The organism is Chryseobacterium sp. DZ-32 (assembly GCF_059587025.1).
Genome location: NZ_JCAIOM010000011.1, coordinates 57,672 through 115,342 on the forward strand (window position 1 = coordinate 57,672; position 57,671 = coordinate 115,342).

Annotated in this window: 55 protein-coding genes and 1 tRNA gene (2 of these 56 cut by a window edge); 19 read left to right on the forward strand and 37 right to left on the reverse strand. The window is 37.5% G+C overall.

The genetic code is table 11. The annotated features are described in order from the left end of the window. The 4 genes from AC59HC_RS13720 to AC59HC_RS13735 form a co-directional block, all read left to right on the forward strand. Window positions 1-503: the 3' portion of an ABC transporter ATP-binding protein gene (locus AC59HC_RS13720; protein WP_496558823.1), read on the forward strand. It extends 370 nt beyond the left edge of the window; the window shows 503 of its 873 coding nt (coding positions 371-873); its start codon lies off the left edge, out of view; it ends in the stop codon at window positions 501-503. A 2-nt stretch (window positions 504-505) separates the two neighbouring features. Further along, window positions 506-3,748 (forward strand): ABC transporter permease/M1 family aminopeptidase, encoded by a 3,243-nt coding sequence (locus AC59HC_RS13725; protein ID WP_496558824.1) that lies wholly within the window; start codon window positions 506-508, stop codon window positions 3,746-3,748. A 102-nt stretch (window positions 3,749-3,850) separates the two neighbouring features. After that, window positions 3,851-4,291 (forward strand): MarR family winged helix-turn-helix transcriptional regulator, encoded by a 441-nt coding sequence (locus tag AC59HC_RS13730; RefSeq protein WP_343643131.1) that lies wholly within the window; start codon window positions 3,851-3,853, stop codon window positions 4,289-4,291. 6 nt (window positions 4,292-4,297) lie between these two features. After that, a complete protein-coding gene (locus AC59HC_RS13735; RefSeq protein WP_496558825.1) occupies window positions 4,298-6,715 on the forward strand; it encodes a TonB-dependent receptor domain-containing protein in 2,418 nt (805 codons plus the stop codon). A gap of 316 nt (window positions 6,716-7,031) precedes the next feature. Here the strand turns inward: AC59HC_RS13735 and AC59HC_RS13740 are convergent, their stop codons facing one another. Beyond that, window positions 7,032-9,305 (reverse strand): polyribonucleotide nucleotidyltransferase, encoded by a 2,274-nt coding sequence (locus AC59HC_RS13740; protein WP_496558826.1) that lies wholly within the window; start codon window positions 9,303-9,305, stop codon window positions 7,032-7,034. 438 nt (window positions 9,306-9,743) lie between these two features. Here AC59HC_RS13740 and AC59HC_RS13745 point away from each other — a divergent pair, with 438 nt between their 5' ends. Further along, on the forward strand, window positions 9,744-11,165 hold the full coding sequence (locus AC59HC_RS13745) for a sugar MFS transporter (RefSeq protein WP_343643134.1): 1,422 nt from the start codon (window positions 9,744-9,746) through the stop codon (window positions 11,163-11,165). A 126-nt stretch (window positions 11,166-11,291) separates the two neighbouring features. Further along, entirely contained in the window at window positions 11,292-11,651 is a 360-nt protein-coding gene (locus AC59HC_RS13750; protein WP_343643135.1) for a DUF4260 domain-containing protein, read from the forward strand. Between the two features lie 388 nt (window positions 11,652-12,039). On the opposite strand, the gene rpsO is transcribed toward AC59HC_RS13750, so the two are convergent. Beyond that, window positions 12,040-12,309 (reverse strand): 30S ribosomal protein S15, encoded by a 270-nt coding sequence (rpsO, locus tag AC59HC_RS13755; RefSeq protein WP_034692246.1) that lies wholly within the window; start codon window positions 12,307-12,309, stop codon window positions 12,040-12,042. 173 nt (window positions 12,310-12,482) lie between these two features. Between rpsO and AC59HC_RS13760 the strand changes: the two genes are divergently transcribed. From AC59HC_RS13760 to AC59HC_RS13790, 7 genes are all read left to right on the forward strand, one after another. Beyond that, window positions 12,483-13,031: a pyruvate decarboxylase gene (locus tag AC59HC_RS13760; protein ID WP_110009193.1), complete on the forward strand. Its 549-nt coding sequence runs from the start codon at window positions 12,483-12,485 to the stop codon at window positions 13,029-13,031. Window positions 13,032-13,381: 350 nt separating this feature from the next. Continuing rightward, window positions 13,382-13,522, forward strand: a complete 141-nt coding sequence (locus tag AC59HC_RS13765) for a bacteriocin-like protein (RefSeq protein WP_202839631.1) — start codon at window positions 13,382-13,384, stop codon at window positions 13,520-13,522. Between the two features lie 34 nt (window positions 13,523-13,556). Continuing rightward, window positions 13,557-13,703 (forward strand): bacteriocin-like protein, encoded by a 147-nt coding sequence (locus AC59HC_RS13770; RefSeq protein WP_171006356.1) that lies wholly within the window; start codon window positions 13,557-13,559, stop codon window positions 13,701-13,703. A 150-nt stretch (window positions 13,704-13,853) separates the two neighbouring features. After that, window positions 13,854-14,003 carry a bacteriocin-like protein gene (locus AC59HC_RS13775; RefSeq protein WP_158521347.1) on the forward strand — a complete coding sequence of 50 codons (150 nt, stop codon included), beginning with the start codon at window positions 13,854-13,856 and terminating at the stop codon, window positions 14,001-14,003. Between the two features lie 347 nt (window positions 14,004-14,350). Next, window positions 14,351-15,673: a magnesium transporter gene (mgtE, locus tag AC59HC_RS13780; RefSeq protein WP_202839636.1), complete on the forward strand. Its 1,323-nt coding sequence runs from the start codon at window positions 14,351-14,353 to the stop codon at window positions 15,671-15,673. Window positions 15,674-15,699: 26 nt separating this feature from the next. Beyond that, window positions 15,700-16,440 carry an ABC transporter substrate-binding protein gene (locus AC59HC_RS13785; RefSeq protein WP_343643136.1) on the forward strand — a complete coding sequence of 247 codons (741 nt, stop codon included), beginning with the start codon at window positions 15,700-15,702 and terminating at the stop codon, window positions 16,438-16,440. A 41-nt stretch (window positions 16,441-16,481) separates the two neighbouring features. Continuing rightward, window positions 16,482-16,949, forward strand: coding sequence for a cupin domain-containing protein (locus AC59HC_RS13790; RefSeq protein ID WP_496558827.1), 468 nt, complete (start codon window positions 16,482-16,484; stop codon window positions 16,947-16,949). Window positions 16,950-16,997: 48 nt separating this feature from the next. On the opposite strand, the gene AC59HC_RS13795 is transcribed toward AC59HC_RS13790, so the two are convergent. Further along, complete coding sequence (locus AC59HC_RS13795; protein WP_411414658.1) at window positions 16,998-17,447, reverse strand: GAF domain-containing protein; 450 nt, start codon at window positions 17,445-17,447, stop codon at window positions 16,998-17,000. A gap of 12 nt (window positions 17,448-17,459) precedes the next feature. Continuing rightward, the gene (locus AC59HC_RS13800) at window positions 17,460-18,887 is read right to left on the reverse strand and encodes a nicotinate-nucleotide adenylyltransferase (protein WP_079240911.1); all 1,428 of its coding nucleotides are present in this window, start codon (window positions 18,885-18,887) and stop codon (window positions 17,460-17,462) included. Between the two features lie 54 nt (window positions 18,888-18,941). Between AC59HC_RS13800 and AC59HC_RS13805 the strand changes: the two genes are divergently transcribed. Both AC59HC_RS13805 and AC59HC_RS13810 read left to right on the forward strand, forming a co-directional pair. Then, the gene (locus AC59HC_RS13805; RefSeq protein WP_496558828.1) at window positions 18,942-19,709 is read left to right on the forward strand and encodes an MBL fold metallo-hydrolase; all 768 of its coding nucleotides are present in this window, start codon (window positions 18,942-18,944) and stop codon (window positions 19,707-19,709) included. Window positions 19,710-19,802: 93 nt separating this feature from the next. Continuing rightward, window positions 19,803-19,882 (forward strand) — tRNA-Leu (locus AC59HC_RS13810). A gap of 71 nt (window positions 19,883-19,953) precedes the next feature. Here the strand turns inward: AC59HC_RS13810 and AC59HC_RS13815 are convergent. The 14 genes from AC59HC_RS13815 to AC59HC_RS13880 form a co-directional block, all read right to left on the reverse strand. After that, on the reverse strand, window positions 19,954-20,637 hold the full coding sequence (locus tag AC59HC_RS13815) for a hypothetical protein (protein WP_202839651.1): 684 nt from the start codon (window positions 20,635-20,637) through the stop codon (window positions 19,954-19,956). A 453-nt stretch (window positions 20,638-21,090) separates the two neighbouring features. Beyond that, window positions 21,091-22,668: a Na+/H+ antiporter gene (locus AC59HC_RS13820; RefSeq protein WP_496558829.1), complete on the reverse strand. Its 1,578-nt coding sequence runs from the start codon at window positions 22,666-22,668 to the stop codon at window positions 21,091-21,093. 83 nt (window positions 22,669-22,751) lie between these two features. Next, a complete protein-coding gene (locus AC59HC_RS13825; protein WP_496558830.1) occupies window positions 22,752-23,285 on the reverse strand; it encodes a dihydrofolate reductase family protein in 534 nt (177 codons plus the stop codon). Window positions 23,286-23,356: 71 nt separating this feature from the next. After that, window positions 23,357-24,091: a DUF6597 domain-containing transcriptional factor gene (locus AC59HC_RS13830; RefSeq protein ID WP_496558831.1), complete on the reverse strand. Its 735-nt coding sequence runs from the start codon at window positions 24,089-24,091 to the stop codon at window positions 23,357-23,359. A gap of 96 nt (window positions 24,092-24,187) precedes the next feature. Next, window positions 24,188-24,970, reverse strand: a complete 783-nt coding sequence (locus AC59HC_RS13835) for a hypothetical protein (RefSeq protein WP_496558832.1) — start codon at window positions 24,968-24,970, stop codon at window positions 24,188-24,190. 268 nt (window positions 24,971-25,238) lie between these two features. Beyond that, complete coding sequence (locus AC59HC_RS13840) at window positions 25,239-26,558, reverse strand: aspartate kinase (protein WP_496558833.1); 1,320 nt, start codon at window positions 26,556-26,558, stop codon at window positions 25,239-25,241. A gap of 222 nt (window positions 26,559-26,780) precedes the next feature. Beyond that, window positions 26,781-27,476: a VIT1/CCC1 transporter family protein gene (locus AC59HC_RS13845; protein WP_227944149.1), complete on the reverse strand. Its 696-nt coding sequence runs from the start codon at window positions 27,474-27,476 to the stop codon at window positions 26,781-26,783. Between the two features lie 98 nt (window positions 27,477-27,574). Further along, a complete protein-coding gene (locus AC59HC_RS13850) occupies window positions 27,575-27,946 on the reverse strand; it encodes a hypothetical protein (RefSeq protein ID WP_496558834.1) in 372 nt (123 codons plus the stop codon). A 55-nt stretch (window positions 27,947-28,001) separates the two neighbouring features. Beyond that, entirely contained in the window at window positions 28,002-28,325 is a 324-nt protein-coding gene (locus AC59HC_RS13855) for a low affinity iron permease family protein (protein WP_496558835.1), read from the reverse strand. 195 nt (window positions 28,326-28,520) lie between these two features. Then, window positions 28,521-28,928 (reverse strand): cytochrome C, encoded by a 408-nt coding sequence (locus tag AC59HC_RS13860; protein ID WP_496558836.1) that lies wholly within the window; start codon window positions 28,926-28,928, stop codon window positions 28,521-28,523. Continuing rightward, window positions 28,925-29,206 carry a hypothetical protein gene (locus tag AC59HC_RS13865; RefSeq protein WP_227944153.1) on the reverse strand — a complete coding sequence of 94 codons (282 nt, stop codon included), beginning with the start codon at window positions 29,204-29,206 and terminating at the stop codon, window positions 28,925-28,927. The genes AC59HC_RS13860 and AC59HC_RS13865 overlap by 4 nt, the downstream gene beginning before the upstream one ends. Window positions 29,207-29,208: 2 nt before the next feature. After that, window positions 29,209-30,198 (reverse strand): cbb3-type cytochrome c oxidase subunit II, encoded by a 990-nt coding sequence (locus AC59HC_RS13870; RefSeq protein WP_227944154.1) that lies wholly within the window; start codon window positions 30,196-30,198, stop codon window positions 29,209-29,211. Window positions 30,199-30,209: 11 nt separating this feature from the next. Then, window positions 30,210-31,961 (reverse strand): cbb3-type cytochrome c oxidase subunit I, encoded by a 1,752-nt coding sequence (locus tag AC59HC_RS13875; protein ID WP_496558837.1) that lies wholly within the window; start codon window positions 31,959-31,961, stop codon window positions 30,210-30,212. Window positions 31,962-32,086: 125 nt separating this feature from the next. After that, a complete protein-coding gene (locus AC59HC_RS13880; RefSeq protein WP_496558838.1) occupies window positions 32,087-32,302 on the reverse strand; it encodes a hypothetical protein in 216 nt (71 codons plus the stop codon). A gap of 131 nt (window positions 32,303-32,433) precedes the next feature. Between AC59HC_RS13880 and lgt the strand changes: the two genes are divergently transcribed. Next, window positions 32,434-33,270: a prolipoprotein diacylglyceryl transferase gene (lgt, locus tag AC59HC_RS13885; protein ID WP_496558857.1), complete on the forward strand. Its 837-nt coding sequence runs from the start codon at window positions 32,434-32,436 to the stop codon at window positions 33,268-33,270. A 79-nt stretch (window positions 33,271-33,349) separates the two neighbouring features. Here lgt and AC59HC_RS13890 read toward each other — a convergent pair whose 3' ends face one another. Then, complete coding sequence (locus AC59HC_RS13890; protein WP_496558839.1) at window positions 33,350-34,105, reverse strand: SDR family oxidoreductase; 756 nt, start codon at window positions 34,103-34,105, stop codon at window positions 33,350-33,352. Window positions 34,106-34,789: 684 nt separating this feature from the next. Here AC59HC_RS13890 and AC59HC_RS13895 point away from each other — a divergent pair. Continuing rightward, window positions 34,790-35,218 carry a cold shock domain-containing protein gene (locus tag AC59HC_RS13895; RefSeq protein ID WP_002981005.1) on the forward strand — a complete coding sequence of 143 codons (429 nt, stop codon included), beginning with the start codon at window positions 34,790-34,792 and terminating at the stop codon, window positions 35,216-35,218. A 249-nt stretch (window positions 35,219-35,467) separates the two neighbouring features. On the opposite strand, the gene AC59HC_RS13900 is transcribed toward AC59HC_RS13895, so the two are convergent. The 8 genes from AC59HC_RS13900 to queG form a co-directional block, all read right to left on the reverse strand. Then, the gene (locus AC59HC_RS13900; protein WP_496558840.1) at window positions 35,468-36,919 is read right to left on the reverse strand and encodes a TolC family protein; all 1,452 of its coding nucleotides are present in this window, start codon (window positions 36,917-36,919) and stop codon (window positions 35,468-35,470) included. After that, window positions 36,900-40,022: an efflux RND transporter permease subunit gene (locus AC59HC_RS13905; RefSeq protein ID WP_496558841.1), complete on the reverse strand. Its 3,123-nt coding sequence runs from the start codon at window positions 40,020-40,022 to the stop codon at window positions 36,900-36,902. Before AC59HC_RS13905 ends, AC59HC_RS13900 begins: the two co-directional genes overlap by 20 nt. 28 nt (window positions 40,023-40,050) lie before the next feature. Continuing rightward, complete coding sequence (locus AC59HC_RS13910; RefSeq protein WP_496558842.1) at window positions 40,051-41,139, reverse strand: efflux RND transporter periplasmic adaptor subunit; 1,089 nt, start codon at window positions 41,137-41,139, stop codon at window positions 40,051-40,053. Between the two features lie 60 nt (window positions 41,140-41,199). Beyond that, complete coding sequence (locus AC59HC_RS13915) at window positions 41,200-41,532, reverse strand: hypothetical protein (protein ID WP_110009171.1); 333 nt, start codon at window positions 41,530-41,532, stop codon at window positions 41,200-41,202. Between the two features lie 294 nt (window positions 41,533-41,826). After that, a complete protein-coding gene (locus AC59HC_RS13920) occupies window positions 41,827-42,279 on the reverse strand; it encodes an SRPBCC family protein (protein ID WP_110009170.1) in 453 nt (150 codons plus the stop codon). A gap of 46 nt (window positions 42,280-42,325) precedes the next feature. Next, entirely contained in the window at window positions 42,326-42,970 is a 645-nt protein-coding gene (locus AC59HC_RS13925; RefSeq protein ID WP_482399964.1) for a murein L,D-transpeptidase catalytic domain-containing protein, read from the reverse strand. A gap of 3 nt (window positions 42,971-42,973) precedes the next feature. Beyond that, window positions 42,974-43,657, reverse strand: a complete 684-nt coding sequence (locus AC59HC_RS13930) for a TIGR02117 family protein (protein WP_482399965.1) — start codon at window positions 43,655-43,657, stop codon at window positions 42,974-42,976. Between the two features lie 360 nt (window positions 43,658-44,017). Next, window positions 44,018-44,956, reverse strand: a complete 939-nt coding sequence (gene queG / locus AC59HC_RS13935) for a tRNA epoxyqueuosine(34) reductase QueG (protein WP_110009167.1) — start codon at window positions 44,954-44,956, stop codon at window positions 44,018-44,020. A gap of 163 nt (window positions 44,957-45,119) precedes the next feature. Between queG and AC59HC_RS13940 the strand changes: the two genes are divergently transcribed. Together AC59HC_RS13940 and AC59HC_RS13945 are read left to right on the forward strand one after the other, a co-directional pair. Further along, entirely contained in the window at window positions 45,120-45,419 is a 300-nt protein-coding gene (locus tag AC59HC_RS13940) for a rhodanese-like domain-containing protein (RefSeq protein ID WP_202839677.1), read from the forward strand. 26 nt (window positions 45,420-45,445) lie between these two features. Next, window positions 45,446-46,066 (forward strand): HD domain-containing protein, encoded by a 621-nt coding sequence (locus AC59HC_RS13945; RefSeq protein ID WP_496558843.1) that lies wholly within the window; start codon window positions 45,446-45,448, stop codon window positions 46,064-46,066. A gap of 70 nt (window positions 46,067-46,136) precedes the next feature. On the opposite strand, the gene AC59HC_RS13950 is transcribed toward AC59HC_RS13945, so the two are convergent. The 10 genes from AC59HC_RS13950 to AC59HC_RS13995 all read right to left on the reverse strand — a co-directional run. Beyond that, window positions 46,137-46,907 carry an alpha/beta fold hydrolase gene (locus tag AC59HC_RS13950; protein ID WP_496558844.1) on the reverse strand — a complete coding sequence of 257 codons (771 nt, stop codon included), beginning with the start codon at window positions 46,905-46,907 and terminating at the stop codon, window positions 46,137-46,139. Window positions 46,908-46,921: 14 nt separating this feature from the next. After that, a complete protein-coding gene (locus tag AC59HC_RS13955; RefSeq protein WP_227944058.1) occupies window positions 46,922-47,866 on the reverse strand; it encodes an NAD(P)H-dependent flavin oxidoreductase in 945 nt (314 codons plus the stop codon). Window positions 47,867-48,035: 169 nt separating this feature from the next. Then, a complete protein-coding gene (locus AC59HC_RS13960) occupies window positions 48,036-49,403 on the reverse strand; it encodes a peptidylprolyl isomerase (protein WP_202839682.1) in 1,368 nt (455 codons plus the stop codon). 86 nt (window positions 49,404-49,489) lie between these two features. Continuing rightward, the gene (locus AC59HC_RS13965; RefSeq protein ID WP_079240824.1) at window positions 49,490-50,413 is read right to left on the reverse strand and encodes a PfkB family carbohydrate kinase; all 924 of its coding nucleotides are present in this window, start codon (window positions 50,411-50,413) and stop codon (window positions 49,490-49,492) included. 27 nt (window positions 50,414-50,440) lie between these two features. Continuing rightward, on the reverse strand, window positions 50,441-50,998 hold the full coding sequence (gene gldD / locus AC59HC_RS13970; RefSeq protein ID WP_110009162.1) for a gliding motility lipoprotein GldD: 558 nt from the start codon (window positions 50,996-50,998) through the stop codon (window positions 50,441-50,443). A 44-nt stretch (window positions 50,999-51,042) separates the two neighbouring features. Continuing rightward, on the reverse strand, window positions 51,043-52,077 hold the full coding sequence (gene mutY / locus AC59HC_RS13975; RefSeq protein ID WP_343643918.1) for an A/G-specific adenine glycosylase: 1,035 nt from the start codon (window positions 52,075-52,077) through the stop codon (window positions 51,043-51,045). 250 nt (window positions 52,078-52,327) lie between these two features. Then, the gene (locus AC59HC_RS13980; RefSeq protein WP_216445118.1) at window positions 52,328-53,479 is read right to left on the reverse strand and encodes a hypothetical protein; all 1,152 of its coding nucleotides are present in this window, start codon (window positions 53,477-53,479) and stop codon (window positions 52,328-52,330) included. A 16-nt stretch (window positions 53,480-53,495) separates the two neighbouring features. After that, a complete protein-coding gene (locus AC59HC_RS13985) occupies window positions 53,496-56,207 on the reverse strand; it encodes a glycoside hydrolase family 19 protein (RefSeq protein ID WP_496558845.1) in 2,712 nt (903 codons plus the stop codon). A gap of 195 nt (window positions 56,208-56,402) precedes the next feature. Next, window positions 56,403-56,861 (reverse strand): hypothetical protein, encoded by a 459-nt coding sequence (locus tag AC59HC_RS13990; protein WP_238349606.1) that lies wholly within the window; start codon window positions 56,859-56,861, stop codon window positions 56,403-56,405. A gap of 78 nt (window positions 56,862-56,939) precedes the next feature. Continuing rightward, a protein-coding gene (locus AC59HC_RS13995) for a DUF5458 family protein (protein ID WP_062676366.1) crosses the window boundary here: on the reverse strand, window positions 56,940-57,671 show its 3' portion. 630 nt of this gene lie beyond the right edge of the window; 732 of the gene's 1,362 nt are visible here — the last part of the coding sequence; its start codon lies beyond the right edge, outside the window — the gene reads right to left on this strand; the stop codon is at window positions 56,940-56,942.

The following is a 57,671-nucleotide window of genomic DNA, read 5'->3' on the forward strand; positions in this document are numbered from 1 at the left end:
ACCTTTCTGATTTTGCGAAAAAAGAAGTTCATACCTTTTCTGGCGGAATGAAACAGCGTTTTGGTGTTGCCCAGGCATTACTGGGAGATCCGAAAATCATTATTGTAGATGAACCAACGGCAGGGCTGGATCCTGAGGAACGCAACCGCTTCAATACACTGCTCAATGATATCAGCCAGGATGTTATCGTTATTCTGTCTACGCATCTCGTTGAAGATGTCAGAAACCTTTGCTCAGAAATGGCAGTGATGAATCATGGGCAAATCCTTCGAAAAGGAAATCCGGGCACATTGATTGCTGAGCTGGACAACAGAATCTGGTCAAAACCCATTGACAAAAATGAACTGGAAACCTATTATTCCAGTTATGAAATTATCAGCAGGCAGCTTCTGGAAAGAGAACTCCACATCACTGTATTTTCTGAAGAATCTCCGAAAGATTTCAGCCCTGTAACCCCTTTGCTGGAGCACGTTTACTTCCATACACTCACCCAAAAACCTTAATCATGAACGCGATATTCTTATTTGAAGCCGGACGCTCTTCCAAGCACTGGCTCACCTATCTTGTGGCCTTACTTTTAATAGGAATGGGCATCTTTTCTGGCAATCAGTTCAATCTTTCAGTAGGAGAAGGGATTTATTTAAACTCTCCCTACACCATTGGTTTTATGACCGGAATGCTAAGCCTTGCCGTGATTTTTTTCGCTACGGTTTATGCATTGCAGCTGCTTTTTAAAGATCAGGATTCAAAATTTGACAGTATTCTGTTTTCATTCCCATTGTCAAAACTCACTTACCTGAAAGGGAAATTCTATGCTTATTTTTTACAGACGTTTTTAAGTTTTTCTTTCCTAATGACAGGATTTATCATAGGTCAGATGATGCGGACGGGAAGTGAAATGCAGGAAGGTTTTAACATTGTCCATTATCTATATCCCTTATTCATATTCGGTTTTATCAACAGTTTGTTTGTCTGCAGTTTTCTTTTTCTCATTGCATTTATTGTCAGGAAAAAACTGCTGGTTGTAGTAGGCGGACTGCTTCTGTATGTTTCTTACATGATTATCCTGTTGTTTTCCAATTCACCCTTTATGGCGGGAAGTCTTCCCCAGTCACTGGAAACGCAACAGTTTTCGGCTTTAATAGATCCTTTTGGATTATCCGCTTATTTTATGGAAGCCCGTGATCTCACAGCTCCTCAGAAAAATATTCAACTGGTACCTTTCTCTGGTTATCTTTTGTTTAACAGAATTTTATTCTTTTTTATACCTGTTGGAATTCTTCTGCTTTCGCACAGATTATTTTCTTTCTCCAATACCTCAGGAAAGAAAGTAAAAACATTAGGAAATACTCTTACATTTTCTGAAACCAATAAAGCAGATTATTCCACAGTGAAGCCAGACTTTGGTTGGAAGAACTCATTTCGATCTGTCTTATCTTTTGCAAAAACAGACCTTACTTATCTGTTTAAAAGTGCTGCTGTTCCTGCCGTTTCCATACTGTTGTTATTTTGTATGGGAATGGAAATGTATGCCGAAATTGAAAAAGGCATCCGCCTTCCGCAGAAATATGCAGGTTCCGGACTTATGGCAGCAACCATTTCGGAAAATTTTCATCTGCTGGGTCTTCTGATTTCTGTTTATTTTCTGAATGATATTTATTGGAGAAGCCAGTCTTCGGGGTTTTATCTGATTGAAAACAGTACTTATTTATCAAAAAACCGGTTAACCGGACATTTTATCTCCATCAGTTTTCTGCTGTTTTTCTTCACCGGAATTGTAATTATTCAGGGCATTATTTTTCAGGCGCCTTATCAGTATTTTCATATTGATTGGAATGCTTATCTCGGTGTTTTTCTTTTCAATACTTTCCCATTGATGCTGTTTTCCGGATTGATTCTTTTGATAAATGACAGAATTCCCAATAAATTCATAGCCCTTGGAGTTTCCATTCTTGCCGTTTTTATAGTATCGGGTCCGCTTTCGGGGAAATTGATACCCTACCCTCTTTTCAGAATATTCTCAGATTTTAAAGGGACTTACAGTGAGTTTAACGGCTATGGAATTTATGAAAAAGCTTTTCTACAAAGACTATTATTCGGAACGGGAATTATCAGTATTTTATGGATGCTCAACAGTATTATAAAAATTAAAAAAGTTTCTGTACTCGCATCGGGCTTCAGTATCATTCTGCTCATCTCAGGAATTTTTGCCGGAACATTGTTTATGAAAGGTTATATCCCAAAAAATGAAGATCAGGCTATTCTAAGCTCGGCAGCATATGAAAAAAACTATCGAAAGTATAAAAAACTTCCACAGCCGGATATCACTAATATTGCTACAGAAATTGCGCTGTATCCTTCGAAAAATGCTTATCAGATCATTGGAAAATATACCCTTAAAAATCAAACCAATCAACCTATCAATAAGGTTCTGATCAATTTTAATAAAGATTTAAAACTGGAATCTGCTGTGATAAAGTGTGGTCCTGAAATCTCAAAAATTAATAAGCATGTTACAGAAGTTTCATTACAAAAGCCTCTCCGGCCTGGTAAAACAGCTTCTCTTGATTTTAAAATCTCCTATCAATGGTTTGCTGTCAACGGACACCAGTCTTTCAATGCCATTATTGAAGACGGATCTTTTATGAGGATCAGCAGGTATTACCCAACAATTGGATATCAGAAGGATAATGAAATTCAGGATGAAAAACAACGCAGCCAATTCAAGCTTGGAAAACTTGGTGAACTGAAAAAACCTGAAGCTCCTGAAGTTTCAAAAAGGGATTTTATCAATCTTACGATGATGATTTCCACCGAAAAGAAACAAACAGCCATAGGAACAGGAGATCTTGTCAGAAAATGGTCACAGGCCGGGCGCAACTATTTCAAGTTTAAAGCAGATCAGATTCCTTTCCGGTTTGCCGTTTCATCTGCTGAATATAAGATCAAAAGCGTGAGCTATAAAGGAATTTCCATCAATATCTTTTATCATCAGAAACACTTTGAGAATGTGAATCACCTTCTTGAAAATACAAAGCTTACTTTAGATTACTGTCTGCAGAATTTCGGGCAGTACCCTTTTAAAAGCATCAATTTTGCGGAGATTTCTTCTTTTACCAGAGGTTTTGCCGCTACAGCCTATCCTTCTGCTGTTTTTATGCCTGAGGATATGGTTTTCCACGCCAATATTCTGGCGGATAAGAAACAGGATGTCATCAATGAGCTGGCAGGCCATGAACTTTCCCATCTCTGGTGGGGCAACAGCCAGATCGACCCTGATGACAGAGAAGGTTCTGTGATGCTTACTGAAACCCTCGCCATGTATACCGAGATGATGCTCTACAAAAAAATGCATGGCCGAGAAAAAATGATGGAAAGAATCAACGTACATCAGCAGATCTATGACAATGAAAAAGGACTGTCTGAAAATGTTCCTATTTATAAAGCAACCGGAGACGTACCTCATATTTCGTATTCCAAAGGAGCTGCCGCAATGGTACAGCTGAGTAACTTAATCGGTGAAGATAAAGTGAATCTGGCTTTGAAAAATTTTCTCAACAACAATCAATATCCCAAAAAACCTGGTTCATTGAATCTGATCAATGAGTTTTACAACATTGCTCCGGATATTTCCACCAGGAAGCAAATCGACAGATTATTCAAAACCACAGAAAATATAACTTTTACTTCAGAGTCTAAAACTGCTTCTGTAAAGGCAAAGTCCAAAGAAACCGGTAACAGCTTTTAATTTTTTTTGAAAATATTTTTCAGGAATTGTAACAAAGTAAAATGATGATTTACTAATTAATTGACATATCAATAATTGATATATCATTTTAAATCTGAAAATATGGAAAAGTTAAATTCAATCATCTTCTACAACATAGACAAAGCGATCAGATCTTACAGAAACTATGCTCAACGCCAGCTAAAAGCGCATGGTTATACGATCACTATTGATCAATGGCTTATCATCAAAGCAATTCTGGAAAACCCGGGAATTACCCAGAATGAAATTGGTGATCTGGTTTTTAAGGACAATGCTTCTGTCACGAGAATGATTGATTTAATGGTAAAATCAGAATACATTATCAGAAAAGTTCATCCTGAAGACCGAAGAAAAACCCTGCTGGAAGTGACAGATTCAGGGGTAAAAGTGATTAAAGAGGTTCAGAATATCGTAGAAAAGAACCGAAAAACAGCTTTAAAGGGCATCAGCAATGAAGAACTGGAAGTGATGTATTCAGCTTTACTGAAAATTTCAGAAAACTGTCTCAACCCTAAAAAGTAAAACGCTATGACCAGAATATTCTCACTTATTATTGTCTGTATGCTGATGCTGTTCAGCAGCAGGATCTCTGCCCAGCAGGCAATGCAGAGTTTGACTTTGTCAGGAAACATAAAATCCGACAAAGCAGAGCAGATAGAGATCAATCTCTTTGACGCCGATCAGAAATTGATCAAAACAGAAATTGCTGATAACAGCGGTAAGTTCAACTTTAATGATTTAAAAGAAGGAACTTATCAGGTAAAAATTAATAAAAACGGTACTGAGGTTTATCACTCGGAAAACATTTCACTAACCGAAAATAAGACCCTCAATCCTATTGACCTGAATGTAAAATCGATTGAAGGAGTAACAATCACCAAAACCAAGCCTCTCATTGAAAGACAGGATGGAAAAATGATCATGAACGTCGAAAACAGTATTGCAAGTACCGGAAATTCAGCTTTTGAAGTCCTCGAAAAGGCTCCGGGAGTGAATATTGACAATAACGACAATATCAGTCTTCGCGGAAAAGGAAACCTTCTGATCCAGATCGATGGTAAAAATACTCCCATGACCGGAACTGACCTTGCCAATTACCTGAAGGGAATTCCCTCTTCCACCATTGAAAAGATAGAGTTCATCACCAATCCTTCTTCAAAATATGACGCTGCCGGATCCGCCATTATCAATATTAAACTTAAAAAGGAACAGAGAAAAGGAACTAACGGAACTATTTCAAGCTCTCTGGGATCGGGTAAATATGTGAAAAACAACAACAGTTTCAGCATCAACCACAGAAATAAAAACATCAATATTTTCGGAAATTACAGCTTTGCGTACAGGGAAGCTTACAACGGATTGGTTCTCGACAGAAATTTCTATGAAGCCAATACCTTTAAGAAAGCGTATGTGCAGGATAATTATCTGAAATTCAAATTCAACAGCCATGTGGCCAAAGCGGGAATGGATTATTATCTGAACGACAAGAATGTGCTTGGATTTTCTGTGGGACTTGTTTCCAACAAATTCAACATCAACGGAGACAATTCCAACGTCACACTGGGCAGCAGCTACCTTCCTGAAAGTACTTTTACAACAGTCAACAGATCGAACGACCGCTGGACCAATGTTTCATTCAACCTTAATCATAAATATACGATTGATTCGCTGGGTTCTGATATTTCTACCGATTTTGACTATATCAATTACGCCAACTCATCTTTGCAGAGCTTTGATACAAGAACGCATGATATTTCCAGCGGTACAGACAACCTCGACATTATCAAAGGTGATATGGACGGAAAACTGAATATCTACTCTTTAAAATCTGATCTTACAAAAAACTTCAGCAACGACTGGAAGCTGGAAAGCGGAGTAAAAACCAGTTTTGTAAAGACAGATAATGACCTGAAATTCTTCAACGCCAGTTCAGGGGTTCCTGTTCCGGATCTTGGAAAAACCAATCATTTTATTTATGAGGAAAACATCAATGCAGTGTATGGAAATTTGTCCAAAAAATGGGAAAAATTTAAAGCTACAGCAGGTTTAAGAGTTGAAAACACCAATGTAAAAGGAACTCAGATTACCACCCATCAAATCAATAAAAGAAATTATACCCAACTGTTTCCAAGCGCTGTTCTGAGTTATGATCTGACGGATAAAAGCAACATTGAAATCAATCTCAGCAGAAGAATTACAAGACCAAGCTACAACCAGCTGAATCCTTTTAAATTCTATCTTGACCCTACCACGCTGAAAGCCGGGAATCCTGATCTGAACCCTCAAATCACAATGAATTATGAATTAACCTACAGTCTGAGTAATAAATACTTTGCCACTTTAAGCTACAGCAGGAATTCTGATAATATCACAGACATCCTAAAACCTGTCATAGAAAACGGGCAGATTGTAACCGTACAGACCATTGAAAACCTGAATTCTGCTTCTTATTTCGGATTAAACCTGATCGCTCCGGTAAAGGTGACCCAATGGTGGGATATGAATAACAGTGCCAATTTCTATTATGGCTCCTACACAGGAAATGTCTCCGGAACCCAGATCAATAATAAAGGGAATTTTACATTCAGCATCAACAGTATTAATTCCTTTAAGCTGGGAAATGGTTTCACTGCTGAACTTACAGGAAATTACAAAGCCAGAGAAATTTATGCTTATCTGAATGTGAGCCCGAACTGGTACCTCAACGTTGGAGCGCAGAAGAAGTTTAAAAACAACAGTGTTCTGAAGCTTTCCTTCACTGATGTCTTCTTTACCAGCAATATCAAAGGGCAAACGGTGTATAATGATTATTTAGAAAACTTCGCTGTAAAAAGAGATACCCGTGTGGCAACCCTCTCCTATACTTACAATTTTGGTTCTTCCAAAAACGGACAGCCCAGAAAAACAGGCGGTGCTGAGGATCTGAAGCAGAGAGTGGGAAATTAATTGTAAGAAGTTGGAAAACGCAAAGACGCGAAGAAGGAGAAATAAAATACTGTATTTAAGACGCAAAGATTTTATCTTCGATAAAATTGAGCACCAAATAACTGTACCTGTATTTTAGTCTCTCACGATTGGGCAGGCAAAGCAAATGCAAAAAATAAAACAATATGCTTGCTGAAAATCTTCGATTTTCTTGCGCCCTAATCAATATTAAATTAAAATTACTTTGCGCCTTTGCGTTTTCCAACTTATAACTTATGGTATAAAAAGCAAAAATCCCTCAAATTGAGGGATTTTTTATGTTTAAGAATGAATCTTATTAAGCTTCGTTAGATGGAGTTTGGTTTTCCACGGGTTTTTCGCTTTGTGGCTTTTCACCTTGTGGTTTCTGTCCTTCCGGTCTTCTTTGTCCTTCCGGTCTTCCTTGTCCTTCTGGTCTTCTCTGCCCTTCAGGTCTACCTTGTCCTTCCGGTCTTGGAGGTCTTGGTAAAAGAACTTTACGGGAAAGTTTCATTTTCTTACGGTCATCATAACCCATGAACTTCACTTCTACCTCATCACCTTCTGCATAAGGAACTTTGTCCAGACGAGCCCACTCAATTTCAGAAATGTGAAGAAGTCCTTCTGTTCCTTTAGCAATCGCTACGAATGCACCAAAGTCCATTACTTTCACTACTTTACCTTTGTAAACTTCACCAACAACCGGTACGAAAGTAATTTCATTGATCTTAGCAATAGCAGCATTGATTTTTTCTCTGTCTGTTCCTGCAATTTCGATACGTCCGATTTCTCCCATCTCTTCGATAGCAATAACCGTATCTGTATCTTTCTGTAACTGTTGAATAATTTTTCCACCAGGCCCGATTACAGCTCCAATGAAATCTTTTGGAATCTCCATAACCACCATTTTCGGAGCGTGAGGCTTCACATCTGCTCTTGGCTGGGAAATCGTTTCCGTGATTTTATTAAGGATGTGTAATCTTCCGTCTTTAGCCTGCATCAAAGCTTTCTCCATGATATCCATAGAAAGTCCCTGAATTTTGATATCCATCTGACAAGCTGTGATACCGTCTGCAGTACCTGTTACTTTGAAGTCCATATCTCCAAGGTGATCTTCATCTCCCAAGATATCAGAAAGTACGGTAAATTTACCTGATTTTGTATCGGTGATAAGACCCATTGCAATTCCTGAAACAGGTTTTGTAATCTGAACCCCTGCGTCCATCAATGCCAGTGTACCAGCACAAACTGTTGCCATTGAAGAAGAACCGTTAGATTCTAAGATATCGGAAACAATTCTGATTGTATATGGATTTTCTGCCGGAATTACTGCTGTTAAAGCTCTTTGAGCTAAGTTTCCGTGCCCTACTTCTCTTCTTGAAGTACCTCTTAAAGGTCTTGCTTCACCTGTAGAGAATGGAGGGAAGTTATAGTGTAAGAAGAATCTTTCGTCGTGCTGCGTGATTACGCTGTCGATCATGTTGGCATCTTTTACAGAACCCAGAGTTACCGCAGTCAGAGACTGAGTTTCTCCTCTTGTAAAGATTGCAGAACCGTGAGCTCCCGGAAGATAATCAATTTCTGACCAGATCGGACGGATTGTCTGAGGATCACGACCATCAAGACGGATATTGTCTTCAAGGATCATCTGACGCATTGCTTCTTTCTCTACATCATGGTAATATACTTTAACGAAAGGAGTTACTCTTGCCAGTTCTTCTTCATTTTCAGCATATTGTGCTAAAAACTCTTCAAGAACCGCTTTGAATTTTTCTCCTCTTTCTTCTTTATTAGATGGAGTCTTCGCTACTTCATATACTTTGTTGTAGCACTCTTTCCATACTTTTTCACGAATTTCCTCGTCGTGATCTTCGTGGCTGTATTCTCTTTTAGGGAAAGATTTTCCTACTTTTTCAGCTAATCTCTCCTGAGCTTCAATCTGTTTTCTGATCTCAGCGTGAGCGAAGTTGATGGCTTCAAGCATTTCCTGCTCAGAAATCTCCTTCATTTCTCCTTCTACCATTACGATGGAGTCTTTAGTAGCTCCCACCATAATGTCGATATCTGATTTTAATAAATTTTCATAGCTTGGATTCACAGACAATTGTCCGTCAATTCTTACTACTCTTGCTTCAGACATTGGCCCGTTGAAAGGGATATCTGTAATCGCAATAGCTGCAGAAGCTGCCAGACCCGCCAATGCTTCAGGCATTACTTCTTTATCGTAAGAAATTAATGAAATCATCACCTGTACTTCCGCATGGAAATCTTCAGGGAAAAGAGGACGTAATACTCTGTCCACTAATCTCATTGTAAGCACTTCATCATCAGATGGTTTTGCTTCTCTACGGAAGAAATTTCCAGGAATTCTTCCACCTGCGTAGAATTTTTCTCTGTAATCTACCGTTAATGGTAAAAAGTCTACACCAGGATTGGCTTCTTTATTGGCTACAACTGTTGCTAAAAGCATAGTTCCGCCACATTTCACCACTACAGATCCGTCAGCCTGCTTAGCCAGCTTTCCCGTTTCAATAGTGATTTCCCTGCCGTCTGCAAGGGTAATCGTTTCTGTAAACGCTTGAGGTATACTCATAAATTTGCTTCTTTATACTCCGTATTGAGTATGATTAATATTTAAACTCTTTAAATTTTCGTTTGCAAAGGTACTATATAATAATGATATATTAAATTTTTCGATTGCTTTAATAGGCGTTTAAAATACAAAAAATTGGCTATCAATTGATGAAAGTATGAAAATTTACATCACTAATCTGAACTTATATACCATTTATGAAAATAAAAAAGTGTTTTTTTGAGGATAATGTATTGAAAAATCCGGTCGTTTTTGTATTATTGTCTCAAAAAATGAAAATAATACATTCATCTGAAAAAAGTATCTGTTTCATTCTAAAAATTAGTAAAAATATTGCAAACCAATAGGCTGATCCCTATATTTGCCCTACTTCACCAGTTACAATGCTGTAGGCTAAAAAAGTTAAGGAACTATCCTTATCCAGATAAATAAATGTTTATGATTAATAAAGAAGTACAATCTCAAAGCAGGAATTATACGGTTCCGTTGATTACCATTACCCTGCTGTTTTTTATGTGGGGATTCATCACCTGTATGAATGACATCCTGATTCCCTATCTGAAGCAACTATTCAATCTTACCTTTTTCGAATCCATGCTGGTACAGTTCTGTTTTTTCGGGGCTTACTTTATCGGATCGCTGATTTATTTTATGATTTCCATCACGAAAGGAGATCCCATCAATAAATTAGGGTATAAAAAGGGAATCCTGTTCGGAATTTTTCTGGCCGCATTCGGCTGCGTTCTGTTTTATCCGGCAGCTACGTTCTCATATTATCCATTGTTTCTGGGAGCTTTGTTTATTTTAGGACTTGGCTTTACAGTACTGCAGATTACAGCCAACGCTTATGTTTCATTGCTGGGAAGTGAAGAATCTGCATCTAGCCGACTGAACATGACTCAGGCATTCAATGCCTTCGGAACCACCATTGCACCGGTACTTGGAGGTCACCTGATTTTTGAATTTTTCTCATCTCCGGACGGATCATTCAGTGCGGTAGCGACGAGAATTCCTTACCTTATTTTTGCAGGTATCCTTTTACTGGTTGCTTTATTGATTTCCAGAGTGAAGCTTCCTTCCTTCCAGATGGGTGAAGAAGAAATCGTAAAAGGCTGGGGAGCCCTTGAATTCAGTCACCTGAAATTTGGAGTATTTGCCATGTTCTGTTACGTAGGCGGAGAAGTCGCCGTAGGAAGTTTCATCATTAGTTTCCTTGAGCAGCCGCAGATTATGGGCTTTAATGAGATCATCAGTAAAAATTACCTTTCCTTATATTGGGGAGGAGCAATGATCGGACGTTTTCTGGGAGCCATCTCTTTAAATCAATCCATAAGCCAAAGCAAAAAGGCTCTATATATGCTGGGAGCAGCGGCAGCAGTTTTCCTTGTGATTTTCAGCATTGTCAATCTTACTTTCAGTCAGATCAGCTTTTTCATTGTGTTTATCATCCTTAATTTCATTGCTTTTTTCGTGGGTAAAGCAGCTCCGGCAAGAACATTATCCATTTTTGCAGCAATCAATGTTGCCTTGTTGATTTCTGCAATGGTAAATCATGGTGAGCTGGCGATGTACAGTATTTTAGGAATCGGAATTTTCAATTCTATTATGTTCTCAAATATTTATACACTGGCTATTTCAGGACTGGGTAAATATACCAGCCAGGGATCTTCTTTAGTAGTAATGGCGATTCTGGGAGGAGCTATTGTTCCGATATTCCAGGGATATCTTGCCGATCAGTTTGGAGTACAGCATTCATTTATTATTCCTGTATTCTGTTATCTGGTAATTCTGATATTCGGAGCGTACTGTACCAAATATCTGGGGCATGTAGAAAGTACCGAAGCAAAGTCCGGGCATTAAAATCAAATTCAAATCAAAATGTATAAGGCGGAATATCTCAAAGGTATTCCGCTTTCTTTTTCCAATCCTAAAATGTAACTTTCATATGAAAAAATTGACTTATTTTAAAGATCAGTACAATAAATTATGAAAATACAGTTAAAGCTTGAATACGCTGCATTTCTCCTGTTAGGAATCTATGCCTTTGCACAGACAGGATATTCCTGGTGGTGGTTCGCCGGACTTTTCCTCGCACCGGATATTTCTATGCTGGGATATACGGTTAATAATAAAGCGGGCGCTTTCTTCTACAATCTCTTCCATCATTTAGGAGTAGCCATTATCGTTTATTTTGCCGGAACAGCCTTGTCTCTGCCCTATTTACAAATGATCGGAGCTGTTATGTTTTCTCACTCTGCGTTTGACAGAATTCTGGGGTACGGTTTAAAGTATCCTGATAGTTTTCAGAATACGCATTTGGGGAAGATTGGGAAGAAGGCTGAATAGTGATGTTGAAAACCACCCCGTCAAAAATTCTTTGAATTTTCGCCACCCCTCCGAGGGAGGGGAATTATAACGTCTTTAGTTGTGACGTTGGTCAGGATTGGAGTTTTAGTTGAGGCTTTTCTTGTTGGTTTAATACGGCTGGATTCCTACGGAATGACACAATTGGCGTATTGGTCTATCCATACAGTTTGCCATTCCGTAGGAATCTAAATACTCTTTTATCATCACATGAAATTCTAAGACTTTAAGAAATTTAAGTGTTCTTCTCAACCATTTCGTATTTTCTAAAAAAACTTTTGTGGCTTTTGTGGTTAAAAATCCCCTGTTGCGTAAAAACAAAAAAGCAACCTCTTTCGAAGTTGCTTTTTATTTTGAAAATCTTTATAGATTATTTTCTTAAACCTAGTTCAGCAATAATTGCTCTATATCTTGCGATATCTTTGTTTTTAAGGTAATCTAATAAACTTTTTCTCTTACCTACCAATTTCACTAGAGATCTCTCTGTGTTGAAATCGTGACGGTTAGCCTTTAGGTGCTGAGATAAGTGATTGATTCTGAAAGTGAAAAGAGCGATTTGTCCTTCAGCACTTCCTGTGTCTTGTGCAGATTTCCCGTGTTTTGCGAAAATTTCCTGCTTTTTGTCTGTTGTTAAGTACATTCCAATATTGTTTAATGATTATTATGTAACGGGTGCAAAATTACGACTATTTTTTGATTCTGCAAACATTATTGATTTCATATATCAAATTTGATAGAAAAAAATGTTAAAAATTTCTTAATAATTTGTATGCCATCCAACGAAAAGGCAGTAATTTTGCATTCGAATTACAAATGAAAAAAATTATATTCTTTACAGCGGTTACTACTTTTTTATTCATCGGATTTACAACGGTAAAAGCCCAGAAAAATGCCGATGATAAAATAAAAAAAGTTCTTTACTTCAATCCCGAGGTAGAGCCTGATATTGACGAAATAAAAGACCCTACCAATAACGCTTTCTTCGATGCCGTAACCGACAATTTCAGCGGCAGAAAAAATAAAATGCTCCGTGCAGAAGTTCAGGTTCCCTATGACAGCATTGATAAACAGACTATTGTAGATTACTGTCTCAACAATGATGCAGATTTTGCCATTGTTTCCAAAGTGAGGTATTTCAAAGTTGGATTTGGAAAGTATGTTTTCTCCAATCAGGTGGTGGTGAGTATGAAACTTTTTGGTGCTGACGGCAATCTTGTCACCGAAAGCGATCACGATACCTACCGGAAAAACATGCGCCTTCTGGGATCCACAACCAATTCTGTCAAAATAGGTACTGAAGGTGCCATAAAAGGAATCATCAAAAAACTGAGAAAGCTTAAGCCGACGGAAGCGGAACTTTAAGGTTCAATGTTTAAAGTTCCTGGTTTAAGGTTGGAATATACAGCCTTTCATCATCAATGGTCAATTTTGCTTCGCAAGTCAATGGTGAATTTTGTCAGGTAGATTCTTGGGCTTACCGGACATGTTTATTATTTATCGCTTATTATTCATCCTTATATTTTCATTTGTATTTTCCCTGCTCTGCATTATAAATATTTTCACATAAATAAAGCACTTGTTATCTCTTACGAACAGGTGCTTTTTATTTAAAATACACTATAAACAACTGATTAACAATTAAATGTTTTCACCAAATAAGGATTTATTAAATATTTTTTACTATTTTAGACCAACATTAAAACCAAAATCTTATGAAAAATCTAAAGAAACTCAGCAGAGAAAAAGCAAAACAAATTAGTGGAGGGTCTATGGAAAGATGCAGCGAAACCAATCCTTGTACTGTCGGATGGTGCTGTTTCGGAATCTGTTCCCCCTTCATCTGTATTGAATAAAAGATAAAACTAAATCATTTAAAAATCAAATCTCATGAAAAATCTAAAAAAACTCAGCAGACAAGTGCAAAAGGAAATTAAAGGCAGCGGACCTTTCAAAAGATGTACAGAACATTATGAATGTCCGGGCGGGTCATGTTGTCACAACACCTGTGTTATCGATCCATGTCCTCTGGAGTAAATATGATCATTACAGACACCTGCATTCGTAGGTGTTTTTATTTAAGATATCAATAAATTTTTGATTCATACTAAAATATTTTCACCTACAAATGAATAATATAGAAATATTTACTATTTTAGTCTTACATTAAATCTAAACTATAACGCTATGAAAAATCTAAAAAAACTCAGCAGAGAGGCTGCGAAACAAATTAATGGCGGCATAGGACCGTTCAGATGCAGTATAACAAGACCATGTTCTGTGGGATATTGCTGCAATGGAGAATGTCTTGATCATGACTGTCCGATAGAGCCTTAATCTTAACTATATTTGATCACCATGAAGAATTCAAATCTTAAGAGGCTGAACAGGCTGGAGCAAAAAAATATTAAAGGCAGCGGAATAAAAAAGTGTGGTGACAATTCAGATTGCGGACCATACCAATGCTGTACAAATGCTGTCTGCATCTACATTCCCACCTCAGAATGCGAACCAATGTAAAGAATATTGGAATTTAAAATTTAATTTTTGCACATCCGCTTCGGCGGGTGTTTTTTTTGCTCTTATCCTGAAGCCATAAACTTTAATTAATCCTTAATTTTGCCAGTTTATTGCTCAGTCTTAAAAATTTGAATTATTTTTGCATATCCAAAAAATTTCACGTTTTGAATTCTAGAGACGAACTTATCTTCAACCCTGCCGATATTGCCGAAACTCTCAGCGAACTTCCTGCTGATGAGAGGCTGCTCGCGTTTCTGAAGGTTCCGAAAGAATACAAAGCAGAAGTATTTTCACACCTTGATCCTGATTTCCAGGAAGAAACCATCAGAAGTATCGGAAGCGATGAAGTTTCTGAAATTCTGAATGCCATGACTCCGGATGACAGAACGGCTCTTTTCGAGGATTTCCCGGATGAGCTGATCAAGTATTCCATCAACCATCTTAATCCGCAGGAAAGAAGGATTGCCTTAAAGCTTCTTGGCTACAATTCGGATTCGATTGCCCGTCTGATGACCCCTTATTATATCCAGATCCGTAAGGAATGGACGGTAAAAAGATGTCTTCAGCAGATCAAAAAGGTAGGAAAAAGAGTGGAAACCATGAACTATCTGTACGTGGTAGACGAAAGAAACCGCCTGATTGATGACCTTGCCATCGGAACTTTACTGCTGGAAGAGGAAGACACTCTGGTTTCTGATATCACAGACAACCATTTTGTAGCCATTACAACGACAACTTCCAAAGAGGATGCCGTAACCTACTTCGAAAAGTATGACCGTGGTGCTCTTCCTATTATTACAGAAGCAGGTGTTCTGGTAGGAATTGTGACTATTGATGACATTCTCGATCAGATTGAACAGCAGAATACGGAAGATATCCAGAAATTCGGGGGATTGGAAGCATTGGATCTTCCCTACACCCAGACTTCATGGACTGAGATGATCAAGAAAAGAGCCACCTGGCTGATCATTCTGTTTGTTTCGGAAATGCTGACTGCCTCTGCAATGGGATATTTTGACAAGGAAATAGAAAAAGCCGTTGTTCTTGCTCTATTTGTACCACTGATTATTTCCAGTGGAGGAAACTCTGGATCCCAGGCAGCTACCCTGATTATCCGTGCTATGGCTCTTCAGGAAATCAATCTGAAGGATTGGTGGTATGTCATGAAAAAGGAAATTATCTCCGGATTATGTCTTGGAGCCATCTTGGGAATTATTGGGTTTATACGAATCATGCTCTGGCAGCAAATTGGTCTTTTTGATTACGGCCAGTATTGGGTATATGTAGGATTGAGTGTTTCAGTCTCCCTGATTGCCATTGTTTTGTGGGGAACATTATCAGGTTCTATGATCCCGTTTGTTTTAAAGAAATTAAATCTTGACCCCGCCACTTCTTCTGCTCCGTTTGTAGCAACGCTGGTGGATGTTACAGGACTTATTATCTATTTTACCGTAGCCGGACTTTTCTTAACCGGAAAACTTTTGTAATTTTAGGCATCATCTAACATGCCAATATGAAAATCGTTTCACTTGTACCTTCTATTACTGAGGCTTTATTTGACCTTGGACTGACCGAAAATGAAGTGGTAGGAAGAACAAAATTCTGTATCCATCCTCAGGATAAAATAAAAAATGTACCCAGAATCGGCGGAACTAAGAATATTAATATTGAAAAAATTAAAGCATTACAGCCGGATCTTATTATTGCCAATAAGGAAGAGAATGTAAAAGATCAGGTGGAAGCCCTGATGGATGAGCACAAGGTAATGGTCACCAATATTGATACCATTGAGGATAATTATTACCTGCTTAAAAACCTCGGAAAACTTTTTGGAAAGGAAGACAGAGCGCAGCTTTTCAATCTTAAAATTTATGATGTTCTGAATCAGGCAAAACTGGATGTTCCCGTAAAAACGGCTTATCTTATCTGGAAGAATCCTTATATGACCATTGGTTCTGACACTTTCATCCACAGGATTTTATCTGAAATTGGTTTTGAAAATATTTTTAAAGATAAAACCCGTTATCCCCAGATCACTACTGAAGATCTGGCAGAAGCCGATGTCATTATGCTTTCATCTGAACCTTTTCCGTTTAAAGAAAAACATATTGAAGAACTGCAGGTTTTCTATCCGGATAAAAAGATTATGATTGTAGATGGAGAGGCATTTTCCTGGTATGGAACCCATATTGCCAAATGTGAGAATTATTTTAAAGAATTGCTGGCCGAGATTCACCTCATGCAGCAAAGCTAATTTTTCACCGTCAACTTTAAACTTTAAACATTGAACTTTATATGTCCGGTACAGTTTTATTATCTGAAGGAGCAGAATTTGATCACGTAATACAGGAAGTTTCAAAATATATTCACTTGTATGTAATGGCGTTTGAAAAAGAGGAAAGAACCATTATACGACTGGAAAAACGTGAAAACATGTATGGAGGAAACGGAACTGTGTATATGATACAAATGTTCGATCAGAAAGAATTAGCCAACAATCGTCTGGCTGCCTATATGGTTTTATTGAATAAAGGGGATGAATCCGGATTTCATACTCACAATCTGAGAAATGAACAGGAGCTGTACGTTGTGGTGCACGGAACCGGAGAATATCGTGAAAGAACCGGAACAGATGGACCAATACGCAGGAAAGTGCTGCAGAAAGGCGATATTACAGCGATCAGTTCTATAGGCTATCATTCTATTGAAAACACGGGAGATGAGCCTTTAATTATGTTTGTGATCACCACCAACAATCCATAAAAAACTCCGGCAGATGAGCCGGAGTTTATATTTATAGTCAGTTTCTAATTATAAAATCTTAGAAACTTCATTACAAAGCCATTCTAATAATTCGCGGTCTTCCTGCGTGAAAGGATCGATTGTATGAGAATCAATATCGATCTGACCAATATTTTTTCCATCCTTAAAAATAGGAACTACAATTTCTGCTTTCGTATCAATGGAGCAGCTCAAATAATTGCTTTCCTCATGCACATCAGGAACAACAAATGTTTCATTGGAAATGGCAACCTGACCGCAGATTCCTTTACCGTAAGGAATAATGGTATGGTCGGTAGGCGCTCCTACATAAGGACCTAAAATCAATTCATCCTTATCTCCGTTTTTGAAATAGAAACCTGTCCAGTTGAAGTAAGGAATCTCCTGATCCAACAGGTGGCATACTTTTTCAAGTTTTTCTTCTGTATTATGCTTAGGACTTTCAAGAATTGAGGAAAGTCTTTTCTTTAATTCTGACATTGTATATATATTTTAAGAGAATTGTTTTAGGGAAAGCTCTTCTTTATATCCGAACATTCCACGCTCTTTAATCATTTCTGCTACGCCTTCCGGTACCTGAGTTTCCCAGCCTTTCACACAACATGCGATTTTTCTTAATATCTCTCTGGAATAAATTTCCAAAAACTCAGGATTATAATTGGTAATATCTACGATACGGTTGTTGTGTTTGAAGTATTTGTATAGTTCTTTCAGGTTTTCTTCTACTTTCAGGTTGGAAGAATCCAACAGCTGATGAGTTTCCGGATCTTTGTAAGGATACAGATATACTCTCATTCCATTTCTGAAAAACTTACCGAATGCTTCAAGAATTCCTCCTGAAAGGTTTTTATAATATTTCTCGTCGAATACCATCAGCATATTATTTACTCCCATAGCTACTCCGATGTCTCCACTTGTATACGATGCGAAGTAATCAATCAATCTGTAATATTCGGAGAAGTTTGAAATAATAACGGTGTAACCTAGTTTTCCAAGAATATCTACTCTATCCAGGAAATCCCTTTCGTCGATATCTCCGTCTGCTCTCAGATTGGAAATGGTGATTTCAATAAGAACTTCTGTTTCTTCATGAGTACAGGTAGCATCTTTGAAGAACATATCCATCCCGTTTTTAAGCATGTCAATGTTCACTTTCGTTACCGGTCTGAAACTTCCTCTTACCGCGAAAATATTTTTCTTGTACAATACATCTGCCGGAAGCATATTACTCCCCTGAGAATTGAAGATTACCGCATCGGTCATTCCATTTTTTACCAATTGAAGGGACATCAGTCTGTTATCAACATAGGCAAAAGCAGGTCCGCTGAAGTCGATCATATCAATTTCCAGATTATCTTTAGCAATATCATCGTAAAGAGACTCTACTAAAGTTCTTGGATTGTCGAAATAATGAAAGGCTCCAAAAATAAGATTCACGCCCAGGTTCCCCAAAGTTTCCTGCTGAAGAGTAGCATCATTTTCTTTGAATTTTACGTGGATTACGATTTCGTTGTAATCTTCATTTTCTTTAGTCTGAAAACGGATTCCCACCCAGCCGTGGCCTTTTACAGTTTTGTCAAAATTGATGGTCGTTACCGTGTTGGCATAAGAAAAGAATTTTCTATCCGGATTATTATCTCTTGAAATTCTTTCTTCAATCAAAGCCACCTCATATCGAAGCATTTTGCGAAGCCTGTTCTGGGTAACGTACCTGTTTTTTACTTCTTTTCCGTAGATGGCATCACTAAAATCTTTGTCATAAGCAGACATTGCCTTAGCAATCGTACCGGAAGCTCCCCCTGCTCTAAAAAAGTGGCGAACAGTCTCCTGCCCTGCTCCAATTTCTGCGAAAGTACCATAAATAGTAGGATCTAGATTAATTGTTAATGCTTTTTGTTTAGGAGTTAGTTTCTGATACATTAGGACATGAAATTTTTTGTAAATTTACCAAAATTAAACCAACCTCAAAACAAAATGAAGTTGAAATTTTTAGGAACCGGTACTTCTCAAGGTGTACCCGTTATAGGCTGTACATGTGAAGTGTGTACTTCAGAAAATCCCAAAGACAAACGTTTACGTTCTTCCGTGATGGTTACCACGGACGAAAATAAAAAAATACTGATCGACTGCGGACCGGATTTCAGGCAGCAAATGCTTACCAACCATGAACATACTGTAGACATTGCTCTGATTACCCATGAACATAATGACCACGTGATCGGGCTGGATGATATGCGGCCCCTGATATTTAAAAGTGGAAAAGATGTTCCGTTGTACTGCTATTCAAGGGTGGCTCATGAGATAAAAAACAGATTTCCTTATGCTTTTGCGGATGTAAGATATCCCGGCGCACCCGCTTTTGAGCTTCACGAAATTGAAAATAAACCTTTTCAGGTATTGGATACGGAAATTACTCCTGTAGAAGTGATTCACTATAAAATTACCGTTTTCGGATATAAGTTTAAAAAGCTTGCCTATATTACGGATGCCGGGTTTATTTCTGAAACGGAAAAAGAAAAACTGAAGGACCTGGATATTCTGATCCTAAACTGCATCAGAAAATTTGATCCCCATCCTGCCCATTTTATCCTTCCGGATGTGATTAAATTATTTGAAGAGCTAAAACCTAAAAAATTATTTTTAACCCACATCAGCCATCATATGGGACTGCATGATATTGAAGATAAGGAGCTTCCGGCCGGAATACACCTTGCCTACGATGGTTTGGAACTTAATTTTTAAAAAAAAATCTTCAAAAAGCTTTTGAACATTGAAAAAAGTTCCTATATTTGCACACCAATTTGAAACAAACATCACGTTTGAATTCAACATCAAGCCCAGGTGGCGGAATTGGTAGACGCGCTGGTCTCAAACACCAGTTCTTAGGAGTACCGGTTCGATCCCGGTCCTGGGTACAAAAAACCTCTGAAATCATTTGATTTTCAGAGGTTTTTGATTTAAAAATTATACTCATTGAAATATTGCATTAGATACCATAATACACAATAGTAACTGATCCCTGAGTTATTCTAAAAACCCTGGTATAACTTGCTGTAACTGTAACAACATCTCCAACATTAAAAAACTGAGTTCCTGCCAGGTTATGTCCTATATATTGCGTTCCATCCATATGTCCCGAAACATTAACTGAAAATGAAGAACCGTTTTTAAAAATCGATGTGGTAGCACTCCCCCCTGAGGGGTTGTTCATGGAGGTATCATATTTTACAAACACTGAAAAATTATAATATCCTGCTTTATTTATGGTAAAAGAACCATTATTATAGGTCATATTGGCTACATTATTTTTATTGATCGTAAAAGCAACTGTATAATCAGTATTTGCTGCCTGATTAGCAGATGTATTAGCTAAACCTATCGTAGAAATAGCAGGTATATTCAGGTTGCTTGCATCTGTCAAAAAGCCGTTGGAATCCGTGCCTAATACTCCAATATTTTTGTATTTTTCAAACCGTACTCCTCCATCATCTTGCACGCGTAACAATTCTTTATTAGTACTGTCATTAACCTCCAGGGCTTTGGTTGCGCTGGTAGTCCCTTTACTGAGAATATCAAGCGCTGCACTAGGAGAAGAGGTATTAATACCAGTTTGTGAATATGCTTTTATAAAAGCAAATAGGATAGCTAATAATAAAAATTTTTTTTTCATAAAAATCGGATTTTAAATAATTCCGGTCAAAAGTATGTCCAAACCAGTCTTCAGTTCAAAATCACAAGTACATCAAAAATACATCATCATAATAACAGGTTGAAAATCAAAAGAGAAAAAATATAAAAAAGAAAAAAAATTCTACATATCCGATCTAAAGCTTAATGTTAACAACGATTCCACCTCACAAAAATGCACCCCCGTTATAAGAAGCTTTTACCTACTTTTGAATTATCTAACCTTTATTTTCAGTATAATCTGATTATTTTGAAATTGTCGGCAGAAAAATTCAGTCTCTAAAAATAACTGATTAAGAAAAACAATGTAGTGTGAGGATCATTTATCTGAACTATGTCTGTGAAAGGAGACTCAATAAAAATTATAAAAAAGAGTCCGTTACCAACTCATGAAAACGGACTCTTAATAATCAGAATTAATTGTGACTGAATACTATCAGCCTTTCATATTCAATCTTTCCTCCTGCAAGTCCAATAGTCTCAGATGTTTTCTGATGATATTTTCATCCAGTAACAGTTCCTCACGGTTTTTATGGATAAGCCAGCTTCTTTGGGTGTCGAGAATGTCAATATAAATATGTCTGTATTCTTCGTAATTTAAAATAATTTCAGAACTGCTCAACTGGTTTTCATATTTCTGTAACTGATCTTTCAATGCGGGAAAACTGTCTATTTTATCAGCATAATCGCTCCGGATTTTATCAAGCGCTACTTTTGCCAGACTGTTCTGAATGTCGTAATCGATTTCTTTTGCACTTCTTACGAAATCGCGGTCTACCGGCGGAAATTTTTTAAGTAGAAAAGGAAGCGTAAGTCCTTGCAAAAGCAGCGTTACCAGAATCACAATAAATGTAATAAACAGGATCATATTTCTTTGTGGAAACGGAGATCCATCATCTAAAGTCATAGGAATGGAAAGTGCTGCCGCCAGGGAAACTACTCCCCGCATGCCGGTCCACCCAATAATCAGGGGAGTTTGCCAGCCTGGTGACTGTGGATCCGCAACGGTAATAAAATTTCTCATAATCAAGGTGGTTACCAATGCTCCATATCCTGCTAAAATCCGGACAATAATCAGGACCATAGTGACTGCAATTCCATAGCCAATCGCAGTGTAAATATCTGTGTCGCCTAAACCTGAAACAATTTCCGGTAAATCTAACCCGATAAGCATAAAAACAATCCCGTTTAACAGAAAGCAAAGACTTTCCCAAACTGTTACCGTACGTATCCGGGACGCACTGCTGAGAAAATCATGGCTCCGATAGGAAAGAAACAGTCCTCCGGTTACTACTGCCAGGACTCCTGATGCATGCAGTTGTTCTGCAGCCAGATACATAGAAAACGGAGCAATAAAAGTCAGCAGAATATCTATATTTGAATCGGTAGGTAACATTTTATGGATTTTCAGAAAGACGTACGCTATTACAAGTCCGATCCCCACACCTCCGAAGCACATCCATACAAAACTTCCGGCTGCTTCATGCCACACAAACTGTCCGGTTGCAGCAGCAATCATAGCAAACCTGAAAATAATCAGAGAAGAAGCATCATTCAGCAAACTTTCCCCTTCCAGAATGGAAGAAAGCCTTTTCGGAACCTTTACAAATTTCAGAATTGCCCCGGCACTCACGGCATCAGGTGGAGAAACAATCCCGCCCAATAAAAAACCAAGAGCCAGAGAAAACCCGGGAATAAAATAATTGGCAAAAGCTGCTACAGACAATGCAGTAAAGAAAACCACAACAAAAGCAAAGCTGAAAATAATCCTGCGCCATCTCCAAAGTTCTTTCCATGAGGTTGACCACGCAGCTTCGTATAGCAAAGGAGGTAAAAAAATGATAAATAGTAATTCAGGCTCTATTTTAACAGGCGGCACTCCGGGAATAAAACTGATGACAAGTCCGGCCAATACCAGCAAAACCGGATATGCTACTTTAATCTTATTAGCCAGCATGATCAGCATGGTAATTAAGAAAACCAGGAACAGATAAAATTCAAAGTTTTTAAGCATAGGAAAAATTTAGATACTTAAATATATATTAAATTTTTAAAAACCATACCCATTTTACTTATCGCAGTTTTATCGGAAAACTATTACTTTTTTCTATTATAATGCAGCTGTATCAATCCGGTTTCAAATGTTTTTGCAGTAATATATTCAAGTGCCTGCTCGGGGCGGCCATCTTTAAAAAGCTTTGTTCCGCCGCCTAATAAGACAGGAATCACAGAAATAATAAATTCGTCTATCAGATCATGCTTCAATAATTCATTGATTATTTCAGCACCACCATCACAATATATATTTTTTCCTTCCCTGGATTTTAAATGGTTAACCAATTCTGTTATATCTCCTGTATAGAAAGTCGTTCTGCCCTCTTTCGGCCTTGTTGTTCCTGTGATTACGTAAACATCCCGCTGGCCGTTGTCATAATGAGACGGGTCAATTTCTTTCATCACATAATCATAGGTTTTCCTACCTACAATTACAGTGTCAATTCCGGCAGTAAAGTCCGCATAGCCGTAATCCTCACCTTCTTTTTCAACGATTTTCAGAAAGCTCAGGTCGTCATTGGGCTGGGCTATATAGCCATCTAAGCTCATAGCAATAAAAAGTGATAGTTTTCGCATTGATTTTAGTTTTAATATAGCAGCAAATTTATTTCTACACAACGATCTGCACTTTGTAAAAATGCGACAAATTAAAGCAATGAAGGTGCAAGTCCCGTATTTCGTTTGATTTCATTGGTAAGATGCGAATGATCATAATAGCCGCATTCAAACGCAATTTCCAATAAGCTCCGGTTTTGATCTGAATCTTTAATCAAACTCATAGCATACTGAAACCGGATAATATTTGAATATTCCCTGGGTGATAATCCGATTAGCTTTTTAAAATTCCGTTCCAGCTGCCTTACAGTCGTACAATGTATTTTGGCCAGCTCGTTAATACTTATCTTTCCGTTTACTGAATGTATATGATTAAGCACTTCCTGCAGCCGGATGTTTTTGTTTTTTAATCTATTGGAAAAGAACTGGTTAAAATAATAGAAAGGGTTGTCAGATGTTTTCTCAACACTAAAGGAATGGACTTTATCAAATTCAACAGTGGCATTTGTCAATTCATTTTGTGAGGCATAGCTGTAAAAATTTGAAAAAGTGGCAGGTTTCAGACACACACCTGCTAAATGGGTTTCGCTATCAATACAACTATCTTTAAAAGTATTCATGGCACCCACTACATAAGTCTTTCCATGTTCCATGGTGAATAAGCCATTATCCGTTACACATTGATCTCCCAAATTGATGAGTATACCTGCGCAGCCATCCGGGAAAACCCTTTCCCATTGTTTTTCTATGAGATTTTCTTTCAATTCCCAATAGAAATGGATAAAAGGTTCTAATTCTTTACAAGGTTTTGCTTTTTTGTACTGCATGGTTTATACTGTGTTTATTATTACTATAACATTCAGCTTTTATAATTACTCCTGTATAAACATAGAATTTAGATGTTCGCTGCAAATTATTCTTAACTAATGCTTGTTTTCTATTTCTTCAAAATACCTCATCACTTTTTCTTCGGTGTTGTTTTGCAAATGTACCTTACTGTCAAAAAGTTCTGCCCTTAAGTGTTGATATAATGACACTGCATTTCTCAGACTTTCCAATAAGGATTGCCTGTTATAATCTGAAATGGTAAGTTTTAATTTTTCAAAATCTGAAGCTTTTAAAGCTGTTTCCACTTTTCTCACACCCCGAGGTAAATTTCCGTTTTTGATATGGAGTAACGGTCCCAACACAACCATGCGCAGAAATCCCATAAAGTCGTATGCTTCAAAATATTCTCCACGTCCTATTTTCAACAGTGCATAATGAATCCAGGTCCAGAAACGATCCTCAATCCACTGATAATCCGGATAGGGAAACCCGGCTTCTGTATGGTGAATGATGTTTGCAAGTTGTCCACCCTTATCAATGAGAAGAACCGGAGTTTCAATACGGCTCTGAAATTCTTCAAGGGTTAAAAACTTGATATCCACATGCAGAAGCGGATTGTCATACAGGCATATCAACAATCTCGGCTCTCCCACATGTTCCCCGGTAAACCCTGATAAAAAATCCCCCAGCTTTCTGGCGTAGTCAAGCATTACATTCTTATCATGGGAAATTTTTTGTTTTGTGACAAGAATAAGATCAAGGTCTGAAAATTCATCTATTTCATGGGTAAGCCAGGAGCCTGCAACAGCCAATCCAATAACATTGTCATCGGGTTCTAAAATCTCTTTTGCTCTGTTGGCGAATTCTTGCTGTATCATTGATTATTCGTTCTTTAAGTTATCTGTAAGGATTAGTTAATATTTTTAATAGTATATAATTAAATATACAAAAATATCCCTTTGCAGATGATTCTAAGCCCAATCTTATTCTCCGTTACGGTTTATGTCTTTCATGTCATGGTGACTTCATTTCATAATAAATCCCAGCCTGTAGTCTGGGATTTATTGTTTATAAAACGTTCACATGAAATAACCATGGGATGTCGTTTGGGTTATTTCAATTATCTGAATATTAATTATTTAATTCTTAAAACAATCTGTTATGAAGGGATCTCAAGGCTTCTATTTTATACGCAGATGAAACAAGCAGTGAAATATTATTTTCACTTCCACCATAGGAAATCATTCTGATCGGAATATGTTTTACCGCCTCGGAAACAATAGTGGCATATCCGTTGTTGTTTTTTCTGAAATCTCCTACGATACAAACGATAGACTGTTCGTTATCAATCTCAACGGCTGAGAAAGATTCCAGTTCTTTCACAATTTCAGAAAGATAATCGGTTTGGTCTATGGTAAGTGAAACAGCTACTTCAGAAGTAGTAATCATATCAATAGGGGTTTTGTAGCGTTCGAAAACTTCGAAAACCTTTCTTAAAAATCCGTAAGCCATCAACATCCGGGAAGACTGAATACGGATTGCCGTAATATTATCCTTTGCTGCTATAGCCACAATCTGATTTTGATTGGTAGCTTCTCCGGAGATCAATGTTCCGGACGCACTTAAATTCATCGTATCCAGCAATCTTACGGGAACATTATATTTTCTTGCCGGAAAAACACTTTGCGGATGAAGAATTTTAGCTCCAAAATAGGATAATTCGGCAGCTTCGTCGAAGCTAAGTCTGGCAATAGATTTTGTATTTTGAACATATCTCGGATCATTATTATGGAATCCGTCAATATCTGTCCAGATCTGGATTTCTTCAACCTGCAGTGCTGCCCCTAGTAATGAAGCGGTATAATCTGAACCTCCTCTTTGTAAATTATCAATTTCACCCTCAGCATTTCTGCAGATGTACCCCTGGGTGATAAATAAGGTTTCCTCCGGGAATTCTGCAATTTTACGTTCTGCATGTTCTCTGATGTAATCGATATTCGGTTCTTTATCTTCATCAATCAGCATGAAATCAAGCGCTGACAATAATACTGACGGAACTTCAATTTCTTTTAAGTGTAAATGGAAAAGCGTTGTTGAAATAATTTCTCCCTGAGCCAGAATAACACGCTCTGCACTGGAGTTAAAGTTTTTATTTTTAAACTGATAAAACAGATCAAATATTTTGTCAATGAATAGTAATGCTTCTGAAATACCTTCTTCAGTTTTAAATAGCTCATTGACAAATTTTTTGTATTTGTCATACAGTACATCAATATGTTGGTAAGCGGCTTCAATATCTTTGTTCTCATACAGCTCTGATAATTTTACCAAATCGTTTGTAGTTCCGGAAACAGCTGATAAAACAACAAGGTGTTTATCTGCTGCCTGAGATCTGATGATCGGTAATAGCTGTTCCATTCTCTCCGGACTTCCTACTGAAGTTCCTCCAAATTTTAATACTTTCATAATAGATATAAATTGTTAAATATTTCCCCAAAAAAAAGAGCTTGTCGTGATGACAAGCTCCTGATATATTTTAGTTTCTAACCAAAGGAAAATGACTCACGACGTTCGACGTAAGTTCTGTTTCTTTGCTTTTTTAAGGTTAGATAAGATCATTTTCTTTTTTTGCTGGGCAAATATACGGATTTTTATTAATCTCACAACAAAAATCATTTTATCTGACATTTATGCCACATTAACTCCGAAAATATGTCCCACCAATGCTGTAATTCCCATCGCAACGGTTCCCCAGAAACAGATTCTTAATACCGCTATCTTAATGCTGGAGCCTCCGGCTCTGGCAGAAATTGCACCCAAAAGCATTAAAAAGATGATTGAAAAGCCATATTGAAAATACACCATTTGTTTGAGTGGTGCCAAAAGAGAAACGGTAAAAGGCAGTAAAGCTCCCACAGCAAATGAACCAAATGAAGCCATTGCTGCCAGCAAAGGTTTGGCCTGTGTTATTTCATTAATTCCCAGTTCGTCACGGGCATGTGCTCCAAGCGCATCGTGTTCTGTAAGTTCAATAGCTACCTGCATTGCCGTTTCCCGGGTACAGCCTCTTTTTTCATATACTTTGGCCAGTTCTCTAAGCTCTATTTCCGGCATTTCCTCAAGTTCACGCTTTTCGCGGAGCAAATCTGCTTTTTCTGTATCTTCCTGAGAGCTTACAGAAACATACTCACCGGCAGCCATAGACATTGCCCCGGCAATCATACCTGCTAAAGCAGCAAGGATAATGATATGACGTTCCGGTTCTGCCGCTGCAACCCCAATGACAATACTTGTGGTGGATAACAATCCGTCATTGGCTCCCAATACAGCTGCCCTAAGCCAGCCTACCCTGTTTACATAATGTTTTTCCAGCTGATGATGCATAACTTTTCTTTTTGGTGGCAGGCTAAAGTTACCCAATATTTCGTCAAGAATCAATTTAAATTACCACATTTCATAATGGGTAAAGGCTTTATAGTTGATCAGATGATCAGGGGTTTTGATACCACTTTCAGTATAAAAATCCAGTAAACAATAAATAGTATTTCAAGAATACAATCTATCATATAAGTCCATTTGATCACATTGTTCAGATAATAATAAAGGTCAATCCCTGCCAGCACGGCACAACAGAGCATGATGGCGAGAATAACCAAAGGGCTCTGCTTTATTTTTACTACATATACAATAAGAAGGATATAAGGAAAAAGCAGTAAGCTGACCGTTTTTACCAGCCATATATCCGTCTTGGGACCCGTAATTTTCAAAAAGCTTTCAAGGTGTACAAATGGCCATATTATAGTAAGCAGAAAATAAATCATTTGAACATAGGCCAGTGTCTGATATTTTTTCATGAGGCATGATTTATGAAGTCCATTTTCATGAGATATTATATACCTCTATGATTATCTATTTATATCTATGGTAAGCCATGTGCTGATTTTCCGGCCTGTCGTTATCAGGAATATTTTTTTCTCTGCGCTGTTTTTCCAGGTCTTTATAAAATTTATAAAGCTGTTTCAGTTCATCTTCTGTAAGATGTTGTATTTCTTTTATTTTATGGGAGTCTTTGCTTGCTGCCATCAATTCATCAAGCCTTTCCTGAAGTACTTTTATCTCTTTATTCTGTACATTCCGGATAAAAAATACGGTAAGCCCTGCAATACCTAAAAAAGCAGTTCCTTTAACATACACCGGCCAGTCCTGCCATCTGTCTAAAATATCTTTAATCATAACTATTATTTTAAAATTACTTATGTCAAAACAAGTCATACAGATTGCTCCATATGACCGGTTTTCAACATTAATCTCTAATCTATTTAAACTAAAAGAAGATCTTACGGTTTTCAATTTTTAACCGTATTATTTCTTTCCAGCATTTTTATTGTTCTTATCACGGTTTCTACACAAAGCCCCGGTAAGACTACATTACTGAATATTGTAACTTGTTATTTCATAATAAATCGCCCATGCTGCAAACACAATGACAATGATCCATATCCAGAAAGGAATGGTTTGTGGTGTTTCACTCCCATTGATCAGAAAACTTTTCTGATTTCCTTTATCATAAGCATTGATCATTAAAGAAAGCGTACCGTCCACCACATCTTTATTTTTAAGACCTTCTATCCGTATTGCCGGACCATTGGCTACGGTAAACTGTATTTTTCTGATCCCTTCTTTTCCTGATGGTGAATGGCTTATGATTTTAAGGGTATGGTCACCATCTGTGAGCTTTTGGGTATCCAGATCAAAAACAATGGGAGTATCCAGTTCTGCAATGGGAGCCGGATCATCATCAATAAATAAAAAAACTTTGCTTTTATCTTTAGTCATGATCTTGAATTTTCACCTGAAAAAACGGAGTATTTGATATGGGATTTATCTTTTTCGCCAGGTCTGAACAGATATTTGGCAGAAAGTATAAAAGCCAGTACAGTTATCAATACGACAAATCCTACGATAAACCAGTCCCAGTTACTTTCCGGACCTGTTCCGTGGGTAAAGTTTCTTGTCACCTCGGGCTGCTGGAGTTTACAGGCATCACAGGCAGATACATAGGTTGTAAACATTATTCCAGACAGTATGGTTATACTTTTAAAAAAATCTCTCATTGTTATTTTATTTTATCCATTATGGTTTTCACTTCTTCAGCGGTTACCTTTTTAGCATTATTTCCCCAGCTTGTCCGCTCATGATTCATAATTGCAGCCACATCTTCAGGTGTAAAATTAGCGTTGGTACCCACCGGCGGCATCGTTGCAAACTCAGGTCTCGGGTCATAGCCTTTCATGATGATGGTGACATATAATTCAAGATCTCCTCCTGCAACAACAGGACTTCCTTTCAATGGCGGAAATGCACCGGGAACCCCTTCTCCGTTCGCCTGATGACAGCTGGCACAGTTTGCTGTAAAAAGTGCTTCTCCATCCGGTAAACTTGCATTTCCTCCCTGGGCAGCTTCTTCTTTTTTCTGTTTATAGAGAAAAGCCGGAACAATAGATTTGTCTGTATAATCTGTTTGTTTCAGGGACTTCAGATAGGCAACAAGCAACAGGGCTTCCGGGCCCGCTACAATTTTTTTATATCTGGGACGGAATTTTTCAGGAACTTTCACCTCAACATCTCCGGGCTGAAGATAATCCCTCTCTATAAAAAGCCAGGGATAGGCAGGCATCACTGATTCTTCAACTGCTGCTCTCGGCTGATAGAGATGAATCAGATGCCATTCTGCACTGGGCTGTCTTTCACCGATACTGGTAAGGTCCGGCCCCGTCCTCTGGGTTCCCATCAGATTGGCTGTATTTCTCCAGAAATCTGTACGGGTATTGATGGCAAAATCTGCAGGTATGCTTGGTCTTTTCCCAAAAACATTATCCATTTCTACATTTCTTACCTGCTGGGTATGGCAGGCAATACAGCCGTTATCTATATAGACTCTTTTACCTGCCTGTTCTTCTTTTGTCAGAATTTTCGACTGTCTTGGCAAAGGTTTATTAATCCTTTGGTTATCCAAAGCAGGCAATATGGCAATATAAAGCGTAAGCGAAACAAAAAGTAAAAGTGCAGAGCCAAAAAGGATTCGATGGTCATTTAAAAATATCATGATGCTGATCTTTACGTATTAAACTCTGTATTTCCGTATTGTCTCTTCGCTGCAAGAATTTCTGCAGGCGTTCTGGGAATTCTAACCTGATCTTCTTTTCTTACCATTCTATAGAAATTATAAGCAAAGATCAAATGTGACACCCACATCAATGTTCCTCCGATAGCCCGCCAGAGCCAGAAAGGAGCCATATTGATCACTCCTTCAATAAAAGGTTTTTTCTTGATCCAGAGTTCTCCCGTCTGTGTTCCGCCAATCATTAAAGCAATAACATAAAACAGCAATCCAATCAGTGCAAACCAGAAATGAATTCCCACTAAAAGTTTCGGAGGTTCTTTTCCTGTAAGCCGCGGAACCAGCGTATAAAAAAATCCCCAGAGCATAAATGTGATAATCCCATACATGGTAAGATGTGAATGCGCTACAGTGAAATCTGTAAAATGCCAGAGAAGATTCGTATACCTGAACGCTTCCACTGTTCCCTGGAATGATCCTGTAAAATAAAATATGATAGCCATAAAATAAAACGGAAGCGTATAGCTTGTTCTAAGCTGATACCATGCGCCATTAAATGTCAATAGGAAGTTGGCTGTACCTGCAGCCACCGGAATCAGCATTCCCGCACTTGCAATGATAGCCGTTGTCTGCAGTCGCCAGGGAATCGCACTGAAAATAAAATGGTGGGTTCCGATCAGGGTATAAAAGAATGTATGGGTCCAGAAAGCCAAAATCCCTAAGCTGTAGGAATAAATAGGTTTATTGAGCTGTTGCGGCAAAAAATAATACATCAATCCCAGATTGATCATCATAAACCACATTCCGATAGCCTGATGCATATAATATCCCTGAATAATGGTCTCTCCTACCCCGTCCTGCCAGATAGGAATGTAGGCAATAACAATGACAATAACAATAAACATTGTTCCTGATACGATATACCAGTTAGACAAATAAATTTCTTTGGTTTTTCTGTGTGCGATAGGTTTAAAGAAATTATGCAGGGAAAGGGCTACTCCTATTCCGAAGGTGATCATAATCGGCCAGATATATTCCCGGTATTCACCACCTCCGTTATTTACCCCCGCAAGAACAGATATTGTCCCGGCAAGAACTGCTGCATTAACCAGAATAAGAGAGAGGTAGCCTTGTTTTATATTCAACTTCTCCACATTACTGACCCGAGGTATAACATAATGTGCAAACCCCAGCATGGCCAAAGATGCCCAGCCCCAGAATACGGCATTGGTATGTCCCGGCCTGAGCCTCCCATAGCTGAACCAGCTGGTATGCTCTATATCCGGAGCCACAAGCTTTATCCCTGCATACAAGCCGAAGGTTGTTCCCAATACAAGCCAAAAAATAGCGGTCCCAAGGAAATAAAGAATCAGACGGCTCAACTCAGGGGAAATATATTTCTGAAAAGAAGATGTTCTTCTTTTGTCAGGAAATACCCTCAGCTCTTCTACAGAATTGATATTTTGTACAACGCCTTTTGTATCTGCAGGAGGTAAAGTACCGGACAGATCATTTTCCGGCAGCCTGAAGCTGAGTTCTTTTTCCCTTTGCTCATATTTGGCTACTTCTTCAGGGGAAAGATTCTCTATTTCTTTTTTGGTTTCGGCAGACTCTTTCCGTCTTAGTATTTTAGCATATATAGATAAAAACTTAAGAACAACAATGACAAGGCCGGCTACAATGACCATTAAAGTAAGCAAAAGGGTAATTTGTATCCCGGTTTCTTTAAATAATGAAATATCTGCCATAACAGCGTTATTATGGATTAATGAATCATGATTTTCTGGTTTATTTTCTTAATAGAATTCTCTACTGATCCTTTTTTAACAGAGATCAGTCCCGCCTTTTAAAACGTCAGTGGCTGTAAATATGATTATTTACTTTTTTTAATAGAATCTACGTCATACGCAGAGCTGTCCACCGTTGGTGTTTGATCTGCCGAATCCGGTGAAATCTGGGCGGAGCCTGAAACAAGGCTGTCAGATGCCATAATGGTATCTGTATTGGTCTGTTGTGTCTGAGGTTCTTTTTTGCTGCAGCTGACGACAAAAAAGCCAGCAAGTACAATGAATGATACAATGAATTTCATACTATTAAATTTTGTGGTGTGTGTAGTATCAAATGTAGACAACATCCCGCTAATGCTTTATGACTCAGATCATAGAACTCCTGAACAGTACCATTCTCCCCGGAAAATCCTATTTTCTTATCTTTGCAGCAATGAATTTATTATATATCAACTGGGATATTAATCCCGAAATCATCAATATCTTAGGACTTCCCATAAAATATTACGGATTATTATTCCTTGCGGGACTTGTTTTATCACTTAATATTTTAAAAAGAATTTATAAAAAAGAAGGTCTCAGCGCTCAGGCACATGAGGCTTTATTCTCCTATGCCCTGATCGGAATTCTGGTAGGTGCAAGACTGGGACACTGTCTTTTTTACGATTTTGATTATTATTCACAGCATCCGCTTGAAATATTTTTACCGATTCAGAAAGGGCCGGATGGAGTTTATCATTTTACAGGATTTGCAGGTCTTGCCAGCCATGGCGGCGGTATTGGTCTGGTGATTATGCTTCTCATCTATGCGAGAAAATATTCTATCCCATTCATGACCGTTCTGGATGCCATAGCGATTGTACTTCCGCTGGGTGGTACTTTTATCAGGCTGGCCAATCTCATGAATTCTGAAATTATAGGAATTCCTACTAATGTTCCATGGGCTTTTATCTTCCGTCAGGTTGATGATCTTCCGAGACATCCGGCCCAGCTTTACGAGGCCATCTCTTATTTTATCATTTTCCTTTCTGTTTATTTTATCTACAGGAAGAATATTTTTAAGATCGGAAAAGGGTTTTATTTCGGAATAAGCATTCTGCTGATCTTTATTATGAGAATCCTGATTGAATTTATCAAGGTGGATCAGGTAGAATTCGAACATGGGATGAGCTTAAATATGGGACAGCTTCTGAGTATTCCGTTTGTTCTTCTCGGATTATTCTTTATGATCAAAAGTATACTGGAGAAAGGAAAGGTTAAAACCACTTAATTTCCTTATTTCTTTACCATAAAAAACTCACTGAAAGTTGTTTTCAGTGAGTTTCTTTTTTTAAATAGATTTACAAATACTATCTTGTTGTGTATCCGCCGTTGGCAAATATCGTCTGCCCGGTAATCCACCAGCCTTCTGTTACCAGAAATTCCACCAGCGGAGCAATATCTTTAATATCTGTAAGCCCACCCAATGCGGATGCAGACTTATGATAAGCGACTGCATCGTCAGTTTCCTGCCCGTAGAAGAAAGGAGTATCCATCGGACCAGGTGCTACTGCCGTTACAGAGATACCTCTTGCCCCAAATTCTTTGGAAGCCGCTCTTGTAAAATGCTCTACCGGTGCTTTTGCTCCTGCATATGTAGAATACAATCCGGTGTAAGCTGCCAGCAATGAAGTAACAATCGTACAGATTTTTCCGTGATCGTTTAGTTTTTTACCCGCTTCCTGTAAAAAGAAATACGCAGATTTCGAGTTTACATTGAACATGGTATCATATTCAGCTTCCGTCGTTTCGGAAAATGGCTTTTTCAATACCATCCCAACAGTATTGATGGCAATATCCACTCCTCCGAAACGGGAAATAGTTTCATCGAAAAATTTCGTGATATTATCTACTTTGGTAAGGTCTCCCTGAAATAAGAATGCTTCCGCTCCTAATGCCTGTACCTCAGCCAATGTTTTTTCACTTTCATCTCTTGAGCTTTCGCTGTTGTAGTGGATAGCCAGCTTTGCTCCTTTTGTGGCAAAATCTCTGCTTAATAACCCTCCTAAGTTTTTACCTCCTCCGGCAATTAAAACCACTTTTCCCTGTACATTTTGTGTTGACATGTTTTTATATTTAAATGTTAATAAAACAAAGGTCAATAATAAAAATGGCCTCAACATGGTGAAATTTTCGGGAATTTTTATTTATTCATTTAAACCCCAAAAAAAATGTTTATTATTTTATGTAAACAATAGTTTTTAATAGAATGCTATTTACCAATCAGATACGCTTCGGAACACGTCTTTTCAGTTAAACACTTCTAAATAATTCCCAAACCAGCCTCCATTTTAGGCATAACATTTGATACCTTCCTCCCGTATCACGCACCACCACTTCATTTTTAATATATTTTTTTATAATCCTCAGGCTTCTGAGGATTTTTTTATACTATTATTACAATTTTATGTACCGCTTCATACAGAACACAAGCATCAATTAAAACCATTTCTGATAATCAATCATTTAAAACCTGATTATTCATTTTATTGTTGTATATTTGCATATTAATAAACCAAGTCATTACTTTGTTTTCTGTAACGACCCGAATATTTTTTATTCAGTCTTTGCCTTTTGAGCAGCCATCTTTTTAACTTTTATTCTTCTATTAAAGAACAATACTTGTCGGAATTTTAAAGCTCTGTATGATTGGAAATATCCAAGACAGGAAACATCGGCAGGCTTTATAGGTCTGATACAGACCAGATTGAACCAATTAATTTATAGAAACTAAATACTAAAAATAATTTATGGCAGATTCTTTTTCTAAAAAGGAAAATTTCAAGAAAAAAATTCAAAAGCAAAAAGAAAAGGCGCTAAGACGCGAAGAACGTAAAACGAACAACAACAAAGGGAAGGACATGGAGGATGTATTCATGTACGTGGATGAATTCGGAAGATTAACATCTACTCCCCCTGAACAAAGACAGGAAGTAAATCTTGATGATATTCAGTTGGGTGCAGCACCTATTATTGAAGAAGATCCAAGAAAAACAGGAATTGTTACTTTCCTGAGTGAAAAAGGATATGGTTTCATTACGGAAGATAATTCCAAAGAAAACATCTTCTTCCACAATAACAACTGTGCAGAGCCGGTGAAAAAAGGAAACAAAGTATCTTTCGAAAAAGAGAAATCTCCTAAAGGATTTTCTGCTGTTGAAATTCAGCTTGTTAAATAATATGTACTAAAAGTGATTTTGTTCTGACAACAGATTCATTTTAAACCATACACAAAGAGACTGCCCGTTAGGACAGTCTCTTTTTTTAGGGACATATAAAAAAAGTTAACTTAACTTATAAAAAGTTAGATTGTAACGCAATATGCCGGAATTATTTCAATGATCATTACGGGAATCCGTAACCTTTGATTACATTATAAAAGAAGCTGCCTGAAAAGACAGCTTCCTTCATCGTAAAAAAAGTAAAAATTAATCCAGTTTCCCTCCCAGTGCTTTAAACAGCAGGACGTTATTTCTGGTATTCTGATGCTGGAACTGTAGAAAATCCAGTTCAGCAGTTAATTTGCTCTTCTGTGAATTGATCAGTTCAAAATAGTTGGCGTATCCGGTAAGGTACAGATCATTGGAAACCTCAACACCACGGTCTAGAAAGCCTACTTCTTCTGATTTCAGTTTCAGAACACGTTCATAGATCTTGGTCTGTTTCAAAATCGACTGCAGTTCATTAAAAGCTGTTGTGATACTTTTCTGATAGTTTAAAAAGGCAATTTCCTGCTCTTTGCTCGCTACCTTAAATTCATATTTCAGCTGCCCTTTATTGAAAACAGGAACCATTAATCCTCCCAACAACTGTCCGGCCAGTGAACTTGGTTTAAACAGGGTTTCAACGGAAAAAGAATTCAGTCCGAAACCGGCCCCCAGATCAATCTTGGGATAAAAAGCAGCTCTTGCAGCCTTTGCATCAGCCTGAGAAGCTTCTAAAACATAATAATTGGCAGCTACATCCGGTCTTGAATGGATCACATTTTCTACATTAATGGTTTTATTTAATACTTCCATATTGGTAGGCATCAGTATTTTACCGCGCTTCACCTCTCCGCCATAGCTTCCCGTTAATGTTGTAATTGCCTGCTCTACTGTAACAATTTCCACTTTGATATGTTCAATCTCTGCCAGCCAGTTGTTATTCTGGGCTTTAAACTGCTGTACTGCCAATTCCGTAGCTTTTCCCACTTCACGCTGGGCCAGAACAATTTCAAAGGCTCTTTGCTGAAGTTTATAGTTTTTCTGATAAATCGCAAGACGGTTATCTAAAGCAATCAGCTGATAATAGAGATTCGCAATATCTGTGAAAAGCTCTACCTGCAATAATCTCAATCCTTCCGTTGAAGCGAGATATTTCTTCTGCGCAGCAATCTTCTTATTTTTCAGCTTTCCCCAGGCATCAATTTCCCAGCTGCTTCTTGCTCCCAGCCAATAGTTAGGAGTAAAATCCCTGTTAATTTTCTGGTCTTCCGTAATATTAGGCGAAAGATTGGTATCATAGTTTCCCACACCTTCCATTGTATATTTTCCATAATGATTACCGGAAACCTCTGCTCCCACTTCAAGGGATGGCAGCAGATCCATCTTTGATCTTTGAAGAAAGCTGTTGGCAATCTCCACTCTTTGCCGGGCAATCTGGAAGTCCGGATTTGCCTGAACTACTTTATCAAAAAGTTCAAGCAGCTGCGGATCCGTAAAGTAAGCTTTCAGATTGATCTGCCGGAACTCATCAGGGTTTTTATTTTGATCTGCTTTAATAATCTCTTCTGGTAATTGCTGAGCTTTTTTCAGCTCCGTTACTTTGGGAACAGCACACGAAACAAGGCTCAGTGATGCTATTCCGTACAATATATTTCTATGATTTAATCTTTTCATTTTTCTTCTTATTTTCAAGTTTTGCAAAGAATATATACAGTCCCGGAATCACTATCAATCCGAAGATGGTTCCAATCAGCATTCCTCCTGCTGCTGCCGTACCAATGGAACGGTTACCGATGGCTCCGGCTCCCGATGCAATACATAGAGGAATAAGTCCCGCTACGAATGCAAAAGACGTCATCAGAATCGGTCTCAGACGCTGCCTTGCCCCTTCAATAGCCGCAGGAATGATATCAAATCCCTGTTTATTTCTTGCTACGGCAAATTCTACAATCAGAATGGCATTTTTGGCCAGAAGTCCGATCAGCATAACCAATGCCACCTGGGCATAAATATTATTATCAAGACCCATAATTACCAATGCGATATAGGAACCGAAAATTCCTGTCGGAAGGCTTAATAATACCGGCATTGGAAGAAGGAAACTTTCATACTGTGCCGCTAATAAAAGATACACGAATAAAAGACAGATCGCGAAGATATAAACGGTCTGGTTTCCTGATAGGATTTCTTCTCTTGTCATTCCTGACCATTCAATATCGAATCCCCTTGGTAAAGATTCTTTGGCTACACGTTCCACAGCAGCAATAGCATCCCCGGAGCTGTAACCGTCTGCGGGTTCTCCATTGATCATGGCCGACATATACATGTTGTACCTTGTAAGCACTTCAGGACCGTATACTCTTTCGATAGTAATGAAAGTGGAAAAAGGAACCATTTCGCCTTTATCATTTTTTAAATATAAATTCAGAATACTTTCAGGTGTATCCCTGTGCTCAGGACTTGCCTGGACCATCACTTTATACATCTGGCTGAAACGGATAAAGTTCGTAGCATAGTAAGATCCCAGCATCGTCTGCAGCGTAGACATCGCATTATCTACCGAAACTCCTTTCTTCGCTGCCATATCATAATCCACATTGATCATGTACTGCGGGAAAGTAGCATCAAAACTGGTAAAACTGTTCTGCAGTTCGGGCGCTTCATTGAGTTTTTTAACAAAATCCTTGGTGATCTTATCTGTATTTTCAATCGTTCCTCCGGTTCTGTCCAGCAAACGTAATTCAAAACCACTGGTATTCCCGAATCCGGGAACGGTTGGCGGTGCAAAGATTTCAATCTGAGCATCTGCAATACCCTTTGTTTTATCAGAGAGTTCTGCAATGAGATCATTTACTGAAATACTTCTTTCTTTCCAGTCTTTCAGGTTGATCATCGCCATTCCGTAAGAAGAACCTGCAATTTCAGTTACGATACTGTACCCTGCAAGTGTGGTCACGTTTTCTACTCCTTTAATTTTCTTGGCAATCACTGTTACTTCATCGAGTACTTTTTCTGTTCTTTCCACTGTAGCGCCCTGCGGAGTGGTAACACTTACGTACACCATTCCCTGGTCTTCCATTGGGATAAATCCTGTCGGCAGGAATTTGCTGGTCACAAAAGTAAGTCCGATAAATAAAAACAGCAGTCCGAAAGTTACTGTAGTTCTTGTGGCAAATTTTGATAAAATACCTACATAACCATTCGTCAGTCTTTCAAATCCGGTATTGAAACTCTGGAAAGCCCTGTCGATGATCGTTTTCTTCTTATTGTTGTCATGAGGTTTTAAAATAATCGCACAAAGTGCCGGAGTAAGTGTCAATGCATTCACCCCTGAAATGACAATACTGATGGCCAGCGTTAATGAAAACTGACGGTAAAATACTCCTACAGGACCATCCAGGAAAGCCACAGGAATAAATACCGCAGACATAACGATCGTAATCGCTACTACAGCTCCTGCAATTTCTTTGGTGGCACTGATGGTGGCATCCATCGCATTCATTCCTTCTTCCATTTTCACGTGGACGGCTTCAACGACGACAATAGCATTATCGACGACAATTCCGATGGCCAGAACCAACGCAAAAAGGGTTAAAAGGTTGACAGAGAAATCCAGCATATTCATGAATGCAAAAGTTCCTACCAATGCTACTGGTACAGCCAGTACAGGAATCAATGTGGAACGCCAGTCCTGAAGGAAGATAAAAACTACAATTCCTACCAGAATAAAGGCTTCAATAAGGGTTGTTAATACTGCACTGATGGAAGCATCAAGGAATCGGGAAACATCATAAGCCATGTTATATTCCATTCCAGGAGGGAAGGAAGTGACTTTTAATTCTTCCATTTTTGCCTTTACACTTTCAATAACTTCAGATGCGTTGGAACCCGGGCGCTGCTTCATCATAATGGATGCAGAAGGTCTTCCGTCTGTTTTGGAAACCATTCCGTAGTTCATGGCTCCGAATTCCACTTTAGCAATATCTTTAAGCTTTAAAATAGTTCCGTCCACATCAGATCTGATGGGAACTTCTTCATATTGTTTGGGCTCAAAAAACTTTCCTTTATATTTGATAACATACTGAAGCTGGCTTGAGGTTTTACCAGAGGTTTCCCCTACTTTTCCAGGTGCAGCGGAAATATTCTGTTTTTGCAGGGAAGTGATTACCTCATCTGCAGAAATATTGTACGCTGCCATTTTCTGAGGATCCAGCCATACTCTCATCGAATATTCTTTCTGTCCCATAATTTCAGCACGTCCTACTCCATCAATACGTTTCAATTCCTGAAGGACGTTGATATCCGTAAAGTTATAGATAAACTGTTCATCCTGGCTCGGATCTGTACTGGTGATATTAAGGTACATCAGCATACTGTTCACCTCTTTTTCAGTAGTTACCCCGGCTCTGATTACTTCTTCAGGAAGTTCATCAAGAATAGTGGTTACCCTGTTCTGAACGTTTACTGCAGCCACATCAGGATCTGTTCCTACTTCAAAGAATACCTGAATAAGGGTAAGACCGTCATTGGAGGTTACCGTAGACATATACGTCATCCCCGGCACCCCGTTGATGGCACGCTCCAGAGGAAGGGCTACCGCATTGGCAGACACTTCGGCATTCGCTCCCGTATATTTTGCCGTAACGGTTACTGAAGGTGGTACAATATCGGGAAACTGGGTGATCGGCATTTTCAGCAACGCCATAATTCCCAGCAATACAAATAATATGGAAATAACCAACGAAAGAACCTTTCGTCTTATAAACATTTCTACCATAGTCGATTGATTTAAAGATTATGAAAGGTTAATACTTCTTTTTGATTTTGATGATATCTCCATCTTTCAAAGACTGAGTTCCTTCATAAATGATTAAATCTCCTTTTTTAAGACCGCTTTCCACCACATAAGAGTCTCTTAAGGTAGTTCCGATCTTAATATTGGTCATTTTCACTTTATTCTGTTTATCTACTACAAAAACATAGGTCTTATCCTGAATGGAGAAGGTCGATTTTTGTGGAATAAGGATCGCATTATCCTGCTGTTCGGAAATGATAAGCTTCCCGGAAGTACCGTGTTTGATCAAACGGTCCGGATTCGGGAAAAGCACTTTATAGCGGATAGAACCTGTAGTTCTGTCGATTTCCCCTTCGGCTGTTTTCAAAGCTCCGTTGAACTGGTAATTGACTCCATTAGGCAACGTCAATTCAATTTTTTGATGGTTTCCGATTTTATCGTTAGCTAAAAGTTCAAAGTATAAGTTTTCAGGAATGGAGAAATAAGCGTACACTTCGTTCAGTTGTGAAAGTGTGGTTAGCAATGTTCCATTTTCCACCAAACTTCCGTCTTTATGGGGAATTACATCAATCACTCCATCAAAAGGTGCTGTAATTCTTGTAAAGCTTATTTTCTGAAGAACCGCTCTTTTTTCTGCATCGGCAAAGGCATGTTTTGCCTTCGCTGAAGATAGTTTTGCCTTTACCATTTCCAGCTCGTTATTGGCTACAAATTTCTTAGCATGAAGGCTCTGAATCTGCTTCAGCTCTACTTCTGCAATACGAACGTCTGCTTCAGTCTGTTTTAATGCTGCATTGGCTTTCAGAAGTTCCATCTGCAGCTCAGCATCATTGATTTTAAATAAAGCCTGTCCCTGCTGAACAAACTGTCCCTCGTTGACATAAATATGCTGGATAATACCTCCGATTCTGGAGCGCATTTCAACATTTTTTTTAGCCTGGATATCGGTGACAAACTGGTTGCTCACCAATGTATCTTTTTCCTTGATTTCCAGTACGGGAACTTCTTTATCTTTTTGATTGTTTTTTTTCTTGTCTTTACTGCATGACACAGCGAATAATGTTGCAAGAATGCAAATTATTACAGTTTTAAAATACATTTTTAAATGTTTAAGTTATAAGATTTCCGTTAAAATGATTTGGCATTCAGAAACTTAAACCTAATACAGCTGGAGGAGATGGAGAAAGGATTTAACGCCACAAATCGTGGAAACCGCAATCTCAGGAAGGGAAACTTTTGGAATAACTTTTAATATTCCTGAAAAGTCTGCAATGGCAGAATCATTTTTTTTAACTGAATGTTTTACAATTTTTGAAGCAGCAGGCAGCGCATGCGTATTCATATCTGCTTCCTCGTAAACATCCAGAACATGAATGTTGGTTACAGGAGGAACATGAGGGATATTTCTCAATGATTTTTCCGCCCAATTCGAATTGAAAAGGGAAAAAACCAGTATGATATAAAATAAGAAAAATGACCTCAGACCTGCCATGTCAATCAGAATACTTTAGTTTTTCAGTAAAAACGATAGTTGTGCAAAAATAGGGATTTCTACTGGAAAATCCGGCCATGGAATTGTTAAAAAAACTTAAACAATTAGTGAATAATTCTGCTCATTCGTATTTATATTCATACGTAATGACAATACAACGCAAAGTCTATTCATGCAGTCTGTTATTGCGTAGGAATCCAACTTTTAAAATTCTGAATGAAAAACGGGATTAGGTTTTGGCCAGATGAATTTTGGCTTATTTTTAACGGGCTAAAGCCCGTTCCTATTGAATACTTAGAACAGTTTACTCAATACTCTGAAACGATAATCAAAGATGTATTCCAGTTTCTTTTTCACGAAAAGACCGTGGGCAATTTCACCTAAAAATCCCATGGGAAGTTCATAATCTATGGTGTCTCTCATCAGAACCCCTTCGGCATTGGGAATAAATTCATGATGATGGTTCCATAATTTGTACGGTCCTTTTTTCTGAAAATCAATAAAGCTTTTCCGGAAGTCTACATGGGTAATCTCAGTCTGCCACTTCATTTTAATACCGAATAACGGAGAAACGTAATAATCGATGAGCATCCCTTTATAGATTTCATCGTTTTCCATTTCCGTTAATACAATAAAGCCCATATCCTTCGGGGTGATTTCTGAAAGATTGTTGGCTGAGGAAAAGAATTTCCATGCCGTTTCTATATCACAATTGAGCTGTTGTTCGCGGAAAAGGGTATGTTTCATAAGGTGGAATCAGTTAACACGATTGTTATGAAACAAAGGTAAAGATTTAATTATAGATCCACATCAGTACAGGTTTTCCCGATTTCTGAATCATCGGATCAATTTCTTTCATGGCGTTATTGGAAACAGTCGGACAGCCCCAGCCTTCGGGAGATCCGTCAGGAAACACTTCATTATCGCTCATCATATCCCATGAATGAAAGACAATAAATCTTTTTAAAGCATTACTGTTGGTTTCTTCGAGGCCGTGCATGAGGTATTTTATATTGATTCCCCAGTCGCTGTAGCCTCTTCCTTCCAATTTATACTTTCCTAAAGATGAAAGGTGACTTCCATCCTCATTGCTGAAACCCGGATTGGCTTTAGAATAATCTTTACTCCATGAATTGGAACCGCAGCCATGTCCTACCAGATATTTCTTTGATATTTTATTATTTTTAAAATCCCAGATAAAAAAACGGTTAACACCGGAATGAAGGCTCATATCAATAAGAATGCAGAAGTCTTTGCTGAGGTTCTTTGAATCACAGAATTCCAATGCTTCTTCCGCTTTACTTTTTATTTTCGAAAGATTGGCTTCAGGCTTCTTTTCTGCCGCCAGAGGTCTATTGGTTATTATTGTATTGCTTTTCCTTTCCTGGGAACATGAACCCACCAAAAAGATAATGAACAACAGATAAATCCTCTTCATATATTATTTATAGTGCTGAAAAATTCCGAAATCTGAAGGGGTCCAAAGTGCGGCCTTTTGTCCTGCAGCTTTTAAAGCGTTATTGCTCCAGGTATTGCAGGTATAAAGAAAACTGTACGTTCCTTTTGCATCATAAAAGGCATCATTATCACCGTATACTGCATCTGTTGGAATCAACATGAAGTTTCCGTTCTGGTCTCTGTCAAATTTATCTTCTACAAATTTTACCAGATTCAGATATTGATTTCTGCTGATCATAATCATTTTACAGTCGTCGCCTTCTTTCATCGTATTATAAAAGGTACAGTGCATTGCGGAATCACTTAGCCAGAATGCTGCTTTTATGGCTGTTGAAAATTTCAGATCTGCCCATGTGGGAGTATCAAGATAAAACCCTTTGTCTCCCCATCCTATTCCTATATACTGATAATCTGTTTTTTTTGATTTGGTATTGGCAAAAGGAATTTTCCGGCTCCAGTCCTGAAGGTCATTTTTTACAGGCATTACGATATCGGTATGCACTCCGTTGGTGTAAATATAGATTGGAATTTCTTTCTTCTGTCCGTCATCTTTTGCTGAAACGGGAATATAGGGAATCAGCAGCCCAAGGATTACGTAAATAATCACAATTCCTAAAATAATTCCTAGCACTTTCAGGATATACATTAATATCGTTTTCACAGTCATGTTTTTTAACAAAATTTAATCTTTAATTTTTAGTAAAAGTATTTGTTTTAATCGAAAAAATGGCTATATTTAGTTACGAAATATTCACAAATATGCGTAAAAATACTAAATCCCAAAAAAGGTTTAAAGTAAGAGTAAAAACTGCTCCTAAAAGAATACAAAAAAGACGTTGATTTTCGGTGAGATTTTGATCTCCTGAAAATCAATTTTTCTTTATAGGAAAGGCTTTTTAAGAAACTTATTGATGTAAATCTTCACCTCCTTAAAGCGAAAAATTTAAGGAATGGTCGACTATCAGCTCTGGTTTGGAAGTTCAAAAAATTCCAAAAGAGGAATTATCACCGAAAGTTCAGGGAAAAATCAGTCGGAAGTCTTCTGTAAAAACTCAATATTTCTTTTGAGACCGGCAAACTTGGTTCGTTTTACGGGAGATTTTCTGAAGATTTCCGAGAAAATTTCCTGGGTAAGTTCTTTCCACTCTCCTTTTTTAAAGTTTTTCAAGGCTTCATTGGGCTGGAAACGGCTCTGTTTATTGGGTGCTGAGAATCTGTTCCAGGGGCAGACATCCTGACAGATATCGCAGCCAAACATCCAGTCTTCCATTTTATCTTTAAAATAATCCGGAATTTCATTTTTGAGTTCTATGGTTGCATAAGAAATGCATCGGCTTCCATCTATAATCTTTTCAGAAACAATGGCATCTGTGGGACAGGCATCGATACATTTTCTGCAGCTTCCGCAATGATCCGTAGTGGCATGGTCAGGAATCAGCTCCAGATCGCAGATGATTTCGGCCAGAAAATAAAAAGAACCGCTCTGTTTGGTAATGAGGTTGGCATTTTTCCCTACCCAGCCTATTCCCGACTTTTTCGCCCAGGCTCTTTCCAAAACCGGCGCAGAATCTACAAAGACACGAAATCCAAATTCCCCTATTTCTTCCTGCAGCTCAGCAACCATTTCACGGAGTATTTCTTTGATTACTTCATGATAGTCTTCTGCATAAGCATATTTTGAGATTTTAAAGTTCTCCAGCGTTGAAATTTTTTCTTCAGGAAAGTAATTGTAAGAAAGTGAAATCACAGATTTTGAACCTTCTACCAAAAGTCTCGGATCAAGTCTTTTGTCGAAATGATTTTCCATATACTTCATTTCGCCGTTATAATTATTCTTCAGCCATTTTTCAAGATGGGGAGCTTCTTCCTCCAGAAAATCAGCTTTGGAAATACCACAACTCTGAAACCCAAAACTTTTTGCCCTGGATTTTATGAGTTGGGAATATTTTTCAGCGTCTGCATTCATTAATTTCACACTGCAAAATTAAGATTATTTTATCAATCTTCTGATTTCTACCAAAGTTCGCTTCACCGATGATTATTTTCTGAAAAATTATGCTTTCATTAGGATTTTTTTCAAAGAAAAAATACGTAATTTCGTTTCTAATTTAATGTTTAAACCAACAACTATGTCTTTAATAGAAGTAATACAATCAGGAAACTATGAATTAATCGACGTTCGTGAACCAATGGAGCTGGAAATGGACGGTAATATAGATGGTGCTAAGAATATTCCTTTAGGTGAAGTAGAAGACAGACAGGACGAGATCCTATCTGTTGAAAAACCTGTTATCTTATTCTGCAGAAGTGGAAACAGAAGCGGAAAAGCATTGGATTATCTTAACGCTCAAGGATTAAAGGACGGTTACAACGGCGGGGGCTGGTCTGAGCTGAAGGCTGTTCTGGAAGCAAATCAGGGAACTTTTTAAAAGTTCCTTTTTTTTATCTTATTTCTATGAATCTGAAAAATTATTTTGACACGCTTTGTTCTTCTTTCACCGAAAACAAACAGCTGATCGACAGCCTTTGGAACGAACTTGAAACCAGATATTCTGAAAAAGGGAGACACTACCACAATCTTCTTCATCTTGAAAATATGTTCAGTGAGCTTGAAGCTGTGAAAAGCGATATTTCAGATTTTACAGCCATTTCTTTCTCCGTGTTTTACCATGACGTTATCTACGATGCTTCTTCTAAGTCTAATGAGGAGAAAAGTGCTTCCAAAGCAGAAAAAAGGCTTGGAGAACTTCATTTGAACAAATACAGAATTTCACTCATTTCTGCGCAGATCCTGGCAACAAAATCACATCATCAATCCGATAATGAAGACACCAATTATCTGCTCGATGCTGATCTTTCTGTATTGGGCAAAGATTTTAAAACGTATCTGGAATACACTCAGAATATCAGAAAAGAGTATTCTATTTACCCTGACTTTCTGTATAAACCGGGACGAAAAAAAGTGCTCAAACATTTCCTTGAGCTTGAAAGTATTTTTAAAACGAAATATTTTAAGGAAAGATATGAAGCCCGGGCAAAGGAAAATATTGCTGCTGAACTTCAGTTATTGAAATAAAAATAGATCAATCTGTTTATTTAACAAAAACAAAGACACCCGTTAACAGGTGCCTTGTTGATATTGTATATTAGAAATATTTGCTGATAAATCCGGCCGCTTTCTCCAATACAAGCTCAGGTACTTCTTTATGTGGTGTATGGCCTATACCGGGAATGATATATTTTTCCGACCTTCCACTGACCTGAGTCACTGTTTTTTCTACCTGATCCAGTGTCCCATATTCATCAGCCTCTCCCTGAATAAATAACAACGGAGCTGTAATATCTTTCAGGAAATACTCTATATTCCAGGTTCTGTAATCATCCCGTGTCCAGGTTTCTGTCCAGGCTCTGAAAAGCATTTCTACTTTATCGCCATGATATTTCTGTAAACGTTCCGGAAGATTGGTCGTTTTGTAAGCTTCCCATGCGTCGTAAACTCCTTTTAAAGTTGTTTCTTCTACAAAAATATGACCAGCTTCACAGATAACGGCTTCTATTCTTTCGGGATATTTTGCAGCGGTGATCAAAGCAATTGTTCCCCCATCACTGTGCCCAAAGAGAATCGCGTTATCAATATCCATTTCAATCAGTACATCATTCAACAAATTTGCTTCCAGTTCCATATAATGTACCGGCCGTTCATGAGTAAGCATAGGAAATGATTTACCATAGCCTAACCGGTCATAAGCAAGAGTATTGCACTGTGCTGCTTCAGACAGTTTTGCCGGAAAATCCCTCCAAAGCTGCACAGATCCTAATGAATCATGCAGAAAAACAATCGTAGGCCTGTCTTGAAATTGATTATTGTGTTCGATATATAATTTTTGTCCCTTTACATCAATTATTCTTCCTTCCATCGAATAAAATCATATTAAAAAACCGGCATTTTCGTTTCTTCAAATTCTTTTAAAAGATGGCTGAAAACAGTTTCAACCGGAAGAATTTCATCAATTAAAGCAGAAACCTGGCCTATTTCAAGTTCTCCGTCTTCCATATCTCCTTCAAACATTCCTTTTTTTGCTCTGGCTCTTCCCAGCGATGCGATTAAAGCATCTTTGTTTCTTCCGTTCATATAAATATCTTCCAGCTCATTGAAGAATTTATTTTTAACCATTCTTACAGGCGCCAGTTCTTTCAACGTAAGGTGTGTATCTCCTTCCTGGAGTTCTGTAATTTTCTTTTTCCAGTTTTCATGGGCACTTGCTTCGTGGGTAGCAGCAAAACGGGAACCGATCTGTACACCGTCTGCACCTAGAATCATTGCAGCTTTAATTTGTGAACCTAAAGCAATTCCTCCGGCAGCGATTAACGGCTTAGAAATATGTTTCTTTACATTCGGAATAAGACAGAATGTGGTGGTTTCATCTCTTCCGTTGTGGCCTCCTGCTTCGAAACCTTCTGCAACAATGGCATCTACTCCGGCATCTTCACATTTTACAGCGAATTTGGTGGAAGAAACAACGTGAGCTACTTTTATTCCTTCTTTTTGAAGGGTTTCCGTATAGGTTTTCGGGTTACCGGCTGATGTAAATACAATTTTCACTCCTTCTTCAAGGATGATCTGAATGATTTCCTCAATATTAGGATATAACATCGGTACATTTACTCCAAATGGCTTATCTGTTGCCAGTTTACATTTCCGGATATTTTCTCTCAGGATATCAGGATACATACTTCCTGCTCCTATTATTCCCAATCCTCCACAGTTGGAAACGGCAGAAGCAAGTCTCCATCCTGAATGCCAGATCATACCAGCCTGGATAATGGGATATTTAATAGTAAAAAGGTGTGAAATTCTATTGTGTGTGGCCTCCATGTCATGAAGTTTTTTTGCAGCGTTAAAATCTATAAAATTGCTCATGCGTAAAAATACTAAAAACAATGGTTTTCCGGGAAATATCTGTCCATATTTTCCATCATGGATTTTCGTCTTTATAAAGTTCGATGATAAAAAAAAACCTTCAGAAATTCTGAAGGCTTTGATTTTATTTTGTTAAGGATTGTTTCTTCCAGTTAGACTTAAAGTTACAGCTGTCGTAACGTCCGTCAATTGAAATAAAGGTTGTCGGTAACTTGGAGTTGACAAACTTTTCAACCATTTCACTTTTCTTTTTATTCAGTGCCATCTGCTTGATTCTGCTGAAGTCTGTTTCCAGCGTAATCTGGTGAGAAGGAATCACATCTTCCACTTTGATGATCTTGATTTGTTTTCTCTTGTTCTCTTCATCTTCAAAAGCAGTAGTAATATCACCTTTATTTAAACCTGCCAATTCGTAGCTGATTGTTCCGGGGATACTTTCTCTTTCAATTTTATCAGAACCATCGGCTCCAGGAATGATCCCGGCGTTGAATTTTGTTCTTTTATCATCTGAGAATTTAAAAGCCGCATCTTTGAATGTTATTTTACCATCGATAATAAGACCTCTGATACTGTCTAATTTTGCTTTTGCAGTTTTGATCTCATCATCAGTAGGAACAGCTTTCAACAAGATGTGTCTTGCATCATATACTTTACCGGATCTTTTCACCAACTGAATAATGTGAAATCCGAATTCAGATTCAACAGGATCTGAGATTTCATTTTCCTGAAGGTTCAATGCAGCAGCTTCGAATGGCTTCACCATCTGCCCTTTATTGATATTTTTATATAATCCTCCGTTGGCAGCTGACCCTTCATCTTCAGAATAAATTCTTGCCTGGCTTTCGAAAGTTTCCCCTCCGATAATATCCTGTTTGATTTTTTTTAGTCTGTTGATAAGGTCTTGTTTATGAGCTTCTGTAAGTGACGGGTAGATCATAATCTGAGCTAAAGTAACTTCATCTTTTACCTGTGGCAGCTGTGTTTTATACATATTGTAAAAATCAGTTACCTCATTTGGAGTTACGTCTGCTTTATCAGTAACTCTCTGGTACTTCGCCTGTCCGTAATACTGGTCTGTATCTATTTTTTCAATAGCATTTTTCAGTTCATACGCATTTCTGAACTTATAGGCTGCAAGCATTGTTTTTTCATCCGGAAACTGGGAAAGCATCTGACGGTATTTTGCATTAGCTTGTTCTTTGATTGCTGCAGAACGGTTTTCAATTAACGTATCTTTTTTTGCTTCGTATACAAGAAGTTTATTGCTGATAAGATTTTCCAGGAACTCACATTTGTCTGTGTTGGCAGCTCCCTGCTGTTTACCATAATTCATCTGCTCGATTACATCAGATTCCAATACAATCTCATCCCCGATAACAGCTGCAATGCCATCCACCAGATCTCCTTGTTTTAGCTGAGCATTCATCATATTTGAAGAGAATATCATGATGAAAATCCCAAGAAGAAAAGTGATTTTTAGTTTATTTGTCATTTTACTATTTTAACAAGTTGCAAATTTAGAATTCTTAACGAATTTCCTTCAATTTTTTATTATAAATATTTCTTAAAAAGACTTATTTATTGCAGTTCAACATCAAATGTTGTCAATTCTTTGAATTGTCTCAATCTGCTGAACATATCAGCTTCGTTTACTTCCTCTATCCTTTCTGTTCCGAATTTCTCTACGGTGAATGAAGCCATTGCAGATCCTACGATAAGAGCAGACTTCATCGTTTCGAAATCAATTTTTCCTTTTTTAGCAAGATATGCCGCGAAACCTCCGGCGAAAGTATCTCCGGCTCCTGTAGGATCGAAAACATCTTCTAAAGGAAGTGCCGGGATAGCAAATACTTTATTGTCATGGAAAAGTAAAGCTCCGTGCTCTCCTTTTTTAATGATCACATATTCAGGACCCATAGTGTGGATCTTTTTAGCTGCTTTCACTAAAGAATATTCTCCTGAAAGCTGTCTTGCCTCTTCATCATTGATGGTAATAACATCTGTTTTTGCAATCATATCCATTAAGATATCCCATGCAGAATCCATCCAGAAATTCATGGTATCAAGGATAACCAGCTTAGGACGGTTGTTCATTTTTTCAAGTACAGATAACTGAACTCCAGGGTGTAGGTTTCCAAGTAGTAAAATTTCGGCATCCTGCATTGAATCCGGGATTTTCGGATCAAAGTTCTCCAACACGTTTACTTCTGTAGCCAAAGTATCTCTTGTATTCAGATCGTTGTGGTATTTTCCGGACCAGAAGAATGTTTTTCCTTCTTTCACGATTTCAATTCCTTCAATGTTTACATCTCTGTCTGTGAACATATCCAGATGTTCCTGTGGAAAGTCTCCTCCTACTACAGAAACAATTCCGGATTTAACGCCTAAAATTGATGAAGTGATCCCGATATAAGTGGCTGCACCTCCTAAAATTTTGTCCGTTTTACCAAATGGTGTTTCAATTGCATCAAATGCAACACTTCCTACAACTAAAAGTTTCATATATTTTTCAATGTATATTAAAAGTAATTATTTTTTCCATTCAAAAGTGTCCAGCAGATGTTTCATATCATTTTTGATATAATTTACTGCGGGAGCAAGAGAGTCCGGTTTTGGCCTCGTGTTAAAGTATAAGTAAGCAGTTACGAAGTGTTTCGTACTGTCTGTAATGTAGAATTGCAGATTGGAAGCGCTCTGCCCTTTCAGTTCATAGAAGTTCCCGTATACTTTCTTTTCAGGGTATTCGAAGGATTTTGTATCTATAGAACTGGCTTTGATGGTATGTTCATACACCATTTTTTCAGCTTCCTTGATATGGTCAGCAAAGTCGTTTTGTATCGGATAATAAGTAACGAAAAGCTTAGCTTTCATTTTCGGATAGTTCAGATAAAACCAGCAAGGTTTTTTGGCTGGCGTTATGGAAGCAAAGTCCGAATACTCAAAGGTATAGGCGCAATCGTTTTCAAACTTCTGGTATTTCGGTGCGGGATATTCAAGACGCAGTTCTCCATAAGGTTTTGGTGAAGGGTCTTTTCCACATGAAATTAAAAGCAGCGATACAAAAATAAAAATGACTTTTTTAATCATTTTGCAAAAGTACAAATTAGATTTCAGATTTCAGAAGACAAATTTCAGTCTTTCAGTGCGTTTTGAATGTAAATTTCCAAAGGCTTCGGAAAGGATTTTTCATGAGAGTCTTCAAGGTCTGTAATCAGGTATTGATTTTCAGCGATAAAATCATTCCATTGTTTTTCTGAAGTAACCTCGACATTCCAAATTTCAATGCTTAAATTCTTATGAGTCAGTTTATGGGTAACTGTTTTTGAACCTGTAATGAAGGGTTCCATATCGGAAGGAATAGCTGTGGGAAATTCAAATAATTTCTTCCATATGAAGTCATCTGCTCTCTGACGGATCAGAAACTGTCCTTTTTTATGAACAAAATAATAGGTCAAAGCAAGATCTTCTGCTTTTACTTTTTTTGTTTTTACAGGATAATCTGAAATTTTTTGCATGGAAAATGCCAGACAATCTTCATTTACAGGGCATTCTCCGCACAACGGATTTTTGGGTTTACAGATTTCCGAGCCGATATCCATCATAGCCTGATTAAAGTCTCCTACATTTTCCGGCATTACCAGGGCGGCCAGTTCAGAAAAATAGGTAAACGCTCTTGAATTTGAAATATCAAAATCATCGGCAAAAAGACGGCTCAGAACACGGTAGAAATTTCCGTCAACGGCAGGCATTCTTCCCCCGAAGCAGATGCTTGAAACAGCTGCTGCAGTATATTTCCCTACTCCTTTCAGTTTTAAAATTTCTTCATATTCGTGAGGAAAGACACCCTGATAATCGTTCATGATCTGCCGGGCCGCTTTATGAATATTGATGGCTCTTGAATAATATCCCAATCCTTTCCAATAGAGTAAAACTTCGTTTTCTTCAGCTTCTGCCAATGTTTTTACATCGGGAAATCGTTTAATGAAATTATTATAATGATTCAATCCCTGATTGATTCTCGTCTGCTGAAATACAATTTCACAGATCCAGATTTTGTACGGATCTTTTGTCTGTCTGAAAGGCAGATCTCTTGCATTATTTCTGTACCACTCCAAAAGCCTGTTTCCTATATGAAGGAATTCTGAACCTGTTCTATTTTTTTCCAAAAACCAATCTTATTTTAAATCATTGAAGAGATGATTTTCTCTTCATCCTGAACATTGTTTCTATGCTGCAAAGATAGGTTTATTTTATTTTTCCTGTTTTTGATGTTGAAGGAGTTTTTTTGTGAATCCGTTATTGTATAACTTTTTTACTCTTATCTATTCCTACTATTTGCGTATGAAAAAAAGATAAATAATTAAAAAGTTCTCATCAGGATATATAGTTTATGAACTAGTTGATATTTATTAGGATTTATTGATAATCATCATCTTGGGGTGAAGTTGTACTCTCGTTTTCTAGGCCACCGCTTTCAATATATTTTTTTAAATATGGATAACCAAAATAGTTGTGTTTTTTTAAAATATCTAGTACTTCAGGGTGATTCATTGTGCTTTTATTTTGAAGGTAGAACAATGTAGTAGCTTGCGAGTTCCAAGAATCCGTATTTAAACCTTTATAGTTGTTGAATGCAGGGATTTCTATATTGGATATATTTGCTACAATTTCAGCCTTTTCATCAGGTGAAAATAGAGATTTTATACTGTCATTATAAAGTATACCAATCACATAATTTGATAATGCAGAGACATATTTATCATTATTTTTAGTTGTGTTTTTTTCTATATACTTAAGTAAGTTTTTTCTAATACTTAGTTTTCCTTCACAATTTTTTACAAATAAAATATTTCCTATTTTTTGAGAGGATTCTGGCGTTTCTTTGGAATATTCTTGAAATAGATCATTTAGAATTACTTCATTTATTTTATCCTCTTTATCAAAGCCAAAATTTACAAGTAATATTTTTAAAAAATCCTTGTCATTAGCTAATAACCAAGCCAAGTCTCCTTTACTGTTGTTAAATAAATATTTGTTTCTAGCAATAATAGTTTGATTTAAATTTACTTTCAAATTATTGTTTTTTAACTCCACAATATCATTTAAAAGAGGCAGATCTGTTAAAATTTTAAGATTGGGATAAACATATATATGATCATAAGTGTAATCAAATTCTGTTTGTTTAATATTTTGTTCCTGTGACGAATTGACAAAATAAGTAGTGAAATTTTGATGCTGCTTTACTGAGGTACATGAACAATCTTCCTGTGTTTCAAAAATATCCTTAATTTGCTTTGAAAAAAAGCTGTTTTCAGGTACTTTATAACCATTTTCTTTCAATCCTTGTAAGGTTAACTCTCCACCTAATTCTAAATCTTTATCTATTAGCTTATACTGATTTGATGTATTTGTGTCATTTTCAGAAAGCTCAATTTTTTCTTGAAGCCTCATATGTTTTTTTATAAAATCTATATCATTATTTATATTTTCAACTGTTGTATTTTTCTCTTTATTTTGACAGCAAATAAGACTTGTTGCTGAAAAGAAAATGATTACAAATTTTTTCATTTTTTATTATTACTAATTATCTATATCCGATATGAAAATGATCTTGATGAACACCGGTAGCTTTGCCAATTGTGTTCTTTATTCCCTTTTTATATGCGTAGTTTTTTATAAATTTCCATTTGACAGCTACATCTAATATATTTTCTAAATCTTTTATGAATGCTTCTTCATTTTTATATGTTTTCATAGCATCCTTCCAAAGTGTTTGTGCGCCATTTGTACTTCCTGGATATCTTATATCAACATCATTTCCTGCTATGTTGTGTCCCGCATGTCCAATATTTCTGCCATCGTAAGCCGAAATATCATTAAAATATAGTGCTTTTGAATACTTATTTAATGGTAAAGAGTAAAAGAAACCTAATAATGCAGCACAGACTTTTTCATTTACCCAGTTATCTCCACCTTTATCTCTTGTTCCAAACCTTCCCCAATTAGGTCCTGTTTCGGGAAAAGGTAAAAGATTGTGACTGTTTTTTTTGATATTATAAGTTTTGATTTTCTGCCCTGATTGATAAATGTTATATTCATAATCCATACTATCGGATTTTGTGGTTATTTTTTTAACTTCAAAAGTATCTACATTAATGTCATATTGATTTTTATCTCCTTTTTCTGTATCATTATCTTTCTTTCCATATATGCATTCGTTTACTTTAAATAAAATAGATGTTATTTCATCGAATGATTTTTTCTTTCCCTTCCAATCTACATCTGTTCCAATTAATTTTGAAATTAAATTTACATTTTTTTCTCCATTAGCTTTTTTCTGAATTGTTCTTTCATCTGCAACCCAGTATCCCATACAAGCTAGCATTGCAACTTCTGCATTAGTGCCTACTTTATTAGCTCCTTCATCAGATATAATTTCAATATTAGCATATTTTTCAGTGTATTTACTAGCTGCTGTATAATTATTTCTACCTGTTAGTTGAATGAATCCTCTTCCTCGGTATCTCCAACCATCTCCATCTTTTGTATTTCCTAATTTGGCTTTAACTGGACGGTTCTTATCATCATATACTAAATTTGCTATCATCTCCTGATTAGCTTTTTGTATACCATTATCATTCGCTTTGTTTAAATCTTTTCGACCATATTTATTAGCATCTTCTTTATGAATGTCAAAATATGAGAAAGGCCGACTTTTAAATTCCCCGTCAAGATAGTAGCCTCCTATTTTTTTTATTGGGTCTCCCTTAACCCAATTTTTGCCTTTATATCTGTCACCTTCAATTAATCTCTTAACAGAATAATTTAAGCCTTCATCTTTAATATGTAAAGATGTTCCAGCTTCTATTCTGGTTTGTGCAAAAAAATGAGCCTTATTCCAACATGTATTCATCTGAAATTTTGACATATATTTATTATATGCTTCCATGACTGATTTAAGTTTAGTTTCATCTTGACAGTCAGGGAATATTTTTTTCATTTGATCTAAAGTAACATCTTTGTCACAATTCGGACATTTTCCGGTTTCAGGTTTAGGAGCTTGAGTCTTCTGCACCACCACCGCACTCTTCACCTTCTCCATTTCCATCAGTCCATCCGAATTTACCCCAAATTTCTGAGATTCTGCAGAAAGATCTTTGGAGATAATTTCTATAAAATAGTTTTGTGTATAGGAATTCAGATTGCCGATAGGAAAGCCTATTCCTTTTTCAGAACTCACTTTTGTAATGATAAATCCTGAGGTATCATATACATCGGCAGGAATTTTAATCATTGCACTTCTATAAACTTCATGAGTGGATGTGGAATCATATTTCCAGATGACATATTGGATGTGTTTTCCCACCATATTTTTGGAGTGAATTCTGACCCTAACTTTATCTCCTACAGCTACTTTGGAAAGCTCTTTTCCTGTATCATCAATGAAAACCGCTTCTATAATATTACCTTTAGGATCCGGCTGTTTGGGACCACCTTCTGGTCCGACAGGAAATTTTGGTGTGTGTTTCTCAGGCTGCGGCTTAGGTTTGGGTTGAGGTTGTCCCTTATAATCAGGGTTGACTACATCTACATTCACCTGGCTGGCTCCCTGAATTTGCCCTGAATAAGTGGCTGTAACATAATATTCATGATTCGCGCCTTCATTTCTGTCACCTTTCATCAGAAACTGATTAGCCATCTGACGAAGAATTTTTTCATCAGACATTAAATGAATAGATACTTCCGCAATTCCTTTTTCATTGACGCGAGCCTTATAGCTGCGGATGTGACGGTTGTTTTTGTTAATACCGGCATCGTGCCCTTTTCCAGGAGCGTCATCTTCCCAAAGGTGAAATTCAATTTCTTTATTAAACATTGCGATGCAGTGAGCCTGCGCAATAAGAGTATCACGGTAGCTGGCCGTATTGAAATCTTTTGTTCCTCTGTTAAAGAGGACTACTTTATCAATCTTCGGAACCTTGTTGCTGATAGGAACTATTATAAGGCTGCCAGCCAGTTCCCTGGTAACAGGAAGGCCGGGTAAAATCCCTTTTTTAATTTCATACACCTTCATTTGAAATTCTACTCCCAGCGCTATTTCTCCAAAGTTGTATGTCACTTTTTCACCGGTCTTGGGCTTTCCGGTGATGTCTTTCCAGCTTCCGTTTTTCTGTTTCTTATAAAGATACCATTCAAAGTCCCCATTCAGTACAAATGAAAGTACTGAAGGCTTTATTTCGTAGGAACATGTTGTTCCAACCCGAGGATTCTGATCCCCGGCAATATTTCCTGTCATCGCTGATAGAATTTAAATAGCTTTCAGTCGGAAGTTATTGGGACAGGTACTACTTTTCAGATTAAATTGTAGGAGAGGATGAAGGATTATATCCTCATACAGAGTTACATTCTTTTTCATTTTGTTTTTGTGTTTGTTCAAAAACAAAAGTAAAAAAAATCATGATATAGTGATATAAAAAACCTGAATTTAAAGTTAATTCTTCTCAACAGAATATACCGGAGCCGCTTTTAACCACTGATACTTAAGGTTTCTGTCTTTGGCTATAAAACGATACCCTTCAAGCTTCTTCAGATACACATACATAGAATCTGTATTTTTGATCTTTAATTTGTATTGAGATAAAAACAGCATTGGCATATCTACCATAGAATCTCTTACTGTTTTCAATACTTTTCCGGATTTCACTTTATAGAGATAGAATGATTTTCCACGGCCTTTTGAACTGTCTGAAAGTTTTACCTCTGAACTTGCAAGTACGAGTTCACTTCCATCAAAACATTCATCTTCATTCATGATGTATGCTTTTCCTTCCTGACGTTCCTGTGCGAAAAGATCATTTTCGTAAGTGCCCGGACTTTGGTATTTTTTTTCACAACTTATCAAAAGCACCATTGATAACATTGGTAAACCAATGATAAGTTTCTTATTCATATTCAATTTCATAGGTGTTGGTTGAAAAAAAACCGATGTAATATTGCATCGGTTTTTGTTATGTAAAGTATGTTTATGTTACTCCTGAGTATATTCTGCATCCCATTCGTTACCATCATCTCCTTTGTGTCCGTCCAATTTAATAACGAAACTTTTTGTAGGGAAATAAGGGGTCATACGGATATCCAGCCATACTCTGTCTTTGTTTACTCTATCCTGCTCGAAACGAACAATTTTGAATTTCTCGATCAGCTTGTCCGGTCCTTTGATATTGTCAAGGAACGTTACAATCTGTCTTCTTAAATCGTCTTCGTTTTTAGCATTCCAGTTTTCGAAAGCTCTTCTGTTAAGGAAATCAAGTAATACTTTGGTTACATAGTCGAATACACGAACTACGGAATAGGTCTGAAGACCGATATTGTCTCCTGTAAATAAGGTCTTCGCTGAGAAAGCCATAATTTTTCCGTATTCGTTAACCATTGGTACAAGACCCATTTTTTCCAGCTGAGAAATTTCACTTTTCTTAAGCTCGAATTTTACAGCGTCTACTTCGTTGATGTTACCATGTTTTTTACCTGCTGCCACCTGAGACATCAGTGTTTTATGGATTTTTCCTGCTAATGAAGTGGAAGGCGGAAGTTCTACGTTTTCTTCTTCCCCTACTTCTTCAGCTTTACCACGTCCTACCAGCCAGTTACACGTCATGATAACGTTACTTCTGTGAAGCTCACCTCCAGTAAGGTTTGCAGAGTGGAATAAGTCTACTACATCATCCGGCTTATCAAGGTTGGCGAAGTCTGTAACCATCAT

Coding starts and splice junctions, on each gene's coding strand:
- AC59HC_RS13870 (WP_227944154.1), bottom strand. CDS start 30,198: ATGATATTTTTAAATGACCATCGAATCCTTTTTGGCTCTGCACTTTTA.
- AC59HC_RS13925 (WP_482399964.1), bottom strand. CDS start 42,970: ATGAAGAGGATTTATCTGTTGTTCATTATCTTTTTGGTGGGTTCATGT.
- AC59HC_RS13915 (WP_110009171.1), bottom strand. CDS start 41,532: ATGGCAGGTCTGAGGTCATTTTTCTTATTTTATATCATACTGGTTTTT.
- AC59HC_RS13840 (WP_496558833.1), bottom strand. CDS start 26,558: ATGAAAGTATTAAAATTTGGAGGAACTTCAGTAGGAAGTCCGGAGAGA.
- AC59HC_RS13830 (WP_496558831.1), bottom strand. CDS start 24,091: ATGCAGTACAAAAAAGCAAAACCTTGTAAAGAATTAGAACCTTTTATC.
- rpsO (WP_034692246.1), bottom strand. CDS start 12,309: ATGTACTTAACAACAGACAAAAAGCAGGAAATTTTCGCAAAACACGGG.
- AC59HC_RS13900 (WP_496558840.1), bottom strand. CDS start 36,919: ATGAAAAGATTAAATCATAGAAATATATTGTACGGAATAGCATCACTG.
- AC59HC_RS13740 (WP_496558826.1), bottom strand. CDS start 9,305: ATGAGTATACCTCAAGCGTTTACAGAAACGATTACCCTTGCAGACGGC.
- AC59HC_RS13875 (WP_496558837.1), bottom strand. CDS start 31,961: ATGGCAGATATTTCATTATTTAAAGAAACCGGGATACAAATTACCCTT.
- AC59HC_RS13890 (WP_496558839.1), bottom strand. CDS start 34,105: ATGTCAACACAAAATGTACAGGGAAAAGTGGTTTTAATTGCCGGAGGA.
- AC59HC_RS13745 (WP_343643134.1), top strand. CDS start 9,744: ATGATTAATAAAGAAGTACAATCTCAAAGCAGGAATTATACGGTTCCG.
- AC59HC_RS13910 (WP_496558842.1), bottom strand. CDS start 41,139: ATGTATTTTAAAACTGTAATAATTTGCATTCTTGCAACATTATTCGCT.
- AC59HC_RS13775 (WP_158521347.1), top strand. CDS start 13,854: ATGAAAAATCTAAAAAAACTCAGCAGAGAGGCTGCGAAACAAATTAAT.
- AC59HC_RS13980 (WP_216445118.1), bottom strand. CDS start 53,479: ATGAAAAAATTTGTAATCATTTTCTTTTCAGCAACAAGTCTTATTTGC.
- AC59HC_RS13960 (WP_202839682.1), bottom strand. CDS start 49,403: ATGACAAATAAACTAAAAATCACTTTTCTTCTTGGGATTTTCATCATG.
- AC59HC_RS13940 (WP_202839677.1), top strand. CDS start 45,120: ATGTCTTTAATAGAAGTAATACAATCAGGAAACTATGAATTAATCGAC.
- AC59HC_RS13930 (WP_482399965.1), bottom strand. CDS start 43,657: ATGACTGTGAAAACGATATTAATGTATATCCTGAAAGTGCTAGGAATT.
- queG (WP_110009167.1), bottom strand. CDS start 44,956: ATGAATGCAGACGCTGAAAAATATTCCCAACTCATAAAATCCAGGGCA.
- AC59HC_RS13800 (WP_079240911.1), bottom strand. CDS start 18,887: ATGTATCAGAAACTAACTCCTAAACAAAAAGCATTAACAATTAATCTA.
- AC59HC_RS13985 (WP_496558845.1), bottom strand. CDS start 56,207: ATGACAGGAAATATTGCCGGGGATCAGAATCCTCGGGTTGGAACAACA.
- AC59HC_RS13965 (WP_079240824.1), bottom strand. CDS start 50,413: ATGAAACTTTTAGTTGTAGGAAGTGTTGCATTTGATGCAATTGAAACA.
- AC59HC_RS13790 (WP_496558827.1), top strand. CDS start 16,482: ATGTCCGGTACAGTTTTATTATCTGAAGGAGCAGAATTTGATCACGTA.
- AC59HC_RS13815 (WP_202839651.1), bottom strand. CDS start 20,637: ATGAAAAAAAAATTTTTATTATTAGCTATCCTATTTGCTTTTATAAAA.
- AC59HC_RS13765 (WP_202839631.1), top strand. CDS start 13,382: ATGAAAAATCTAAAGAAACTCAGCAGAGAAAAAGCAAAACAAATTAGT.
- AC59HC_RS13920 (WP_110009170.1), bottom strand. CDS start 42,279: ATGAAACATACCCTTTTCCGCGAACAACAGCTCAATTGTGATATAGAA.
- AC59HC_RS13905 (WP_496558841.1), bottom strand. CDS start 40,022: ATGGTAGAAATGTTTATAAGACGAAAGGTTCTTTCGTTGGTTATTTCC.
- AC59HC_RS13855 (WP_496558835.1), bottom strand. CDS start 28,325: ATGATTAAAGATATTTTAGACAGATGGCAGGACTGGCCGGTGTATGTT.
- AC59HC_RS13860 (WP_496558836.1), bottom strand. CDS start 28,928: ATGACTAAAGATAAAAGCAAAGTTTTTTTATTTATTGATGATGATCCG.
- AC59HC_RS13805 (WP_496558828.1), top strand. CDS start 18,942: ATGAAGTTGAAATTTTTAGGAACCGGTACTTCTCAAGGTGTACCCGTT.
- AC59HC_RS13795 (WP_411414658.1), bottom strand. CDS start 17,447: ATGTCAGAATTAAAGAAAAGACTTTCCTCAATTCTTGAAAGTCCTAAG.
- AC59HC_RS13955 (WP_227944058.1), bottom strand. CDS start 47,866: ATGGAGGCCACACACAATAGAATTTCACACCTTTTTACTATTAAATAT.
- AC59HC_RS13865 (WP_227944153.1), bottom strand. CDS start 29,206: ATGAGAGATTTTTTTAAAAGTATAACCATACTGTCTGGAATAATGTTT.
- AC59HC_RS13880 (WP_496558838.1), bottom strand. CDS start 32,302: ATGAAATTCATTGTATCATTCATTGTACTTGCTGGCTTTTTTGTCGTC.
- AC59HC_RS13845 (WP_227944149.1), bottom strand. CDS start 27,476: ATGCATCATCAGCTGGAAAAACATTATGTAAACAGGGTAGGCTGGCTT.
- AC59HC_RS13990 (WP_238349606.1), bottom strand. CDS start 56,861: ATGAATAAGAAACTTATCATTGGTTTACCAATGTTATCAATGGTGCTT.
- AC59HC_RS13770 (WP_171006356.1), top strand. CDS start 13,557: ATGAAAAATCTAAAAAAACTCAGCAGACAAGTGCAAAAGGAAATTAAA.
- AC59HC_RS13760 (WP_110009193.1), top strand. CDS start 12,483: ATGAAAAAAATTATATTCTTTACAGCGGTTACTACTTTTTTATTCATC.
- AC59HC_RS13725 (WP_496558824.1), top strand. CDS start 506: ATGAACGCGATATTCTTATTTGAAGCCGGACGCTCTTCCAAGCACTGG.
- lgt (WP_496558857.1), top strand. CDS start 32,434: ATGAATTTATTATATATCAACTGGGATATTAATCCCGAAATCATCAAT.
- AC59HC_RS13820 (WP_496558829.1), bottom strand. CDS start 22,668: ATGCTTAAAAACTTTGAATTTTATCTGTTCCTGGTTTTCTTAATTACC.
- gldD (WP_110009162.1), bottom strand. CDS start 50,998: ATGATTAAAAAAGTCATTTTTATTTTTGTATCGCTGCTTTTAATTTCA.
- AC59HC_RS13895 (WP_002981005.1), top strand. CDS start 34,790: ATGGCAGATTCTTTTTCTAAAAAGGAAAATTTCAAGAAAAAAATTCAA.
- AC59HC_RS13750 (WP_343643135.1), top strand. CDS start 11,292: ATGAAAATACAGTTAAAGCTTGAATACGCTGCATTTCTCCTGTTAGGA.
- AC59HC_RS13850 (WP_496558834.1), bottom strand. CDS start 27,946: ATGAAAAAATATCAGACACTGGCCTATGTTCAAATGATTTATTTTCTG.
- AC59HC_RS13835 (WP_496558832.1), bottom strand. CDS start 24,970: ATGATACAGCAAGAATTCGCCAACAGAGCAAAAGAGATTTTAGAACCC.
- AC59HC_RS13785 (WP_343643136.1), top strand. CDS start 15,700: ATGAAAATCGTTTCACTTGTACCTTCTATTACTGAGGCTTTATTTGAC.
- AC59HC_RS13945 (WP_496558843.1), top strand. CDS start 45,446: ATGAATCTGAAAAATTATTTTGACACGCTTTGTTCTTCTTTCACCGAA.
- AC59HC_RS13735 (WP_496558825.1), top strand. CDS start 4,298: ATGACCAGAATATTCTCACTTATTATTGTCTGTATGCTGATGCTGTTC.
- AC59HC_RS13825 (WP_496558830.1), bottom strand. CDS start 23,285: ATGCGAAAACTATCACTTTTTATTGCTATGAGCTTAGATGGCTATATA.
- AC59HC_RS13730 (WP_343643131.1), top strand. CDS start 3,851: ATGGAAAAGTTAAATTCAATCATCTTCTACAACATAGACAAAGCGATC.
- AC59HC_RS13950 (WP_496558844.1), bottom strand. CDS start 46,907: ATGGAAGGAAGAATAATTGATGTAAAGGGACAAAAATTATATATCGAA.